We start from the raw sequence: 56,083 nt of genomic DNA, 5'->3' as shown, positions 1-56,083 counted from the left end.
AACTGGCTTTCGATTTCGTTGCGCGGCAGCGCGGTGTCACCACTGAACAAACGCGAGGCTTGGCCACTCAGGGCGTCGAGAAAATCTTTGGGCGCGAGCATGGGGTAGGTCCTTAAAACAGATGGCGGTGAGTGTATCACGCAGTGTCAGAGCGGCATTGCCTGCCCGGCCTCGCACATTTATTGGGCATCCCCCCTCCCACCCGCGCACCGTTTGCGTGCACAAAACCTCCGCGAAATCAGGCACAACGCCACCAACTGGCAATAAGCGCCTGAAATTATTGGCTTTTCCAGACATGGCAAGGTTTCTGCTTAGTTGCTCATGACTCATGTACTGATGCAGTTGCTGTGACGATGGTAGTGCGGCAGGTGGTTCAGGGAGTGCTTGCGTCACCAGCGACTGATGCACGTTGCGTGGCCTGAAGAAGGTCAACGAAGCGTTACAAAGCCAGACACTGCGCATAGACTTGAGCCGGGTTTGTTTTCCTGGGGCAAGTCCACCAATTCGGGAGAAGTTTCATGAAGCTAGTCACCGCCATTATCAAGCCGTTCAAATTAGACGACGTACGCGAGTCGCTGTCTGAAATCGGCGTGCAGGGCATTACCGTTACTGAGGTCAAAGGCTTCGGCCGGCAGAAAGGCCACACCGAGCTGTATCGCGGTGCGGAGTATGTGGTCGACTTTCTGCCAAAGGTGAAGATTGATGTCGCTATCGACGACAAAGATCTTGACCGGGTTATCGAGGCGATAACCAAGGCTGCCAACACCGGCAAGATTGGTGATGGCAAGATTTTTGTAGTCAATCTGGAACAGGCTATTCGCATCCGTACCGGCGAAACCGATACCGACGCAATCTAAGCCGCCAAACCCCAACGCCCCAGGAGAAAACACTATGACTCTGCGTAAAATCGCAGGGCTCGGAGCCCTGTTGTCCGCTGTATTGCCTGGCCTGGCCATGGCGGCGGATGAAGTGGCTGCTCCAGTCCTCAACTCCGGCGATACCGCCTGGATGCTGACTGCAACCGCTTTGGTGCTGTTTATGACCATTCCCGGCCTGGCGCTGTTTTACGGCGGCATGGTGCGCTCCAAAAACCTTCTTTCTGTGATGATGCAGTGCTTCGCCATTACCGGTCTGATCAGCATCCTATGGGTCATTTATGGCTACAGCATCGCGTTCGACACCACGGGCATGGAAGCGGGCGTCACCAACTTCAACTCGTTTATCGGCGGCTTCGGCAAAGTGTTCCTGGCGGGCATCACCCCGGCCAGCATCACAGGCCCGGCGGCGTTGTTCCCGGAAGCCGTGTTCGTCACCTTCCAGATGACCTTTGCCATCATCACCCCGGCCCTGATCGTCGGTGCGTTCGCAGAGCGCATGAAGTTCTCGGCCATGCTGATCTTCATGGGCGTGTGGTTCACCCTGGTGTATGCGCCAATCGCCCACATGGTCTGGGGCGGCCCGGGCAGCTTGCTGGGTGACTGGGGTGTGCTCGACTTCGCAGGCGGCACCGTGGTGCACATCAACGCCGGTATTGCAGGCCTGGTTGCGTGCATCGTGCTCGGCAAGCGTAAAGGCTACCCAACCACGCCTATGGCACCGCATAACCTGGGTTACACCCTGGTCGGCGCGGCCATGCTGTGGATCGGCTGGTTCGGCTTCAACGCAGGCTCGGCAGCTGCCGCCAACGGCACCGCCGGTATGGCGATGCTGGTAACCCAAATCGCCACCGCCACTGCCGCACTGGGCTGGATGTTCGCCGAGTGGATTACCCACGGCAAGCCAAGCGCACTGGGCATCGCCTCGGGTGTGGTGGCCGGTCTGGTTGCAATCACCCCGGCTGCAGGCACCGTCGGCCCAATGGGCTCGATCGTGATCGGCCTGGCGGCAGGCGTGATCTGCTTCTTCTGCGCCACCAGCCTCAAGCGCAAGCTGGGCTATGACGACTCGCTGGACGCATTCGGCGTACACGGTATCGGCGGTATCGTCGGCGCCATCCTTACCGGCGTGTTTGCAGCGCCAGCACTGGGTGGCTTCGGCACCGTGACAGACATCGGCACACAAGTATGGATCCAGTTCAAAGGCGTCGCCTTCACTGTGATCTACACCGCGGTGGTGACGTACGTCATCCTCAAAGTGCTGGATGCCGTGATGGGCCTGCGGGTTAACGAAGAAGAAGAGGCTGTTGGCCTCGACCTGGCACAACACAACGAGCGTGGTTACAACCTGTAATCCGCCCTTTAAAAAAATACCCGGCTTGCCGGGTATTTTTTTACCTGAAATCTGGCGCTATTCGCTGCGATGAAATGATTTTTCTGATCACTTTAGGCTCAGATCAGTTCTACGCTTGTTTGTAGGAAGAAGGCTTACGTGACAACTCGACTATTAGCCGCTTTGCTTTTTTATTCAGCGCGCTAGAATGCGCGCCAAGGGGCGAAAAACAGCCCCTGGCAGGACGAAGGCGAGGATAAGCACCCGACGCTTTCAAGGCCCGCAGCTTGGGCTACGGGCAACGTGTTTACCTGAACGAGCAGCGCGAGATCGCGAAACTCGATAAGTTCTCGTCACCTTTAAGGATGAAGAGGCTTGAGCCTCGGTTTGCCCAAGGCTACTTTTTCACCAGCGGCAGTCGACACTGGGTGCAGCTGGTCTATAACTAATCTGCTTTACGCAAGTCATGGGGTAGAACATGAGCGACGATGATCTGGAAAATGATGACCTCGAAGTAGGTGACGATGACGAGACCGAAGACGGTCTGGAAGCGGCAGCCGAAGACGTTGCAGACGACGACGGTGGCGATGATGCGCCGGCCCCTGCGGCCAAAGGCAAATCCAAGGCTGCGGTGTCGGTTGACGACCTGCCCAGCATTGAAGCCAAAAACAAAGAGCGTGATGCTCTGGCTCGCGCCATGGAGGAGTTCCTCTCCCGTGGTGGCAAAGTGCAGGAAGTCGAGGCGAACGTGGTGGCAGATCCACCCAAAAAGCCTGACAACAAGTACGGCAGCCGCCCTATCTAAGGTCAGCTCCCTTGCTTGAAGAAAAAACCCGCCGTCGCTGCGGGTTTTTTTGTGGGTAACACAAGCTGCGATTGTTTGATCCGTAGTCGCTGACGAGGTACGAGGCTGCGATGCGGGCCGCAGGACCGCCGATTGGGGCCGCTGCGCAACCCATCGCAGCCTCGTACCTCGGCAGCGACTACAGAGACTGCGTACGCATCGTTTTAAGTACCGCTGGCAGTTCGCTCAAGCAGCCCACTTCGGCATCCGGGGCTTTGTCGCCTTCCCAGCGTTTGCCGCCAGGGTTGAACCAGATGGCGCGCAAGCCCGCCTGCTGGGCGCCGGCAATGTCATCACCGGGGTGATCGCCCACGTGCACGGTCGCCGCTGGCGAAATATCCCCGCCGCGGCGCAGCGCCTCGTGAAACAACCGGGCGTCCGGCTTGGCAATGCCAATGTCTTCGGCGCACAGCACAAACTTGAAGTGATGCCCCAGCCCGATGCGGCGCACGTCGGCATTGCCATTGGTCACGACGCCCAAGGCGTAGTCCGGGGCCAGGGCCTTCAGCGTGTGCTCAGCATGTTCAAAGAGAACAAGCTTGTGACGCGCTTCAATGAACACCTCAAACGCATCATCTGCCATCGCGGCAGCCTGCGCATAACCCCCACCCTCCAAGGCGTGCAACAACACCCGCCGACGCAACGCGCTGATGCGATGCTTGAGCTGCGGCTCATCAACCAACACACGCTGGCGCAACGCCTGATACCCCGCAACATCCAGCGCGCCCAATTTTGGTGCGTTTTCAGCCAGCCAGGTTTGCAGCACAGTTTCGGCACTGGCAATCACCGGCGCGGTGTCCCACAGGGTGTCGTCGAGGTCGAAGGTAATCAGCTCAATGGTCATTCACTGCCCTTACTGCGTTTGGCCCGTGGGTGGGCGCTGTCGTAAACCGATGCCAGGTGCTGGAAATCCAGATGGGTATAGATCTGCGTGGTTTTAATGTCCGCATGCCCGAGCAATTCCTGCACCGCACGTAAATCCTGAGACGATTCCAGCAAATGGCTGGCAAATGAATGGCGCAGCATGTGCGGGTGCAGGTTCTGCCCCAGCTCGCGCTCGCCAGCGGCTTTAACCCGCAGCTGGATGGCCCGCGGGCCAAGCCGGGTGCCGCGCTGGCTGACGAACACCGCGTCGTCTTGCGGGTTGGCCAGGCCGCGCAAAGGTAGCCAAGCCTGCAACGCTTCCCGGGCCTTTTTGCCCACAGGCAGCACGCGCGTCTTGCTGCCCTTACCGAGCACTTCCACCAGGCCGTCCGCCAAGTCGAGCTGCTCCAGGTTAAGCCCGGTCAGCTCCGACAAGCGCAGCCCGGAGGAATAAAACAGCTCAAGGATGGCTTGGTCACGCAACGCCAAAAAATCATCTTCGACAGCGCCTTCGAGCAGTTGCAGGGCCCGGTCAGTGTCGAGGGTTTTCGGCAGGCGGCGCTCGCCCTTGGGCGGCGACAGGCCGTTGGCCGGGTCGTGATCACACAGCCCTTCGCGGTTGAGGTAGTGATACAGCCCGCGCACCGCCGACAGCAGCCGCGAGATGCTGCGCGAAGACTGGCCTTGCTGATGCAGACGCGCCACCAGTTGGCGCAAGCGCTGGATATCCAGGGCAGGCCAGTCAGGGATGGATTCTTTAACGCAAAACGCCAGCACCTTGTTCAGGTCGCGGCGATAGGCTTCCAGCGTGTGGGGAGACACTTGGCGCTCACTGCGCAGGTGCGTGCAGTAAGCGTCCAGTTGGTGTTCCACCGCTAACGGACCGAGCGCAGGGCGCTGGTGAAGCGCGGCAAGACTCGCCCCAGCACTTCGGCGATATGCCCCAGAAACAGCATGCCCACCGAGCTTTTATAGTGCTGCGGGTCGCGGCTGCCCACGGCCAATACGCCATGCAGGCCCAGATGATTGAGCGCAACCACCGCCGTCGAACCGATTTGCTTGCGCTGTTCTTCGCCGAACAAGAAGTCCAGCTCATGCTCACGCAGGCTACCGCTGACCGCTTTACCCTCGGCCAGCAAACCACCCAGGGCACGTTGTGCATCGGCGCTGTTGACCCAGCGCCCGACCGGCATCGGGTTGTCGCCAAACAGTACCAGGCTGACAAACGGCACCTGGAAATCCTGGCGCAGGCTGTCTTCGACGGCCATCACCAGTTCTTCAAGGCTGGTGGCGTCCATCAGGGCGAGGTTGAGGCGACGGGTTTTTTCGAACAAACGATCGTTGTCGCGGGCCACGTCCATCAGTTGCGATAAACGATGGCGCATCTCGATGTTGCGACCGCGCAACAGTTCCAACTGGCGCTCAACCAGCGAAATGGTGTCACCGCGCTGGTGCGGGATCCGCAACGCCAGCAGCAACTCGTCGCGCTGATTGAAGAAGTCCGGATGAGCCTCCAGGTAGGCCGCAACCGTCGCAGCCTCCAGAGCGTCAGCAGGCAGTTCAAGGTCGGAAGGCTGTGGCTGGTCGGTCATCAGATGCGCTCGCTCATAAACGGACTTGTCCTTCGTACACACGCATCGCCGGGCCGGTCATGATCACGGACTGGCCTGGGCCACCCCATTCAATGGACAAGCGACCTCCGGGCAAATCGAGGGTCACCGGTGAGTCCATCCAGCCCTGGCTGATTGCCGCCACCGCAGCCGCACAGGCGCCGGTACCGCAGGCCTGGGTTTCCCCGGCACCACGCTCCCACACCCGCAGTTGCCCGCGTTGACGATCAATCACGTGCAAAAAGCCCACGTTAACCCGCGCCGGAAAGCGCGGATGGTGTTCAATTTTTGGTCCCAGCTCATGCACCGGCGCGGCGTTGATGTCGTCAACGCGCAACACCGCATGGGGGTTGCCCATCGACACGGCGGCCAACTGCACCGGCTGCCCGTCGACATCCACCTCATAGCTCAACGCTTGGGCGTCGGCCACAAACGGGATCTCGTGCGGAACCAGGCGCGGCGGGCCCATATCGACGCTGATTTGCCCATCGCTGCGCACGTTCAGTTCGATGATGCCGCTTTTGGTTTCGACCTTGATCTGACGCTTGGTGGTCAAACGCTTGTCGAGCACAAAACGGGCGAAACAGCGGGCACCGTTGCCGCACTGTTCAACTTCAGAACCGTCGGAGTTGAAGATCCGGTAACGGAAATCCACCTCCGGGTTGCTCGGTGCCTCAACGATCAATAATTGATCAAAGCCGACACCCGTGTGCCGATCACCCCATTGTTTGGCGTGCTTGGGCAGAATGTGCGCGTGCTGGCTGACCAGGTCAAGAACCATGAAGTCATTGCCCAGGCCGTGCATTTTGGTAAAACGCAGCAACATGGGCTCACTCCGGCAGAAGGCTTTCGCCGGCATACAGCTCAGCAACGGTCTCGCGACGGCGCACTTCAAACGCTTGGTCGCCATCCACCAGAATTTCGGCGGCGCGGCCACGGGTGTTGTAGTTCGAGCTCATGACAAACCCGTAGGCACCTGCCGAATGCACGGCCAGCAAATCACCTTCGGCCAGCGCCAACTGGCGGTCTTTGGCCAGGAAGTCACCGGTTTCGCAGATCGGGCCAACGATGTCGTAAGGGCGGGCTTCAGTGTCACGCGGGCGTACCGCGGTCACGTCCATCCAGGCCTGGTACAACGCCGGACGAATCAGGTCGTTCATGGCCGCGTCGACAATGGCGAAGTCTTTGTGCTCGGTGTGCTTGAGGTACTCGACCTGGGTCAGCAGCACGCCCGCATTGGCCACGATAAAACGGCCCGGCTCGAACACCAGCGCCAGATCACGGCCCTCAATGCGCGAACGCACGGCTTTGATGTAGTCAGCAGCCAATGGCGGCTCTTCATCGCGATAACGCACGCCCAAGCCACCACCAAGGTCGATGTGGCGCAGGTAAATGCCGCAATCGCCCAGACGGTCGATCAGCCCCAGCAGGCGATCAAGCGCATCGATAAACGGTTCGAGGGTGGTCAGTTGCGAGCCGATATGGCAATCGACGCCCACCACTTCGAGGTTAGGCAGTTGCGCGGCGCGGATGTACACGTCTTCGGCGTCGGCGATGGCGATGCCGAACTTGTTTTCTTTGAGGCCGGTGGAGATGTACGGGTGCGTGCCTGCGTCTACGTCCGGGTTGACCCGCAGCGAGATCGGCGCACGAACGCCCAGCTCGGCGGCCACCACTTGCAGGCGCTCCAACTCGTCAGTGGACTCGACGTTAAAGCAGTGCACGCCAACTTCCAGAGCACGACGCATGTCGTCGCGGGTCTTGCCTACGCCTGAAAACACGATTTTGTCTGCCGAGCCGCCAGCGGCCAGCACACGCTCCAGTTCACCGCGCGACACAATGTCAAAACCAGCGCCCAAACGCGCCAGGACATTGAGTACACCCAGGTTGGAGTTGGCCTTGACTGCAAAGCACACCAGATGCGGCATGCCTTGCAAGGCATGGGCATACGCGTTGTATTGCGCCTCGATGTGCGCCCGGGAATAGACATAGGTCGGGGTGCCGAAGCGTTCGGCGATGGCCGTCAGCGCAACACCTTCGGCGAACAGCTCGCCGTCCCGGTAATTAAAAGCGTCCATGGTGTTCCCTTATTGATGCTTGTGCGCTTGAGATTGCGACGATTTGGCTTGGTCATCCGGGTTTTTGCTGTCATCGGGCAGATACAGCGGTCCTTTTTGACCACAGGCAGAAACAAGGCAAGCAACCGCGACAAGCGCAGCAAACGAAGAGATCAGGCGCTTCATGGCGAAATCCTTTGAAAAGCATTAATTGCGACCGAGTATACCGACCACCCACCAGCTTGCCTATGCAGCAGACGGCTCGCGCGGGGGGCACCTGTCCGGATAATCAGGTGTGCTATTGCGGCGGGTTGTCTTAGGGTTTGCAATCGGTCTGGAGCGCCCGTATCTTGCGAACTCCGAGCATGACTAGACACTACGAGGTTCCACCATGAGTTTGAATGAAGCCCGTTTTCACGATCTGGTCGATGCAACCCAGCAACAGCTGGAAGACGTTTTTGACGAGAGTGACCTGGATGTAGATCTGGAGAACTCAGCCGGTGTTCTAACGGTTAAGTTTGAAGGTGGAGCCCAATTGATCTTCAGCCGCCAGGAACCGTTGCGTCAGCTTTGGCTGGCCGCTAAAAGCGGAGGTTTCCACTTTGACTACGATGAGGAATCCTCGCGCTGGGTCTGCGATACGTCTGAGGAACTGCTCAGCGAAATGGTTCAGCGCCTGACCCTGGAGAACACGGGTGCTGACCTGGATTTTGACGAGATCTGATTGTGACTGCGCCTGCTAAACCCGCAAAACCGCTCTACAGCAACGTCAGCCCGGCCGTGCCGTCCCCATGCATCAGCACGTGCCGGCTGGATGAACACAAGGTCTGCCTGGGGTGTTTTCGCCACGTTGAAGACATTCGCGAATGGCGCTCGGCAAGTGATGCACGCCGCCGGGTCATTTGCGAGCAGGCCCGCGAGCGCCGAGGCTGATCGACTGTTGTAGGAGCAGCCGGTCGACGCTCGATTGCCTCGCGATCTTTTAAAAGATCAAAAGATCGCTCCTACAGGCAACCTTGTGTATTTATTTTGCTGTGGTAGTGTCCAAGTTCGCCTCGTCGACACGAGGCTGGTCAAAACCCCGCCATGTCCTGGCGGGGTTTTGCTTTTCCGTGCAGAAAAAAGGAGTCTGCCAGGTCATGAGTACTTCACCCGCCATCACCCTCACACGCCTGGACGTACAACGTCTGGAGAAGCTGATCGACAGTCTGGATGACACGTTACCCGGTGTTGTTGCGTTGCAGGCCGAGCTGGATCGTGCCGAAAACGTCGTCGGCCACGAAGAAGTGCCGGCCAACGTCGTGACCATGAACTCACGCGTGCATTGCCGCGAAGAAAGCAGCGGCAAGGATTACCACCTGACGCTGGTCTACCCAAAAGATGCCAACGCAGACGAAGGCAAAATTTCGATTCTGGCGCCGGTCGGCAGCGCGTTGCTGGGCTTGCAGACGGGTCAGCACATCAACTGGCCGGCACCCGGCGGCAAGACCCTCAAACTTGAATTGCTTGAAGTTAAATACCAGCCAGAAGCCGCAGGCGATTTCGAGCTTTAAACTGTCCCGATACACCAGATCCGCGGTAGCGCTCGGTGTTGCAGCGCTGCCCAAACGCCCTAGACCGTTATAACGGGCAACCTGATCGGGTGTTCATGCCGAGCCAGCTGGCTCAAAAAACGGTAGCTGTCATTCAACTCACGCGACAGCGCCAGGCGCTCACGACTGTCCGGCCCGGTCTTCCATTTCGAACGGTTGTCCAGCTGCGCTAACTGCTGCTCATCCCAGCCCCATTCGTGGGTCAGGCGCTCCAGCAGGGCGCGCTGCCAGGGGGCACCCTGCGCCGGGGCATGGCCGGAGAGCTTGTGATTGACCTTGAGGTACAGGCTGCGGCGCACCAGTTCCAGGCGCTGAGCATCGCCACGGGCCTGCAAGTAGCCCTCAATGCGCCGGTACACCATCACGTACGGATCCAGCTCATCGAGGTCCAGTTGATGGGCGTACACGGCGCGCTTGTAGCCCAGGCTCAGGCAACTTACCCGCGGGTGCTCGCTGGCATACACCTCAATCAACAGCAGTTTGAGCACCGATTTGTAGGGCGACTCGATGCCCTTGAACAACTGCTTCAACCCGGCCCCTAAAAACTCGGTCGCCGGGATGTGCGCCAAATGCCCGAGGTCGATCACCTCATCCGCCGGGATCAGGCGCTGGGCTTCAAGCGCCTGAATGAATTCGCCATAACGGGCTTCTTCATACGCGGGCACCCACCACCACAACGGCGTGCGCCCGCCGAGCCAGATCGCCGTGCGATAAAACTCGTCGAGCAACAACGAATGTTGCGCGTTCACAAAGTCATCCACGTCGCAATGCAGAGCACGCTCGCCCTGGGCGAAACGCTGGGCATCAATCAGAAAAAAGTGCGCTTCACTGCCCTGGCCCGCGGCCCATGTCTCAAGGCGGCGGCATTTTTTGCGCAAGTTGGCCAACGCCTGGTCGTTCAGGCCCGGCGCGTGACAGAGCCACACGTCCATATCGCTCTGGTCGGTCTGCGCCAACGTGCCCAGGCTGCCCATTAGATACAGGCCGTGAATGGCCTGGGGCTGGCCGGGCTGTGGGCGATAGATAAAGTCAGCGGCTAACGCCTGCGCCGCCGTCAGGGTTGGCGCATCCGGGGCATAACCCGAGACACCGGCCGGCGTGCAGTCCGAGACATAGCCGGGCAGCAACGGGTCGTTCACATGAAACAACAGGGCCAACAGATTCAGGATCGTTTGCTGAGCGGGCAACAGGCCTTCCATTGCGCGCTGCAGACGTCCGTTGTTGACCGCCAGAAACCGCTCACGCACCTGATGGAGAACCTGTCGATCGATTCCCTCACTCAGAGCGGGTCTTACTTCCAGGGGGCGCGTCATTGCACACTCAGACCGGCTCGCCAAACGAGAAAGAGGAGGGGAGGTGAGTTTACAGCCAGCAGCACAAAAGACTTAGGGCGATTGTGTTTTTGACGTCAGATTTTTTACATATCTGAACATTAGACGGGAAACAGGGAATGCGCCCGCGGAATCAACAAAGGGGGAGATTCCGTGGGCAATGCGGGATGTCAGGCAATTTCTGCCAGTTTTTCGCCCAGCTTCGACTCTGAGGTAAGGATCAGCAGCAGCCCTTGGACATGCTCGGCGGCATCACGGCCCAGGCTGGTCAGGTAACCACCATCGGGTTGATTGATCAGGTCTTTGTCATACAAACGTTGTGCTGCCGCAATCCGTTGTGGATCGGCGGTCTGATGGATCTTCAGGCCCTCAAGCGTACTTTCCAGGTCAAACAGTGCAAGGACTTCCAGTTCGGCAACCAACTCAGGGGTAAACGACATAAAAACTCCAGACTATGCAGGAAAAGGCGACAACTGCTCTAAGGTGATCCCACTATCACCAACTGTCCAGTGACAGTTCCGACCTTATATAAGCAGCGTGTCGTGCCGGCCCCGCATTGACGCGCTTACGAGGCAATTGGAGTGTAGACCCTGCCCTCGATTACGCGCGCGAATAAAGCCTGCCCTCCGACTACCACGCTTTCAGTTATATAAACATTCTTAAATAGTATTTTTAAGAATAATCGCGCCTCACTACTATGACATCCACGCCAGCACCTCAGTCGGCAACCCATATTTCCAGGAGCACACCATGAGCGCATCTCTGCGTAGCGTTGACGGTCAGGACGAAGCCACCATTCTGCGGGAAATCCAGAGCGCGCTACGGGACCTGCGCTTTGGTGCCGTCGAAATCACCGTGCACAACGCACAAGTGGTTCAGATCGAACGCAAAGAAAAATTCCGGCTACAGAACCCGAGCCAGAAAAGTAATTGAGCCAAACGCACTCATTGGAGTGCGTTCATAACAACTAGAAACGCTTTGGAGCCTCACCTATGTCCCTACGCCGTTACGCTCTGGCCGCGCTGGCCAGTGCCATTTTTGCTGGCTCCGCTGTAGCCAAAGACTACGAATTGCTCAACGTTTCTTACGATCCAACCCGTGAGCTGTACCAGGATTACAACGCTGAGTTCGTTAATTTCTGGAAAGCCAGCCACCCGGGCGACAACGTCAAAATCCAGCAGTCTCACGGTGGCTCGGGCAAACAGGCCCGTGGCGTGATCGACGGCTTGCGCGCCGACGTCGTGACCCTGGCATTGGCCGGCGACATCGATGAAATCTCCAAACTCAACAAAGGCTCGCTGCCAGCCGACTGGCAAACCCGCCTGCCGGACGCCAGCACTCCGTACACCTCGACCATCGTGTTCCTGGTGCGCAAGGGCAACCCTAAAGGCATCAAGGACTGGGACGACCTGGTCAAGAAAGACGTCTCGGTGATTACCCCGAACCCTAAAACCAGTGGCGGCGCGCGCTGGAACTTCCTCGCAGCCTACGCCTACGGCCTGAAAGCCAACGGTGGCGATGAAGCCAAAGCCAATGCCTACGTGCAAGAGCTGTTCAAGCACGTACCGGTGCTGGATACCGGCGCACGCGGCTCGACCATTACCTTCGTCAACAACGGTCAGGGTGACGTGTTGCTGGCCTGGGAAAACGAAGCGTTCCTGGCACTGAAAGAAGACGGCGGTACAGACAAGTTCGAAATCGTCGTGCCTTCCCTGTCGATTCTGGCCGAGCCACCGGTGGCTGTGGTCGACAAAAACGCCGAGAGAAAAGGCAACCTGGAGATCGCCAACGCGTACCTCAAACACCTGTACAGCCCGGCTGGCCAAGAGATCGCAGCCAAGAACTTCTACCGTCCGCGTGACGAAAAAGTAGCGGCCAAATACGCCGAGCAATTTCCGAAACTGGAGCTTGTCACTATCGACAAAGACTTCGGCGGCTGGAAAACTGCGCAGCCGAAATTTTTTAATGACGGTGGCGTGTTCGACCAGATCTACCAGGCGCAATAACCTGTGGGGCGGGGCATTAAGCCACGCTGAAAGCTAGAACATAGAGCCCGCGACCCTGTTGCGGGCTTCGTGCGTTAACCAAGGACTCTTATGTCTCGTCGTATTTCCCCCGTCATACCCGGCTTCGGGCTGACGCTGGGCTACACCTTGGTGTACCTCAGCCTCATCGTGCTTATACCGTTGGCTGCCATGTTTGTGCATGCCGCGCAACTCACCTGGGAGCAGTTTTGGGCCATCATCACCGCGCCGCGGGTGTTGGCAGCGCTCAAGCTCAGTTTTGGCACCGCTTTTTTTGCCGCCTTGATCAACGGCGTCATCGGCACCGTTCTGGCCTGGGTGCTGGTGCGTTACACCTTCCCCGGGCGCAAGATCATCGATGCCATGATCGACCTGCCCTTTGCCCTGCCAACGGCGGTGGCCGGTATTGCACTGACCACGTTGTACGCGCCCCACGGCTGGATTGGCCAGTTCGCCTCGGACCTGGGCTTTAAAATCGCCTACACCCCGCTGGGTATTACCCTGGCCCTGACCTTTGTGACCCTGCCGTTTGTGGTGCGCACCGTGCAGCCGGTGCTGGCAGACATCCCGCGTGAAATCGAAGAAGCCGCCGCCTGCCTGGGCGCCAAGCCCCTGCAAGTGTTCCGCTACATCCTCATGCCGGCCCTGTTGCCCGCCTGGTTGACCGGTTTTGCGCTGGCCTTTGCCCGTGGCATCGGTGAGTACGGCTCGGTCATTTTCATCGCCGGTAACATGCCGATGAAAACCGAGATCCTGCCGCTGCTGATCATGGTCAAGCTCGACCAGTACGACTACACCGGCGCCACCGCCATCGGCGTGATGATGCTGGTGGTTTCCTTCGTGTTGCTGCTGCTGATCAACTTGATCCAGCGCCGCATCGAAACCCCATCCTGAAGGAGGCCAGCGTATGTCCAGTTCGTCCATAAACGCGGCCTCCGCCGCCAACGCTGCACGCCGTGGCAGCGCGCTTTCACGCCGGCTGCTGATCGCACTTGGCTGGTTGTTCTTTATCGGCTTCTTGCTGTTGCCACTGCTGATCGTAGTGTCCCAGGGCCTGAAGCTGGGCTTCGGTGCGTTCTTCGATGCGATCCTTGAGCCCGACGCCTTGTCGGCCCTCAAGCTGACCATCATCGCCGTCGTCATTTCGGTGCCGCTCAACGTGGTGTTTGGCGTGAGTGCGGCCTGGTGCGTAAGCAAATACAGCTTTCGCGGCAAAAGTATCCTGGTCACCCTGATCGACCTGCCGTTTTCGGTATCACCGGTGATCGCCGGTCTGGTCTACGTGCTGATGTTCGGCGCGCAGGGTTTCTTCGGCGAGTGGCTGCAAGACCACGACATTCAGATCATCTTTGCGTTACCGGGCATCGTGCTGGCAACCATCTTTGTGACGGTGCCCTTCGTGGCCCGTGAGTTGATCCCGCTGATGCAAGAGCAGGGCACTCAGGAAGAAGAAGCCGCACGCTTGCTGGGCGCCAATGGCTGGCAGATGTTCTGGCACGTCACTGTGCCCAACATCAAATGGGGCCTGATCTACGGCGTTGTACTGTGTACGGCGCGGGCGATGGGCGAATTTGGCGCGGTGTCGGTGGTTTCCGGGCACATTCGCGGGGTGACCAACACCCTGCCGCTGCACGTCGAGATCCTCTACAACGAATACAACCACGTCGCCGCCTTCGCTGTGGCCACCCTGTTGCTGATCCTGGCGCTCTTCATCCTGCTGCTCAAGCAGTGGAGCGAATCCCGTATTAACCGCCTGCGCGCCAGCGCCGCGGAGGAATAAACCATGTCGATCGAAGTCCGTAACGTCAGCAAGAATTTCAACGCCTTCAAAGCGCTGGACAGCATCAATCTGGACATCCACAGCGGCGAGCTGGTGGCATTGCTGGGCCCGTCGGGCTGCGGCAAAACCACCCTGTTGCGCATCATCGCGGGGCTTGAAACCCCGGACCAGGGCAGCATCGTCTTCCACGGCGAAGACGTCTCGGGCCATGACGTGCGTGATCGCAACGTCGGTTTCGTGTTCCAGCATTACGCGCTGTTCCGCCACATGACGGTATTCGACAACGTGGCCTTCGGCCTGCGCATGAAGCCCAAAGGCGAGCGCCCGAACGAAACCCGCATCGCTGAAAAAGTCCACGAGTTGCTGAACATGGTGCAGCTGGACTGGCTCTCTGACCGCTACCCGGAGCAACTGTCGGGTGGTCAGCGCCAGCGTATCGCCCTGGCCCGCGCTCTGGCGGTAGAGCCTAAAGTGCTGCTGCTCGACGAACCGTTCGGCGCCCTCGACGCCAAGGTCCGTAAAGAACTGCGCCGCTGGCTTGCGCGCCTGCACGAAGACATCAACCTGACCTCGGTGTTCGTGACCCACGACCAGGAAGAAGCGATGGAAGTCGCGGACCGCATCGTGGTCATGAACAAAGGCGTGATCGAACAAATCGGCTCACCGGGTGACGTCTACGAAAACCCGGCCAGCGACTTTGTTTATCACTTCCTGGGCGATTCCAATCGCCTGCATTTGGGCGAGGACAACCACGTCCTGTTCCGTCCGCACGAAGTGTCGTTGTCGCGTCACGAACTCGAAGACCACCACGCCGCCCAGGTACGCGACATCCGCCCGCTGGGTGCGACCACCCGGGTGACGTTGAAGGTTGAGGGGCAAAGCGAGCTGATCGAAGTGGAAGTGGTCAAAGACCATGACAGCCTGAACGAACTGGCCCGCGGCGAGACGTTGTTCTTCAAGCCGAAGGTGTGGCAGAAGGCTTAAAAACACCCTCACCCGCAGAGGGATGGGTATCAGCACATCTTTTGATGGCTGACAAAACCCTATAGGTAGGAGCGAGCTTGTCTCGCGATCTTTTGCTGTTAAAGATCAAAAGATCGCGAGGCAAGCTCGCTCCTACAAATATTAGGTGCACACAAAAAACCGCACCTGCGGCACCCCGACTTAGCAGTCATCGCGTTAAGGCCTACAAAACTCTCGGCTTCATCCTTCGCAAGCTACCCATCTGCTCCGACATAAATATCGTTTTTACGCACCTAGAGTCCGACTTATCTCCCACGACAAGTTGCAAGGACTCGCATGACTGAAAACCGAAGGCCCATCAAGGCCCGCTCTGCGGGCTGGGCAACAGGCATCACTGATGCCCTGCTTAAAAAAGATATTTCCCCCAATCAGATCTCCATGGCCAGTGTGGTCTTTGCACTGTCAGGTGTCGCTGCGCTGATACTGGACAGCGGCGTCGTTGGATCGATCATCTGTGCCCTCTCTATTCAATTGCGTCTGCTGTGCAATCTTTTGGACGGGATGGTGGCAATCGAGGGTGGGAAACAATCGCGCCTCGGAAGTCTCTACAACGAATTTCCGGACCGGATTGCCGATAGCGTGCTCATCGTCGGTGTTGGCTATGCCATCGGCTATTCGGACCTTGGCTGGTGTGGTGCATTGGCTGCTGCGCTCACCGCGTATGTCCGGGTTTTTGGCGGGTCGATTGGCCTCAAGCAGTGTTTTGCCGGGCCAATGGCCAAACAACACCGCATGGCCCTGATGACCGTAGCCCTCCTGATCAATGCCGCGGAAACAGCCGCTTTCGGCACACACAAGGCGCTATTGGTCGCTCTGGTCGTCATTGTTATCGGCTCGCTGATCACCTGCGGGACGCGAACCCTCGCAATCGCCAGACAGCTAAAGGAAAACGACCATGTGGATCAGTAACGCACTGACGTCTGTTCTACGTGTCCTGATCGGTGTCACCGCCCGCTGGGAGAGCCCTCCAGACCTCACTCGCCAGCGCATCTACTTTGCCAATCACACCAGCCATATGGACACGCTGGCCATCATTGCCGCTTTACCCGCCGATGCTCGTGTAAACGTAAGGCCGGTGGCCGCCGCCGACTACTGGGGCAAAAATGCGTTTCTCTCGTACATCTCACAAAAAGGGCTGAATGCAGTTCTGATTGATCGAACATCCGGCGCGGATAAAAACCTTCTTGAACCCATCTTTGACGTGTTGAAAGCGGGGCACTCCATCATTTTTTTCCCGGAAGGGACTCGCTCCTGTCAGGCGCTGCCTGGCGAGTTCAAATCGGGCCTGTTCCGGTTGAGCGAAACCTTTCCTGATGTCGATCTGGTACCTGTCTATTTGGAAAATTTTCATCGCTCCATGCCCAAAGGCAAGCATTTCCCGCTGCCCATTATCTGCACAATCCGGATCGGCAATCCGCTGCAAAAAATGATTGGTGAAGAAAAACCGTTATTCCTGGAGCGAGCGCGTGACGCCATTGTGAGGTTGTCGCAATGATGCTTGAAACGAAGTTTTTGTGGTTCTTTGCGGGGCTGGTCGGTCTATTGGCCAGCGCCTCGTTGATCGGTCATGTATTGGCCAGCAGAACCAAAACTGACAATGCCATGGCAACGGTTGAAAACCTCAATCAGCGCGTCAATGCCTGGTGGGGCATGGTGATCGTCTTCTTTATGTCTTACCTGCTGGGCGGTAATGCGACGGTCATTCTCTTCGGTTTCATTTCACTGTTTGCTCTACGTGAGTTCATTACCTTGGCGCCCACAAAGCGGGGAGACCATAACGCACTGTTTATCGCCTTTTTTGTCCTTATCCCACTGCAATATGCACTGATCGCTTGCCAGTGGTACTCAATGTTTACGCTGTTGGTTCCGGTCTATGCGTTTCTGCTGTTGCCAGCCATTGCCGTGTTGAGCCAGGACACTGAGTGCTTTTTGGAGCGCACGGCAAAAATTCAGTGGGGTGTGATGATTTGTATTTTTTGCATCAGTCACGCTCCCGCCCTGTTAATGCTGGATCTGGAAGGCTTTAAGGGACAGAACGCGCTGCTGCTGTTCTATCTGATGTTCGTGGTGCAGTTAAGTGATGTCCTGCAATACGTGTTTGGCAAACTCTTCGGCAAGCACAAAGTAGCACCGCTGGTAAGCCCCTCAAAAACCGTGGAAGGTCTCGTAGGAGGAGGCTTGGCAGCGACGTTGATTGGCGGATGCATGTTTTGGATGACACCCTTCAGTTTCTGGCAATCACTGATGATGGCTTTTGTGATCGTGGTGATGGGTTTCGTGGGCGGGCTGGTGATGTCAGCCATCAAGCGAAGCTTAAGTGCCAAGGACTGGGGCACCATGATCAAAGGGCACGGCGGCATGCTCGACAGGATGGATTCAGTCTGCTTCGCAGCACCGATCTTCTTTCACCTGACACGCTACTTTTTCTCGGTATAGCGCAAGCCCTGTGGCGGCAGGCATACGCTGCCAGCCGCCACAGGCTTTTAGCTTTTAAGGCTTTTTCAGCTTCGGATTCGGAAAGAACTGCACCGCCTGAACGTTCGGGGTCGGTGGTTTTTTCAGTGCCGAGGTGTTGACCCGCGTGCCCAATTCCTTGGGCACCGACAGACCTTGTTCATTCAGCGTGTCGGAGTAGCCGCAGGCCACGCATTCGCGGTGCGGCACGTCGTTTTCGTTCCACATCATCAGCTTGTCAGGCTCGCTGCACGCCGGGCAGACAGCCCCGGCGATAAAGCGTTTTTTTGTCACGTTTACCGGTGCATCACTCATGCTGCCGCGTCCTCGGTCAGGCCGCTGTGGCGCAACAAGGCGTCAATCGACGGCTCACGGCCACGGAAGTCCTTGAACAGTTCCATTGGGGCCAGCGAGCCACCGCGCGCCAGAATGGCCTGGCGGAATGCCTTGCCGGTGTGCGGGTTGAACACGCCTTCTTCTTCAAAGCGCGAGAACGCATCTGCCGACAACACTTCAGCCCACTTGTAGCTGTAGTAACCCGCCGCGTAACCGCCTGCAAAGATGTGCGCGAAGCTGTTAGGGAAGCGGTTGTACGCCGGTGGGCGCATGACCGAAACCTCATCACGGATGCCGTCCAGCACTTGGGCAACGCTGCGGCCATCGCCGTGGGTGGCGTGCAGTTCGAAGTCAAACAGCGAGAACTCCAGCTGACGGACCATCATCAGGCCGGACTGGAAGTTCTTGGCCGCGAGCATTTTATCCAGCAGGTCTTTTGGCAGCGCTTCGCCGGTTTCATAGTGGCCGGAGATCAACGCCAGACCTTCCGGTTCCCAGCACCAGTTTTCCATGAACTGGCTTGGCAGCTCGACCGCATCCCACGCCACGCCGTTGATACCGGACACGCCTGCGTGTTCGATCTCGGTCAGCATGTGGTGCAGGCCATGACCGAACTCGTGGAACAGGGTGGTCACTTCGTCGTGGGTCAGCAGTGCAGGCTTGCCCGCAACGGCCGGGGTGAAGTTGCACACAAGGTTAGCCACCGGGCTTTGCAGCTCGCCGGCTGCGGTGCGGCGACGGTCACGGGCGCCGTCCATCCAGGCACCACCGCGCTTGTTGGCGCGAGCGTACAGGTCAAAGAAGAAACGCCCGATGTGCTGGCCGTCTTCTTTGATTTCGAACAGGCGAACATCGGGATGCCAGGTGTCGAAGCCTTTGATTTCAGCAATGTCGATGCCGTACAGGCGATGCACGATGGCGAACAAGCCATCCAGCACTTTGTCGATCGGGAAGTAGGCGCGCAGAGCTTCTTGCGACACGCTGTAACGCTGCTCGCGCAGTTTTTCGCCGAAGAAACCGGTGTCCCAGCTTTTCAGCTCGCTGCAGCCTTGCTCGCTGGCATAGGCTTGCAGTTGCTCAAGGTCACGCGCAGCAAACGGCTTGGTGCGCTTGGCCAAGTCACGCAGGAAGGTCAGCACCTGATCCGGCGTTTCAGCCATTTTGGTGGCCAGGCTCAGCTCGGCAAAGCTGCCAAAACCCAGCAACTTGGCCAGTTCCTGACGCAGGTCGAGGATCTGTTCCATTACCGGGCCGTTATCAAACTGACCGGCATTCGGGCCTTGGTCCGACGCGCGGGTGCAGTAGGCGGCGTAGACTTCTTCGCGCAGGGCGCGGTCTTCGGCGTAGGTCATGACCGGGTAGTAGCTTGGGAACTCGAGCGAGATCAACCAGCCATCCAGCCCTTTAGCCTGTGCAGCCGCGGCCATTTGCGCCTTGGCCGACTCGGTCAGGCCTGCCAGCGCAGCTTCGTCGGTGATGTGCTTGGTCCAGGCCTGGGTTGCGTCCAGCAGCTGGTTCGAGAACTTGCTACCCAGCTCAGACAGCTTGCTCTGCACTTCGGCGTAGCGCTTCTGCTCGGCTTCTGGCAGATCAATACCCGACAGGCGGAAATCGCGCAGCGAGTGTTCAAGAATGGTCTTTTGTGCCTGATCAAAGTCAGCCACTTGCGAGCTGTGGGCCAAGGCTTCGAAGGCCTGGAACAGCTCGCGGTTTTGGCCCATCTCGGTGGAGTAGGCGCTCAATGCAGGCAAGCACGCCTCGTAAGCTTCACGCAGCTCAGTGCTGTTGCACACCGCGTTCAAGTGGCTGACCGGGCTCCAGGCAGCGCCCAGACGGTCGTTCAACTCATCCATCGCCAGCACCAGACCAGCCCACGTCGGGTTCTTGCCTTGATCGGCGAGGATCTTTTGAATGCCAGCACGGTTGTCCGCGAGGATCTGCTCGATGGCCGGCTGGACGTGCTCAGGACGGATCGCCGAAAACGGCGGCAGGTCGTAGGGCTGCAATAGAGGGTTTTTCTCGCTCACGTTTGGCACCTTGGCTAGAAGAAATTGAAGATCTGTTGAGGTTTCATTGCAAAAACTGAACCACTCACCTCGTTGTAATGAAACGTCAGCAGACCTTGGGCCATCTTAATTACAATCGACCGTTACCGCAGCCCTGTAACGCCCTATTACTGCTAAAGAAGGAAGCTATTTGTGTCCATCCGTCCGTTCCAGCAGCACACACCTACCGTGGGCGAGCGCGCCTTTGTCGACCGTTCGGCCGTGGTGATTGGCGACGTCGAGATCGGCGCCGACAGTTCGATCTGGCCATTGACCGTGATTCGCGGCGATATGCACCGCATCCGCATCGGTGCGCGCACCAGCGTGCAAGACGGCTGCGTGCTGCACATCACCCACGCCGGGCCGTTCAACCCTGAAGGTTTCCCGCTGCTGATCGGCGATGACGTGACCATCGCGCACAAGGTCATGCTGCATGGCTGCACTGTGGGCAGCCGGATTTTGATCGGCATGAGCAGCATCGTGATGGACGGGGCGGTGATTGAAGACGACGTAATCGTGGGCGCGGGCAGCCTGGTGCCTCCGGGCAAGCGCCTGCAAAGCGGCTTTTTGTATGTGGGCAGCCCGGTCAAGCAAGTGCGTGAACTGACTGAAAAAGAGAAAGCCTTTTTTACCTACAGCGCTGGCAACTACGTAAAACTCAAAGACCAGCACTTGGCCGAAGGCTACGACCAGCCCGTTTAAGCCGCTTATTTTGGAGCCCTGCATGCAGTATCAAAACGTATTGTTCGACCTCGACGGCACCCTGACCGACCCACGCGAAGGCATCACCCGTTCTATCCAGTATGGATTGAGCAAAATGGGCATTGAGGAGCCAGACCTGCGCAAACTCGAACACTTTATCGGCCCGCCGTTGCTGCAAGCCTTTATCGAGTTTTACGGCTTCAGCGAAGCCCAGGCCTGGGAAGCCGTGGGCTTTTACCGTGAGCGTTTCTCGGTCAAAGGCCTGTACGAAAATCAGGTGTTTGAGGGTATTACGCCGCTGCTTGAAGAACTGGTGGGCCAAGGCCGCCAGCTGTTCATCGCCACCTCGAAGCCGCAAATCTACGCCCGCGAAATCGCCCGGCACTTTGACTTCGCCAAGCACTTTAAAGTGATTTACGGCAGCGAGCTCGACGGCACGCGCACCAACAAGGTCGAGCTGATTGCTCACCTGATGGCCGAAGAAAAGCTGGACCCGGCGCAGACCCTGATGATCGGCGACCGCAAGCACGACCTCATCGGCGCCAGCCACAACGGCCTGGACGCGGCAGCCGTGGGCTACGGCTTTGGCAGCTTCGAAGAGCTGAGCGCACACGCGCCCACCTACCACTTTGAAACGCTGGCACAGTTGCACCAGGCGTTTAGATAAACCGGTGGGAGCGGGCAAGCTCGCTCCTACACGATTCGTGCGTCGATTTCGCGCTGCAAATCCTGGCGCCAGCCCAGCAGAAAACCCAACTCCACCACCACAAACAACGGCCCGACTATCAGCCCGGTTACGTCGTCGATAAACGCAGGCTTACGCCCTTCGTAGTAATGCCCCACAAACTGGATCACCCAGCCGACTACAAACAGCCCAACCCCCCAGCTCAGCCACGCGCCCGTGCTCAGCGCCGCCAAGGTGTGCCCGAGCCACACCGCAAGCCCCAGCAACATGGTCATTAATAACCCCAGGCGCAGTTCAAGGCGCAGGTAAAACACCGCACTGGCGATCATCACTAACACCGCAGGCGAAATGCCCGCCCATTGCGGTCGCGACAACAGCACCGCCACGGCAATCACAATAAGCGGAATGCCCACAAAGTGGGTGACGATATTGCGTTTGTCACGGTGGTAAGCGGCGTATTGGCTCAGATGATCAACCAGGCTTTTCATGGCGCAAGCTCTTGGGGTAAAAAGCTGATTGTAGTCGCTGCCGAAGGCTGCGAAGGGTTGCACAGCAACCCGTTTTCTTGAAGCCCCCTCCATCGCCCCCACAGCATCCGACCCACTCAGCAGGCAATAAACGCCAGCGGCAAATCACGAATCTGCTCGCGCGCCAGCGGCTGATAAGGCCCTTCACGGGTCAATTCATGCAGCAGCTCTTCACGCAGTTGATGAAACTCAAAACTGCTGCGATGACGCGGATGGGGCAGGTCGATGTTGACCACTTGCTTGATCCGCCCCGGCCGCGGTTCCAGCACCACCACGCGGTCAGCCAGAAAAATCGCCTCTTCGACGTCATGCGTCACCAGCACGGTGGTGATTTTGGCCCGCTCGCGAATCGCCAGCAGTTCGTCCTGCATTTGCTGGCGGGTCAAGGCATCCAGCGCCCCAAACGGCTCATCCAACAGCAAAATCCGTGGGCTGGCCACCAGCCCGCGAGCAATCGCTACGCGCTGCGCCATGCCGCCGGACAACTGATGCGGGAACGCCCGGGCGAAGTCTTTCAAGCCCACCAGTTCAATAAACGCCGCGACCCGCTGCTGACGCTCGGCCGCAGTCAGCGGTTCATTCACCAGCCCCAGGCCAATGTTGTCTTCAACGCTCAACCACGGGAACAGACGGTGTTCCTGAAACACGATCCCACGCTCGCTGCCCACGCCGTTGACGGCCTTGCCATCCACTTCAATCGAGCCGCGAAACTCAGTGTCGAGCCCCACCAGCAAACGCAGCAAGGTCGACTTGCCGCAACCGCTGGAGCCGACAATGGCGACAAACTCACCTTGCGCAATCTGCAAATTGAAATCGCGTATGGCTTCCAGTTCCAGGCCGTCCACTTCGAAGGATTTACCGACCTGATTAAAACTGACGATAGGTGCGTTCATGCATTTCTCCAGCGGGTTGCGCGGGTTTCGAGGCGTTGGCCAATCAGGTTCAGCAGGGCGCCGGTCAGGCCCACCAACAGCATGCCGCTGAGGATGGTGTCCATGCGCAGCAGTTGTTGGGCGCCGATCATCAGGCTGCCGATGCCACCATTGGACGGCATAAAGTATTCCGCGCCGATGGTGCCCAGCCAGGCGTAGATCAGACTCAGACGCAGCCCGGCAAAGATCCCCGGCGCGGCACCCGGCAAGACCAGCAGGCGCAAGCGTTGCCACAGACTCAGGCGCATCACCTGCGCCGCTTCACGCAACTGCGGCGAAAGGTTGGCCACACTGCGTTGGGTGGCAATAAACAGCGGGAAAAAAGCGGCCAGGGCGACGAAAACCCACTTCGACAACTCGCCCAGGCCAAACCATGCCGTGAGTAAAGGTACCCACGCAAAAATCGCAATCTGGCGCAGCGCCGACAGGCTCGGCCCCAACAACCGTTCGCTGGTCGACGACAACCCCAGTACCACGCCAAAGACAAAACCCAAACCGCCGCCCAACAACAAACCACCCAAGGTGCGCTTGAGGCTCAAAGCCATCGAGGTCGGCAAGCTGCCGTCGACCAGGCCGCTCCAGGTGCTGTGCACCACTGCCCATGGGCTCAACAGAATCTGCGGGTCGACCCATGCTTGCGTCACCGCGACTTGCCACAGCGCCAGCAGAAGCAGCGGCAACCACACTGATTGCAGACGCTGCCAGCCAGTCGAACGCGGGCCAAGGGTCAATTGCGCGGTCGCCGCATGCGGCCAATGCACCAGCTTTTGATCCAGCCAGCCAATGCCGCGATCCATCGAGACGCCGATCACACCAATCACCACGATGCACACAAACACAATATCGAGCATGAACAACTGCCGCGCATAGACCATCAGGTAGCCGACACCTTCGCTGGAGGCCAGCAACTCCACAGCCAGCAACGAGGTCCAGCCAGCCGCCAGCGCCAGACGCAAACCGGCCATAAAACCGGGCAGGGCGGCGGGCACGATCAGTCGGCGAACTTTAAGGTGCAGCGGCAAGCGCAGCACCTGCGCGGCTTCACGCAACTTGGGCTGGGCATCGCGCACCGCAACCAGCGTGTGCAAGGTAATGGGCACCACAATTGCCTTGATCAGCACCACCAGCTTGAGCACTTCACCGATGCCAAAAAAAACCATGAACAGCGGAATCCAGGCCAAGGTGGGCACTTGCGCCAATGCGCTGAAGGTCGGCAAAACCAGCCGCTGCGCCACACGGCTCAAGCCCAGCGTGGCGCCCAGCACCGCGCCTATACCGACGCCGACCAGCAAACCAAAAAACAGACGTTGCAGGCTGATCGCCAAATGCCCCCACAGCTCACCCGCGCCCAACTCCAGCGCGCTTTGCCAGACCAGCGAAGGCGGCGGCAAAATCTGCTCGCTCATCCATTGCTCGCGAGCGGCCAACCACCATAGAAAAAAAAGGCCTATTGGCAATAGCCACGGCAGTGCGCGCTGACTGACGTTGGGTAACCAAGCCTTCACACCCAACGCTGGGGCAGCCAAAGGCAAATTGAGCAGCGAAACTTTAGCCATCGCAGACCTCCGTTGTCGGTTGTGCGGGCGCAACCAAACGTTCTATTTATATTCTCGTTTGATCTATAAATATTGATATTCATATCTATAAGAGATAAGGCCGTCCTTTATGCCGTGTCCTGAGATCCGCTGCCAATGCGTTAAATGAATATTTTCAGTGCGGCTTATGCATATCAGGCCGACAGCCGCAGACTAGAACGCTTATTCCTTTTAGTTACTAAATTGTGAGCTTTTAGTATTTATTTTTCGCTACATCTTATGCCTACTTTTTGCTCCTCAATGCCCGCCGTATTCAGGAGCTGCCCCCATGCCAATCCCTCTTAAACACACCTTTCGCCGCCTGGCCGCGCCTGCCTTAGCGGGCTTGCTGGGCTGCTTGCCATTGCTGGGCCACGCCGATGACTTAAAGCAAATCCGCATCGCCGTACCCGACCTCAGCGCGGGCAGCCAACACAGCGGCGGCGGGATCAGCGACGTGCTGCGCAGCCAGCAGTTGCTGGAAAAAGCCTTCGCCGACGACGGCGTCACCATTGAATGGAAGTACTTCAAAGGCGCAGGCCCGGTCATCAACGAGGCCTTCGCCAACGGCCAGGTCGATTTCGCTTACCTGGGTGACCTGGCCGCCATCATCGGTAAAGCCAATGGCCTGGACACGCGCCTGTTGAGTGCCGCCGCACGCGACAACAAACAGTATTTGGCCGTGGTGCCGGGTTCGGGGATCAAAACCCTGCAAGACCTCAAAGGCAAACGGGTCGGGTTGTTTCGCGGCACCGCTACCCAACTGTCGTTTGACGCCGCGCTGGCCAGCGTGGGCCTGACCGAGAAAGACCTCAAAGTCATCAACCTGGACTTCAACGCTTCAGTGGCCGCGCTGGCCGCCAAACAAATCGACGCCTCGTGGGGCGGCTCCAACTTGAGTTCGTTGCAGTCCAAAGGCCTGGCAGACATCCCGCTGAACACCAAAGACCTGAACAACGCGGGCAGCGTGCAAAGCGTGCTGGTGGCCTCGGGCGCCTTCGTCGATGCCCACCCGCAAGCCGTGGCCAAACTGCTTAAAGCCCAGGAGCAAGGCGTGCAATGGCTGACCAACGACGCCAACAAACCGGCCTACATCGCGCTGGTCTCCGGGCTTGCCAGCTACCCGGCGCACATCCTTGAAAAAGACACGCAAGATCAGAAATTCAGCGAAATCTTCGTCTCGCAACTCGACCCGGTGTTCCTCGGCAAATTACAGGACTCCGTCACCCTGGCCGCCGAGCAACGCCTGATCCGCAAACCGTTCCAGGTCAGCGAATGGGTCACACCGCCGCTGGCGGCCGCCTCCCGCTAAGCCTTTTCGTCGCACTCAAACCGTAAGCCGTCAAAACAATGAGGGTCATCCAATGAGCACTGCCGCTTTAGCCGTAAAACCAGACGTTCAAACACTTGAAATACACCCGGTGGCCGGACGCATCGGCGCCGAGATCCGCGGGATCAAACTGTCGGGCGATCTGGAAGCCAGCACCGTCGACGCGATTCAACAGGCGTTGCTGACCCACAAAGTGATTTTCTTCCGCGACCAGACTCACCTCGATGACCAAAGCCAGGAAGCCTTCGCGCAACTGCTCGGCGACCCGATTGCTCACCCCACCGTGCCCGTGCGTGACGGCACGCGCTTTTTGATGGAACTGGACGGCGCCCAGGGCCAGCGCGCCAACTCGTGGCACACCGACGTGACCTTCGTTGACGCGTACCCCAAAGCGTCGGTACTGCGCTCTGTACTGGCCCCGGCATCGGGCGGCGATACGGTGTGGGCCAACACCGCCAGCGCGTACGCCAAACTGCCTAAAAACCTGCAAGATCTGGCCGACAACCTGTGGGCTGTGCACAGCAACGAATACGACTACGCGAGCGCCAAGCCGGATGTCTCGCCAGAAAAGATTGAGCAATACCGCAAGGTTTTCACCTCAACCGTGTATGAAACCGAGCATCCAGTGGTGCGTGTGCACCCGGTGAGTGGTGAGAAGAGTTTGGTGCTAGGGCATTTTGTGAAACGCATCAAGGGCTATTCGCCGTCTGATTCGGCGCACCTGTTCAACCTGCTGCAAAGCCACGTGACGCGTTTGGAAAACACCGTGCGCTGGCGCTGGAATACGGGTGACGTCGCGATCTGGGACAACCGCTCGACCCAGCATTACGCCATCGACGACTACGGCACCCAAGACCGCATCGTGCGCCGTGTGACCTTGCAGGGCGATGTGCCAGTTAGCGTGCAAGGGCACCGCAGCCAGACCACAAAAGGCGTGTAGCCCAATACAAACTGCGAGGTATACCTCTGTGGGAGCCTGGCTTGCCAGCGATGCAGGCGATGCGGTTTTTCTGTTAAACCGCGTCGCCCCCTCGCGGGCAAGCCCGCTCCCACATGCGGGGCTTACCACACCCCGATCTGCACCACCTTCTCAACCTCTGGCTCGCCATACCGAAAGCTCTCTGCCCGACGATCCACTTCCTGATGGCTGATGGTGGTGCGGCGCTTCAACCCGCGCAGCCAGTCAAACAAATACCCCATGTGCTGCTCACGCACTGCGGCATAGGCCGGGTCCTCACCCAAGTCAGTCAACTCCTGCGGGTCATTGTGCACGTCAAACAGCTGCGGGCGAAAACCGTCATACGCCAGGTATTTCCAGCGCTCACTGCGCACCATGGTCATGCGGCAGCGATCAATCGGTTGGCCCAAGCGCTCACGTGCCGGGGCCTGAAACGCGTAGTCGTATTCACTGATCGCGTACTCGCGCCACGCAGGCGTTTGCCCATGCAGTAACGGAATCAGCGAGCGACCCTCCAACCGGTGCTCAGCCCCCGTCACCCCCAGCGCCTGCAAAAAGGTCGGCAGGGCATCAATGGTTTCCGCCAGGCGTTGATCGACCGTGCCACGCGTCACATCTGCCGCCGCACGCGGGTCACGCACGATCAGCGGTACGCCCACCGCAGGCTCCAGCAAAAACTCTTTTTCGCCTAAAAAGTGATCACCCAAAAAGTCGCCGTGGTCACTGGTGAACACAATCAGCGTGTCGTCCCAGCGCCCCGTGCTTTGCAGCAGGTCAAACAGCCGCCCCAATTGATCATCGACCTGCTTGATCAGCCCCATGTACGTCGGAATCACATTCAAACGCACCTCGTCCCGCGAAAAGTTCTGGCTCTCTTCGTGCTGGCGAAACGCGTTGTACACCGGGTGGTCGCTGGCTTTGCCCGCACTCGGGCGAATCGGCGCCAGCACCTGCTCTGCGCCATACAGCGCGTGATACGGCGCCGGGGCGATATAGGGCCAATGCGGCTTGATGTACGACAAATGCAGGCACCACGGCTGCTCGCCTTGCTCCTGGATAAAGTCGATGGCGCGGTCGGTGGTGAACACTGTTTCCGAATGCTGTTCCTGCACCCGTGCCGGCAAGTGCGCGTTGCGCATTTTCCAGCCGCTGAGCACTTCGCCATCTGCCCCCGCACCCGCGTTAGCCCAGTCATGCCACGGGTTGGCACCGTCGTAACCCAAGTCCTTTAAATACTGGGTGTAAGGCGCTGAGTCGCGCTTGTCGTCAAACAGCGGGCTGTCAGGGTAAATGCCGTCGTGGCGGGCGTAGGCCTCAAAGCCCACTTCATTGAAGATTTCGGCTTGCTGACTGTTCGGGTCAATCGCCAAACGCTGTAAGGCATCGACGTTGGCCGTGGCGTGGGTTTTACCCACCAGCGCAGTACGAATCCCGTGGGGGCGCAGGTAATCGCCCAAGGTCAGCTCCTCCAGCGGCAACGGCACCGCGTTCCAGGCCACCTGATGGCTGCTGACATAACGCCCGGTGTACGCCGACATGCGCGACGGGCCGCAAATCGTGCCTTGGGTATAGGCCCGGCTGAAACGCACGCCAGCCGCGGCTAGGCGGTCGATATTGGGCGTGTGCAAATGCGGATGGCCGTAGCACGACAAATAATCGCGACGCAGTTGGTCGCACATGATGTACAGCACGTTTTTGATGGGTTGCAGCTGTGGCATGAAGGTTCACCTTTGGCAGATCAGATGACCGATTTCGCGCGAGCGCGCCGCGCGCGACAAGCGCATTTGGTGAATGGGTTTGATGCACAACGCGCATGCCGTTAAATCGCGAAATTCTCCAATCCACACACATCGTGGTCGTCGCTGTTATCCAGTTGTTTGATTTCATCAATCATGGCCTGGGCCAAGGGCGAGAGGCGGGTCGATGAGCGGTTGACGATGCCATAGCGGGTGTAGAGCGCGTCCTGGTCTTGGGCCAGTTCGTCGACCTCAATGCGCACCAGGTCGCCCTTGGCGTACAAAAAAACGTCACTGTAGGCGCCGCAAATACCGATGGCATCGCTGCTCAGCACCACGCTCATGAGGCTGAACGGGCTTTCGCATTCCACATTCGGCGCGTAGTCCTGGCGTCCACTTAACTGCACCAGCACTTTGCGCAGGTTAGGCGGGCGGATGGTCACGGCCAGTGGATAACTCAACAGTTCTTCGGCGCTGACGCTGATGCGTTGGGCCAGCGGGTGGCCTGCGCGGCAGCAAAAAAACCAGCGCCGCGGACGCAAGCGCTGGGTTAAGTACGCCGGATCGGCTTCGAAATTTCGGGTATCGGCGATGAAAAACTCGAACTCTTCGTTGAGCATGCGCTTGCTCAGGCTTTGCCAATCATCGACCTGAAAATTCACCCGCGCCTTCGGGTAACGCCCGATAAAACGTCCGATGGCTTTGGGCACTAACCCCGAAGCAGGCGCCGGACCGCACCCGAACAACACCTCACCGCTTTCCAGGCTATTGAACTGGTTGATCTCGTTAGTCAGTTGCCGGGCGCCACTGACCAGTCGCCGCGCGTGCTCAAGCAGCAACTGGCCTTGCTTGGTGGGCGCCAGGTCCTTGCGCCCACGGTCCACCAACGAGCAACCCACGCTGTGTTCCAGCGCCTGAATGCTGCGGCTGAATGCCGATTGCGAGAGGTTTACCGCCTGCGCGCCCGCAACAAAACTGCGCTGCTCGGCGAGGGCGATGAAGTGACGAAGTTGGCGCAGGTCGATATGCATTTTTCACATCAAAAATATCGGGGAAATGCATTGGCTATGCATTCGATGGACTCCTTATAAAGGCAATCTCTTATGCAGTAAATATCTGTCAAAACATAAACAAATAACTATTAGGAATATACAAGGTTGTGTATTTCGTCGACCAGGAGCCGCCCATGAGCCAATCCCAGCAAGCCCTACCGTTCCCTTCAAGGCGTTTTAAACGCCTGCCGATGGCGCTATTTCTGGCGGGCTGCACCACGGGCTCGATGGCACTGGCCGATGAAAACCAAACCGCCGTGGACGCCGCTCCCGTCACCAAAACCGCACCGGCAAAAGCCGATGACAGCCAGTTGAAAACCGTGACCGTGACGGCTCGACGCCGTGAAGAAAGCGCGCAAAACGTGCCCACGCCAATGAGTGTGATCAGCGGCCAGACCCTCGAAACCCAGCGCGTTTACCGGATTCAGGATTTGCAGCAACTGGTGCCCAGCGTCAACGTCGCCTACATGCATGCCCGCCAATCCAGTGTGTCAATTCGCGGGCTGGGCAATAACCCGGCCAGCGATGGCCTGGAAGGCAGCGTGGGGCTGTACATCGACAACGTGTACTTGGGGCGTCCGGGCATGGCGGTGTTTGACTTGATGGACATCGAGCAACTGGATGTACTGCGCGGCCCGCAAGGCACGTTGTTCGGCAAAAACACCACCGCAGGGGTGATCAATATCACCACCCGTGCGCCGACCTTTACCCCCGAGCGCAGCATCGAAACGTCAGTGGGCGAGGACGGGTATTTCCAGACCAAGGGGACGATTTCCGGGCCGCTCACCGATGAGCTGGCCGGGCGTTTTTCGGCCTACCGAACCCGCAGCGATGGCGACATCAAAAACGAATTCGACGGCCATAAACTCAACGGCGGCGCACGCGAAGGGTTTCGCGGGCAACTGCTGTACAAGCCCAGCGAGTCGTTCAACCTGCGCTGGATCGGCGACTACAACGAAGAGGATTCCAGCGCGGGCACCCGCACGCTGTTCAGTACCGGGCCGACCATTAATGGCGTTAACCGATACGAAACACGCGCTGCCGCAGCCGGGGCCACGCTGGTCGACGGCTCGCACCGCAAGGTCAATCTCGACAACCAGCAATCGGTCACTGTGTTTCAAGGCGGCACCTCGCTTGAGGCCAACTGGACACTGCCCAGTGATTACACGCTGACCTCGATCACCTCCTACCGCTGGTGGGATTTCACCCCGCGCAACGACGACGGCCTGGACGTACCGGCGGCTTACAACGCAGGCGTGTCAGTGAATGACAAACAGTGGTCGCAGGAGTTTCGAATCGCTTCGCCGACCGGCGGCTTCTTCGATTACGTGGCGGGGGCTTACTACTTCGGCTCCGACCTGGACAACAAATCCTTCACCTATTACGGCCCCAAGGCTGACATCTGGAATGGCACAGCAACGGGTGCCTTGGCGGACGTGAACACCGTGGGCAACGGCCACATTTCGACCAACAGTTTTGCGCTGTTTGCCCAAGGCACGTGGCACCTGACGCCGCAGCTGGATTTCACAGCCGGGCTGCGCGGCACGTATGAAGAGAAAAGCGCGTGGGTGACACGCAATGCGCCCGTCGGCGGGGCGGCTGTCACCGGCGCCGCAGCAGCGGCCCGCCAGGCGCGGGTCGGCGCTTATGATTCGGGCGACTTGAACCAATACAGCACCAGCCCTTCAGGTCTGCTGAACCTGACCTACCACTTCAACGACAACGTGCTGGGCTACACCAGCCTGTCGCATGGCGAAAAATCGGGCGGGGTGAACCTCACTGTTGGCTCGGCGCCGACCGCCGGGGCCGACTCGCTGCTGATCGGAGCCGAGCGCGCCAACAACGCCGAGCTGGGGGTTAAAAGCACGCTGTGGGATCGCCGCCTGCAACTCAACGCCAACCTGTTCTGGACCCAGGTCAACGGGTACCAGACCACGGCTTACGACGATTCAACACGCGCTCAATACCTGACTAACGCAGGCTCTGTGCGCTCACGCGGGGTCGAATTCGAGAGCACGCTGATCCCCGTGCGCGGGCTGACGCTGAACCTCAACGGATCGTTTAATGACGTGCGTTACCTGTCGTACAAAGATGCGCCATGCCCGCCGGAAGTCAGCCTGCAAGCAGGCGCGCCTGCCTCATGCGACTTGAGCGGGCATCAGGTGGTCGGCGCTTCGAAGTGGATCGGCAACGCCAATGGCGAATACAAATGGAACCTCAACAACGGCCTCGAAGAGTACGTCACCGCCAGCTACGCGTTCCGCTCCAAAGCCGTGGGCACGGTCGAAGACTCCGCTTATGCACAGATCCCGAGTTATGCGGTGGTCAACTTATCCACAGGCTTGCGCGGGGACTTTCACCAAGGTCAGTGGGACGTGTCGCTGTGGCTGAAAAACGCCTTCGACAAAACCTACTACACCACCCTGTGGAGCGCCGCCAATGGCGGTTATGAAGGGTTGTTGGGCACGCCACGGACACTGGGCGTGACCGGCCGTTATGATTTTTAAAGGCTGACCACACCCTGCCGTATGGGAGCGGGCTTGCTCGCGATGGGATCGCTGCGGTGTGCCTGATACACCGCAGTGCCTGTATCGCGAGCACGCCCGCTCTCAATTAAAAGTGTTTTTTGGTTATTAACAAATAGCTTCTTATTCCTTAGCGAATCTAAAAACCGTCCCTATACTGACTCGGTAACACACATACCGCTGGAGGCGCACCGCCATGGGCAATGAATCGATTCGCTATTTGATAGTGCCGGGTTGGCAAGGTTCGTCTGACGATCATTGGCAAACCCACTGGCAAAACAGCTTGCCGAACAGTGCCCGGGTGGAACAGGCCGACTGGTTGACGCCACGCCGCGAAGACTGGATTGCCGCGCTGGCCGAGGCGATTGCCGCCGACAGCACACCGGTCATTCTGATTGCCCACAGCCTGGGTTGCATCACCGTCGCGCATTGGGCCGAACGTGCCCCCGCCAGCTTGCTGAGCCAGGTGCGCGGTGCCTTGCTGGTCGCCCCGGCAGATGTCGAACGCCCCACCTGCGCCCCTGCGTTGCGTAACTTTGCCCCGATCCCGACGCAAACCCTGCCGTTCCCGAGCCAAGTCGTCGGCTCTGACAACGATGCCGCGGCCAGCGCGCCTCGCGCCATGGAGTTTGCCCGCCATTGGGGCGCCGAGGTCGGCATTCTCAGCGGCGCCGGACACATCAACGTCAAGTCTGGCCACCAACGCTGGGAGCAAGGCTTCGCCTTTTTGTATCGCCTGCAAACCCGTATTGAGCACGGTGCCCTGCGCCGCGCCTGAATTTTTTGTAACGCCCGCGCCCACCCATCGGCGGCGGGCGGGAGCCCGCCATGAGTCTGCATGAAACCTTTGGTCAGCCCCTGCTGACCTTCCCCGACGCCGAAAAAAGCCCGCTGAGCATTCGCGCCAAAGCGCTGGTGTTTGTCGACCCGCGTTCGCGCCAATTGCGTGATGACCTGGAACTGCTGGCGCCGCGCGCGCTGCCGGTATTGATTCGCGGCGAAACCGGTACTGGTAAAGAGCTGTTGGCCCGGCATATCCACCGCGCCAGCGACCGCACCGGTTTGTTTGTGTCTGTTAATTGCGGCGCGATCAGCCCCACCTACGCCGATGCCGAGTTGTTCGGTTACGCCCCCGGCAGCCACAGCAGTTCGGCCAGCAGCCGTGCCGGCTGGTTCGGCTCAGCCAATGGCGGCACGCTGTACCTGGATGAGATAGGTGATTTGCCGCTGGGCATTCAGGTCAAATTGCTGGCTGCACTGGAAACCCACGAAGTCACGCGGGTCGGCGCTCATCAGCCCAGCCCGGTGGATGTGCGCCTGGTGGCGGCCACCAGCATCGACCTGGCTCAGGCGGTACAGGCTGGCAAATTTCACGAGCGGCTGTATCACTACCTCAGCGAGGGGCAACTGCCGTTGCCCGCTTTGCGCGAGCGGCCGGGGGATATTTTGTCGTTGGCCGAATACTTTTTAGGCATCTACAGCCAGCGCCTCAACCTGCCGGTGCCATTTATCAGTGACAGCGCGCAACGGGTATTGGAGCGCCACACATGGCCCGGCAATACCCGTGAGCTGGAGAACGTCATCCACTTTGCGCTGCTGGTGAGCACCGGCGAAGAGATCCGCCCCGAGCATTTAAACCTGCCTGACAGCCTGGGGCAGATTGAGCACTTTATTAAAGGCGCAACGGCGCAGGAGCTGGCGGCGCTGAAACAGCTGCTGGCATAACCCCCATCTCGCGATCTTTTAGACGATCAAAAGATCGCGAGGCAAGCTCGCTCCTACAGGGAGAGATTTAAAGAACCAAATGATCTAAGCGAATGAATAAATATTATTGTTCTGGAATAAAGAAAGTCGGTATCTTTCGCCCCGACTCCAATAAAACCGTTACCAGAACGGTCACTTCTTAAGGATATTGCATGAAAAAGGTTCTGTTGTTTACCGCATTGGCGGCTGCTTTGACGGCAGGCCTGGCACAGGCTAACGAAAAATTGGTGGTCGCTGCGACCCCGATTCCTCACGCTGAAATCCTTGAGTTGATCAAACCGACCCTCGCCAAAGAAGGCGTGGATCTGGACATTAAAGTCTTCACCGACTACGTGCAGCCGAACGTACAAGTCGCAGAGAAGCGTCTGGACGCCAACTACTTTCAGACCCTGCCGTACCTCGAAAGCTTTAACAAAGGCAAAGGCACCAACCTGGTGACCGTGGTCGGCGTTCACGTTGAACCGTTTGGTGGTTACTCCAAAAAAGTTAAAAACCTGTCAGAGCTCAAGGATGGCGCAACCATCGCGATCCCTAACGAAGGCAGCAACAGCGGCCGTGCATTGATCCTGCTGCAAAAGGCCGGTCTGATCGAACTGAAAGACCCGACCAACGCGGTGGCCACCCCGAAAGACATCGCTAAAAACCCGCACAACTTCAAGTTCAAAGAGCTTGAGTCAGCATTGCTGCCACGCGTGCTGGACCAGGTTGACCTGGACATGATCAACACCAACTACGCGCTGGAAGCGGGCCTGAACCCGGCCAAAGACGCGCTGATCATTGAAGGCTCTGATTCGCCTTACGTGAACTTCCTGGTGGCTCGCCCGGACAACAAAGACAGCGACGCAATCCAAAAGCTGTCCAAAGCGCTGACCAGCCCTGAAGTCAAAGCGTTTATCGAGAAGAAGTACCAAGGCGCCGTGGTGCCTGCGTTCTAATTCAACTCCCGCTCACACAAAACGCCGACGGCTCCTACAGCGTCGGCGTTTTTTAGTATTTGGCAAAAGTACCTAGCAGAGTTAACAGGTAGGCAAGGTCTGGCATTGGAGCAAAGCTGGGGGACATTCAGCAAAGAGCCAACCCACATGCCTCTTAAACGCTATGCCTACGACCCTCTGGATCGCTTAACAACAACGACAATGGGCGCGCAGCCCTCGACGCAGCGTTTTTATCATCTTGAGCGCTTGAGCACTGCACGCCATGGTGAACACAGCCAGACAATCTTTCAGCACCACGACCAGTTGCTGGCTGAAAAACACACAACCGCAACGCTGTTGCTGGGCACCGACCTGCAACGCAGCGTGCTGCACTCTCTCAACGGCGCACACCATTACCCGCGGGCTTACACCCCGTATGGCCATCATCGTGGGCAACAGGGGCTGTTGGGGTTTAACGGAGAAGCCCACGATCCGTTGACCGGCCACTATCTGTTAGGCAACGGTCACCGCGCGTACAACCCCGTGTTGATGCGCTTTAACAGCCCCGATACGTTAAGCCCGTTTGGTGCCGGCGGGTTGAACCCCTACTGCTATTGCCTGGGTGATCCGGTGAACCGGGTAGATCCCAATGGGCAGATTTCCTTTGCCTTGATAGCCCCTATCGTCCTGTCAGTTATTGGGTTGAGCGGGACAGCGGTCGGAGCAATTCCCTCTGTGGGCTTTTACGCATCCTTCAAAGCGTTAAAAGCTGGCCCCATCAAGGCCGTTGATCTTGCGAAGGTCGCTGGTGTGGGGTTTACAGCCTCCGCAGGTATTGTCGGCACGGTTCGATTGAGCATGGCAGCGGAACATAACAACACAGGCAGCACTGAAATGACCTCGGTGGGCATAGCCTTGGCCATTTTAGGTTTAAGCAGCTCTGGCTTGGCCACTAAGCTGGGCTGGAGTGGCATTAGAGCGGCAGCCAGAGCTAAGAGAGTTGCCAAGTTAATGGGTAAAAACTCCCCACCGCCGCGTCCCCCAAGAAACTCTATTTCCTCAACATCGAGCTCAACCTCGCCACACTTTGCTAAACGAATCACCGAAGAGAACACCTCCGAACTGCCAATGCCCACGCTATACGTGCGCGATATCAATACACCCCCTCCCGGAGTTCTATCTTGGGCAGATCGAATACGACGGGCGTGATCGCTCTATCAATCCGCCCAATGCCAAGCCGGTTGATCCAGCATGCGTTGCCCAACGACCTCGGTCTGGCCGAGGTTTTTTTCCAGCACGATGCAGTTGCACTCCGGGTCTTGCTGCAAGGCGGCAATCAGCCGCCGGGCGTGGGACACCACCCACACCTGGGAGTGGTGCGAGGTGCGAATGACCAACCGCGCCAGCGCGGGCAGCAGGTCGGGGTGCAGGCTGGTTTCGGGCTCGTTGAGTACCATCAGCGTCGGCGGGCGCGGCGTGAGCAGGGCAGCCACCAGCAGCAGGTAGCGCAAGGTGCCGTCCGACAACTCCGCCGCCGACAATGGCCGCAACAAACCTTCTTGATAGAACTCGACAGCAAAGCGCCCACCGGGCATCGCATTGATCTCCAGCCGCGCGCCGGGGAAGGCGTCACTGATGGCGCTGTGCAGGACTTGCGGGTCGCCCATTTCGAGGATGGTTTGCAGGGCCGCAGCCAGGTCGCGGCCATCGTGGTGCAGCACCGGTGTGCGCGTGCCCAACTGCGGCTGACGCACCGGCGCATCAGGGTCGGTGCGAAAGTGATCATAAAAACGCCAACCGCGAATCGACTCCCGCAGCCGCAGCACTTCGGGCGAGGCCTGCAGGCTGCCGACTTGATCGAACAAGCTGTCGAACATCGGCGTGTGCTGCGCCAGCACCTGCCAACTGCGCTCAGTACGGGCACGGATCATCGGACCATTGCGCTCCACCAGCTCACTGGCCGGACGGTAGCTGGGGCCCACCCAAATGCTTTCGTGTTTGATTTGCGGGTCGAGGGTAAACGCTGACAGCTCAGGCGGCGACACCCCCAAGGCGATGGCGTAGCTGAAATCTTCGGCCGCAAAGCCCATGCGCAAGCGCTTGACCTTGTTGCGCGGGCCGCCCTCGATGGCCACCTCGCCAGACTTCATGCGCCGCGACACCACCTCGGGCCCCGCCCAGAACGTCGACTCCAGCCCGCCTTCACGGGCCAGCGCATTGACCACCCCGCCCTGAGCCGTCTCGGCCAGCAAACGCAGCGCACGGTACAGATTGGATTTACCGCTGCCATTGGGGCCGGTGATCAAATTGAGCCGCGCCAGCGGGACGATCAACTGGTTGATGGAGCGATAGTTGGCCACCGCCAGAGTGGTGAGCATTGGGTGACCTCAAAACAGATGGGAAAGGCGTGCACAGAGTCCCACAAAGTCTGAACCCTGTTCTACGCTATGTGTCGTATTGTCTCGATCACTGAGCACCAAGCAAAGGAGTCTGCATGGCTGGTCCACGAATCAAGTGTGCTTGGGGCTTAAGCCTTTTGGCGCTCCTGACGGCTTGCGGTAAAGAAGGCCCCAAAGAGCCTTTATCACCACGGGTTTATATACAAGAAGTTACCAGCCGCGACTATGCACCTCCCATTGCGCTCAGTGGCGACATTCAGGCACGGGTCGAAACCCAGCTGTCCTTTCGGGTCGGCGGCAAGATCATCGAGCGCAAGGTCGATGTCGGTGATCACATTCAGGCCAATCAGGTGTTGGCGCGCCTAGACCCCAAAGACCTGAAAATCCAGGTCGAGACCGCCCAGGCCAGCGTGTATGCGCAACAGGCGCAAGTGGTACAAACCCGCGCCGCCTATGTGCGCCAGCAAAAGCTGCTGCCAAAGGGCTACACCAGCCAAAGCGAATACGATGCGGCCTATGCGGCTCAGCAGAGCGCACAAAGCGCCTTGGCGGCGGCGCAAGCGCAACTGGCCAATGCCCACGAACAACTCAGCTACAGCAACCTGGTGGCGGAAGCGCCGGGCGTGATCACCGCGCGCCAGGCCGAAGTCGGGCAAGTAGTGCAAGCCACCATGCCGATGTTCTCACTGGCCCGTGATGGCGCCCGCGATGCCGTGTTCAACGTGTACGAATCGCTGTTTATCGAGCCGCCCAAAGACCCTACCGTGCAAGTCACGCTGTTGCAGGACCCGACGGTCAAGGCCAACGGTTTTATCCGTGAGATCACCCCCGCCGTGGCGGCGCAAAGCGGCACGCTGCAAATCAAGGTGCAACTGGACTCGCTGCCCAAGGGCATGGACCTGGGCTCGATTGTCAGCGTCAACCTGAGCCCGGCGCCGCAGCGCAGCATTGAAATGCCATGGTCAGCCCTGACCAAAGATGTCAGCGACCCGGCGGTGTGGGTGGTCGACGGCGACAACAATGCGCGCCTGCAAAAAGTCACCGTGGGACGCTACCTGACCGGCAGCGTGATCATCAGTGATGGCCTCAAGGACGGAGAAAAAGTCGTGGTCGCAGGCGGACAGTTGTTACACCCCGGCATGAAGGTCGAGATAGCACCCACGCCAGCAGGGGGGATGGCACTATGAACCGTCTCTGGATAGCGCCTTTCGCGGCCCTGTTGTTGCTGGGCTGCTCTGAAAAAAAGCCGCCTGAGCCACTCGTCAGGCCCGTGCTCTACGTGGTGGCCAAGCCCGACCTGACCCAACATCTGGGGCGCTTTGCCGGCAATATCGAAGCCCGCTACGAAAGCACCTTGGGCTTTCGCGTGCCGGGCCGCATCGTGCGGCGCTATTACGACGTTGGCGCGTTGGTTAAAGAAGGCGATATTTTGGCCAGCCTCGACCCGACCGATCAGCAAAACAACGTGCGCGCCGCGCAAGGCGATCTGGACAAGTCCCGCGCGCAGTTGATCAACGCCCAGGCCAATGCCCGGCGCCAGCAAGAGCTGTTCAATCAGGGCGTGGGCGCGCAAGCCCAGCTGGACACGGCACAAGCCGACCTCAAAACCGCGCAGGCCGCCGTGCAACAAGCGTCAGCGGCGCTCAATCAGGCTAAAGACCAGCTCAGCTACTGCAACCTGCGTGCAGACCATGACGCGGTGATCACCGATTGGGCGGTCGAAGCTGGCCAGGTGGTGAGCGTCGGTGAAGCCGTGGCCACCCTGGCGCGACCTGAAATCAAAGAAGCGGTGATCGACCTCCCGGCGCCGCTGGCCGAAGCCCTGCCCAAAGACGTCGTGTTTTTTGTCGCAGGCCAGCTCGACCCGAACGTCAACACCAAGGCCCATGTTCGCGAAATCGCGCCCCAGGCCGACAGCGCCACGCGCACCCGCCGTGTGCGGCTAACCCTGGACCAGACCCCACCGGCCTTCCGCCTCGGTAGCTCCATCAGCGTCACGGTCAGCAGCCCGATTACCCAGCACTTCCAGGTGCCGCAGACCGCCCTGCAAGAAACCGACGGCAAGACCCGCGTGTGGGTCGTGGACCCGCAAACACTGACCGCCAACACGCGGGAGGTGACCGTATGGCGCCGCGACGCCAATACCGTGTTGCTCTCGGGCGGTATCAGCAGCGGTGACGCCGTGGTCAGTGCGGGCGCCTACAGCCTTAAACCCGGACAAAAAGTCAGACTCGACAAGGAAAGCTCGCAATGAATGGGAAATTCAACCTGTCCGAGTGGGCCCTCGAGCATCAGTCATTCGTGTGGTACCTGATGTTCGTCGCGGTGCTTGCCGGGTTCTTTTCGTACTTCAACCTGGGCCGCGCCGAAGACCCCAGCTTTACCATCAAAACCATGGTGATTCAGACCAAGTGGCCCGGCGCCACGGTGGATGACACCATGCTGCAAATCACCGACCGTATCGAGAAAAAGCTCGAAGAGCTGGACACCCTCGATTACGTCCAGAGCTACACCCGGCCGGGCGAGTCCACGGTGTTTGTGTTCTTGAAAGACACCACCAAGGCCGAGCTCATCCCGCATATCTGGTACGAGGTGCGCAAAAAAATCGGCGACATTCGCGGCGACTTCCCCCAAGGCATTCAAGGCCCGGGGTTCGACGATGAGTTCGGTGATGTGTACGGCACGATTTACGCCTTTACCGGCGACGGCATCAGCATGCGCCAACTGCGCGACTACGTCGAAGAAGTGCGCCTGGGGATCCGCGACATCCCCAATCGCGGCAAGATGATGACCATCGGCGAGCAGGCCGAAACCTTCTACCTCGACTTCTCGACCCGCAAACTGGCCGCGCTGGGCCTGGATCAACAACACATTCTGCAAAGCCTGCAAGAGCAAAACGCCGTGACCCCGGCGGGGGTCATTGAAGCCGGACCAGAGCGCATGTCGGTGCGCGCCTCTGGCCAATTCCACAGCGTGGCCGACCTTGAGGCGGTCAACCTGCGGGTCAACAACCGCTTCTACCGGCTCGCTGACGTGGCCGACATTACCCGTGGCTATGTCGACCCGGCCGCGCCGATGTTCCATTACAACGGCCAGCCGGCCATTGGCCTGGCCGTGGCCATGAACACGGGTGGCAACATTCAGGAGTTCGGCGAGCAACTGCAGCAGCGCATCAACGAACTGACCGCGCAACTGCCGGTGGGCGTGGGCGTGCACATGGTCTCTGACCAGGCCGAAGTGGTGCAGGTGGCTGTACACGGCTTCACCAGCGCGCTGTTTGAGGCGGTGATCATCGTTCTGGCAGTGAGCTTTATCAGCCTGGGCCTGCGCGCGGGTATGGTGGTGGCGATCTCGATCCCGCTGGTGCTGGCGCTGGTCTTCGTGTTTATGGAGTTCACCGGCATCGCCATGCAGCGTGTGTCGCTGGGCGCGTTGATCATCGCCCTGGGCCTGCTGGTGGACGACGCGATGATCACGGTAGAGATGATGATCTCGCGGCTGGAACTGGGCGAAACCAAACAGCAGGCCGCAACGTTTGCCTACCACTCCACGGCTTTCCCGATGCTTACCGGTACCTTGGTCACGGTGGCGGGCTTTGTCCCGATCGGCCTCAACAACAGCGCGGCGGGGGAGTACACCTTCACCCTGTTCGCAGTGATTGGCGTGGCCCTGCTGGTGTCATGGATGGTGGCGGTGCTGTTTGCCCCGGTGCTGGGCGTGCACGTGCTGCCCGCCAAGGTTAAACCCAAGTCCGAAAAACCGGGGCGGCTGGCCCAAGCGTTCAACACCGGCCTGCTGTGGTGCATGACCCACCGCTGGTGGACCATCGGCGGCACGGCGGCGATGTTCCTGGCCTCGGTGGTGGGCATGACCTTTGTGCAAAACCAGTTCTTCCCGGCCTCTGAGCGCCCCGAGATTCTGGTGGATTTGAACCTGCCGCAAAACGCCTCGATCCAGGAAACCCTCAAAGTCACCCAACGCTTTGAAGCCTCGCTCAAGGACGACCCGGACATCGTGCGCTGGAGTACCTACGTGGGCGAGGGCGCGATCCGTTTTTATCTGCCTCTGGACCAGCAACTGCAAAACCCGTTCTTCGCCCAGTTGGTGATCGTCAGCACCGGGCTTGAGAGCCGCGATGCGTTGATGGAGCGCCTCAACAAACGCCTGCGTGAAGAGTTTGTCGGCGTCGGCAGTTACGTGCACACCCTGGAACTGGGCCCGCCCGTGGGCCAGCCGCTGCAATACCGGGTGAGCGGCCCGAACATCGACCAGGTGCGCAAACACGCCATCGACCTGGCCACCGTACTCGACGCCAACCCCAACGTGGGCGAAACCCTGTTCAACTGGAACGAGCCGGGCAAAGTGCTGCGGGTCGACATCGCGCAAGACAAGGCCCGCCAGTTTGGTTTGTCGTCCGAAGACGTCGCGCAAGTGATGAACAGCATCGTCACCGGCGCGACCGTCAGCCAGGTCAAAGACAGCATCTACCTGATCGACATCGTCGGCCGGGCCAATGGCAGCGAGCGCAACACGCCAGAAACCCTGCTCAACCTGCAAATCACCACACCGAGCGGCACCTCGATCCCGTTGCTGGCGTTTGCCTCGGTGCGCTACGAGCTGGAGCAGCCGCTGGTCTGGAGCCGTGACCGCATACCGACCTTGACCCTCAAGGCTGCGGTGCGCGGCGACATTCAGGCGGTTGACCTGGTGGACGACCTCAAACCGACCATCGATGCCTTCATCGCCAAACTGCCGCAAGGCTACAAAGTCGAAACCGGCGGCACCGTGGAGCAAAGCGCCAAAGCCCAAGGCCCGATCGCCAAAGTCATCCCGTTGATGCTGTTTTTGATGGCGACCTTTTTGATGATACAGCTGCAAAGCGTGCAGAAAATGTTCATCGTGGTCAGCGTCGCGCCGCTGGGCCTGATTGGCGTGGTGTTGGCGCTGGTGCCCACCGGCACGCCGATGGGCTTTATCGCGATTCTGGGGATCCTGGCGCTGATCGGCATCATCATTCGTAACACGGTGATTCTGGTGACCCAGATCGACCAGTTCGAACGTGATGGCTTCGACCCGTGGCATGCGGTGGTCCAGGCCACGCATCACCGTCGTCGGCCCATCCTGCTGACCGCCGCAGCGGCCAGCCTGGGCATGATCCCGATTGCACGGGACGTGTTCTGGGGCCCGATGGCCTACGCCATGATCGGCGGCATCTTCTCGGCCACCTTGTTGACCTTGCTGTTCTTGCCGGCCCTGTACGTGGCCTGGTACCGCATCAAAGAAAACAAAAACCCGCCCCCGGCCATTCACTGACCAGGCAGGAGCGAACTCGCACTGGCTCTGTAGCCGCTGACGAGGCACGAAGGCTGCGATGGGTTGCGTAGCGACCCAGACGGCGGTCCTGCGGCCCGCATCGCAGCCTTCGTGCCTCGTCAGCGACTACACGTTCAAAAGAGGTTGGCAGCTGTGCGCAGGCGCGGAGCCTACCAAGCGTTTTGAAAAGTTGAAATCCAATATTCAGGCTTGCACGCCCGAACGCTGATGATTCAGCGACGGGGCGAACTATAGGCAGCCCTCAGAAGGGTGAACACCCTAAATGTTGTAGGAGCTGGCTTGCCTGCGATCTTTTGATCTTCAACGTGAATAAATTGCGATCAAACACGCTATTTAGCGCTGCTTGGCGCGGTCGTATACAGCGCTGCGTTCGCGTTTCCCGACAGCAATCACTGCCACTACGACGCGCTCATCAATGACTTTGTACACCAACCGGTAGCCTGCCGATTTAAGCTTGATCTTGTAACAGTCGGGCATCCCGTGAAGGGCGTCAGCCCCTATACGTGGGCTTACCAATCGTTCGACCAACTTCTTTTTAAATTGCTGCTGAAGCGTATAGCCCAACTTCTCCCACTCTTTCAAAGCTGTGGGCAGGAACTCCAGCTTATAAGTCATCCAGATTTACCGGGACAGGCGTCTCTTGGCTGCGAGCCTTCACCAGTTCAGCAAGGTCCATGTCATCCAGACGCTCCATGATGGCTTCAAACACTTCAGCAGGCACCATGTAGCCCATGACACGGTTGTGGTTGAGCACCGCAACCGGAGCACCGTGGGCAGCATTCATGACTGCGGAGGGATTTTTCTTGAGTTCAGACACACTCACCGCTCGATCTGCCAAGACGTTTTGCATAATTTATGCCCTCTAAATAGGTCGTTATATTGGTCTATTTAGAGGGGCGCATCAACCTAAGATTTAGTGAGTCGCTACACCTCGCGCAACACCAACACCCCCAGCACATCGCAGCCTTCTTGCAACAACAACGACGTCGCCTCACACACCGCACTCAAATCATGCGGATCGCTGCTGTAGGCGTTCATGTGGGACAAACTGCGCAACAAATTCTTCGCCGCCTGAAAGCGCTGCTCAGCACAGGTGAGCAAGGCAGACACAGACGCCTGGGTATCAATCAAGAGAACGTTGGAATCGACAGGATTGTCGGTTTGCGGGAGGAAATGCGACATGGTGGAAACTCCTATGAATTAAGGAGCCACTTCAATCAGCTTGCACGCAGAAAGAGGGTGGCAGCTGTGCGCGGGTGTGCAAGACCGGCCATAGGAATCCGGCAGACCCGAAGATCTCCCACGCACAACCGCCATAACGCTGAGTGCAGGCGCGGAGCCTACCAAGCGTTTTGAAAAGTTGGAATCCTATGATCAGGCTTGCACGCCCGAACGCTGATGATTCAGCGACGGGGCGAACTATAGGCAGCCCGCAACGAGCACCACAATGGGCCAAAGCACGAGCAAGCCTCATCCCACACAAGTCAGGGAAAGGTCTGTAATCGCGCTGCCTGAATCGCGAGCAAGCCCGCTCCCACAGGTCCTGTGCAACACCTGTGGGAGCGGGCTTGCTCGCGAGGGGGTCAACGCACCAAATGCAGGAACTGCATGTGGCGTTCGTACTGGTCGAGGATGTCGTTGATGATCTGATCCTTGGTGTAGCCCATCAGGTCGTAGTCCTGGCTGCCTTCGCTCAGGTGCACTTCAGCCCGGTAGTAACGGCGGTTACGCAGTTCTTTGGGGCCCATGCCGCCACGGGCAAACGATGGCGTGAAGTAGCCGCGCATTTGCACCTGGTAGACGAACGGGTGCTGGTCACCATGACCAATCTCAAGGCTGACGTTGTCATTGGCCGGGTCAGGCTGGGTGACAACGTTGAGGCCCTTTTCGAGGAACACCGCGCTCACTTCTTCAATCGCCGGGCGCACCGTGGTGTCCATGAAGCGGTACACCTCGTCCCGCGACGGGAAGTGCACGGCCTGGCTCAAGCGTTGACGCCAGCCACCACGGCCACGGCGCGACACGGCCACCGGGGCCAGCGAGTGCATCTGCGCGATCTTCTTCTGCGATTCCAGGTAGAACGCCTTGTGCAGCCCCCACATCATCAGCAACAGGATCAGCGAGAACGGCAGCGAGGTCAGAACCACCGCCGACTTGAGCGCGTCGATGCTGCCCGAGAACAACAGCGCACTGGTCACCAGCGCGGTCATCCCACCCCAGAACACCCGCAGCCATTTGGGGCCATCTTCGTCAGCGCTATTGCCACGCGCCGAGAGGGTCGACAGCACCACGGTGCCAGAGTCGGCCGAGGTCACGAAGAACACAAAACTGATGAACACCGTTACGGCGATCACGGTTTTGCTCCACGGGTAGGTTTCCAGCAGCAGGTACAAGGCGCGCGACGGGTCGTCGATGGCGGCTTGGCCCAACGCCGTCAGGCCGTGGTTGAGCACTTGGTCAATGGCGCTGTTGCCGAAAATAGACATCCACGCCAGGGTGAAGCCCAACGGAATCAGCAGCACGCCAAAGACGAATTCTCGAATGGTCCGGCCACGGGAGATACGCGCAATAAACAGACCCACAAACGGCGACCATGCGATCCACCAAGCCCAATAGAACACGGTCCAGCCGCCCAGCCAGTCGCTCGGCTTGTTGTAGGCATACACATCAAAACTCTTGGTCGGCAGCGCGCCCAGATAGTCACCGATGTTCTGGATCAGGGTGTTGAGCAGGTGCTGCGTCGGCCCTGCGAACAGCACGAACAGCAGCAGGGCACAGGCCAGCAGCATGTTGATGTCGGACATCACGCGCACGCCTTTATCGACGCCCGCGATGGCCACCAAAATGGCTGCGCCCATCATCAGGGTGATCAACCCCACCTGAATCCATTGGGTGTGCGGCACGCCGAACAGGTAGTCGAGCCCGGAGTTGAGGTGCAACACCCCAAACCCCATGTCGGCGCCCAGACCAAACACCGTGGCGATGATGCCAAAGCCGTCGACCGCGTAGCCGATGGGGCCATTGATGCGTTTGCCGATCAGCGGGTACAGCGCCGAACGCAGCGCCAGCGGCAAGTTATGCCGGTAGGCAAAGTAGGCCAGCGCCATGCCGACAAAAGCAAACACGCCCCAACCGTGCAGGCCCCAGTGCAAAAACAGCAACTGCATGCCTTGGCGCGCCGCCTCGGCGTTACCGGCCGGGCCTTGTGGCGGGTTGAGCATGTGGGTGAGGGGTTCTGACACACAAAAGAAAAATAGCGTGATGCTGATCCCGGCGGCAAAGAGCATGCCCGCCCAGGACAGGTAACTGAACTCAGGTTCGTCGTGGTCGGCACCGAGCTTGATCTTGCCGTAGCCGGACAAGGCGGTGACGACCACGAAGATCAGATACAGGGTCATCGCTAGCATGTAGTACCAGCCGACCGTATTGGCCGCCCAGTTTTGTGCTGCCAGTAGCCATTCACCGGCGGCTTCGGGCAATGAAATCACCACCAGCCCGAAAACCAGAATAAACGCGGCGGCAAAGTAGAAAACCGGCGGGTTCATGCGGATGAGAGACGTCTGCGACGTCGAAGGTGTACTCATGGCAAATACACCTCGCAGCAGTGATACAGGCGTAAAAAGAGCGAGTTCGGCAAAGGTTAGCCTCCTGTTGTGAGCGGGCAGCGGACCACCGGTTTAACTTGAACGAGCATTCAAGTTAAACATGGATGGCGTGTAAGGACTAATCGCTACCCTTGGCTACACGTGTCTTACGTTAGCTCATGGCAAGGTATGACACATGCCCGCGTACGAACGTTCAGCCGTTATGGCACGGGGCTATCCGGGATTTGCCGACGGTAGGTCGCGGGCGGAATTTTGGGGGGTGAAAAAAAATTCCAAAAAATCGAAGCGCTTCGCTTTCTGGTCAAAAAACAGACAAATTCAACGGTCTGATTTCACCCATCCAGATCGCATGATCGGTGTGATCCAGCAGGTCATTGCCCGTGTCGGGGTGCAGAAAGATCACCAGCCCGTGTCGGCTGATAGCCAGCCAGGGCAATACAATGCCGAGCAGTTCGGGGCCAAAGGCCAGTTGGCAGCTCCAGTCGGGGTGCGGGCCGACCGGGCGTTCGTGGACGCGGCCCATGCTGATGCCAAATCGGTGCGCCGCTTCTTCGCACAGGGCGCGCGCCTGGTCGATGGTGCTGGCGTCGTAATAGACGTGGGCGTGATAGCCCTTGATTCGTTGCATAAGCGCCTCTTGATTGTGTGCTGCACGCATTATTAATGTGGGAGCGGGCTTGCTCGCGATGCAGACGGTGCGGTGTATGCGAACATCCGCGGCGAGGCCATCGCGAGCAAGCCCGCTCCCACAGAGGTAACCTTGCACGCGCACTCTAAACCCACACTCAGCGAGAGCGTTATGCCCCGGCTCAACCGCACTGCCATCCTGCCATTTCTGAATTGGCTGCCCAAACAAACCCGCGCAAGCGTAGGCCGAGATGCGCTGGTGGGCTTGAGTGGTGCAATTCTGGCACTGCCGCAGTCCATCGCCTACGCCTTGATTGCAGGTTTACCGCCTGAATACGGGCTATATGCTGCCATTGTGCCAGTAATTATTGCGTGCTTGTGGGGCTCGTCGTGGCATTTGATCTGCGGGCCGACGGCTGCCATTTCGATTGTGCTGTTTGCCAGTGTCAGCCCGCTGGCGGTGCCCGGCACTCAGGACTACATCGGCCTGATCCTGCTGCTGACGTTTTTGGCGGGGATTTTCCAGTGGCTGCTGGGGATGCTGAAGTTCGGCGCACTGGCCAATTTTGTCTCACATTCGGTGGTGGTCGGGTTCACCCTTGGCGCGGCGGTGGTGATTGCCTTGGGCCAGTTGCCCAATGTGCTGGGCGTTGACGTGCCGGGCAAAGCCACTGCGCTGGACAGCCTGCTGACGCTGTTGCGCCATGTGCGCGACTTCGACCCCGCGTCGTTGGGGCTCGGGGTAGGGACGGTGCTGTTGGGCGTCGCACTCAAGCTGTGGCTGCCACGCTGGCCGACGCTGCTGTTGACCCTGGTGCTTGCCAGCCTGGCCGTGTGGCTGCTGCCGTCGGTGTTTGGCCATGTGCAGTTGGTGCAGGCGTTTGTGGGGCGTTTGCCGCCGTTTAGCCCGTTGCCGCTGGATATCGAAACGCTGTTGCGTCTGCTGCCCAGTGCCGTTGCGGTGGGCATGCTGGGGTTGGTGACCAGTTTGTCGATTGCCCGCTCGATAGCAGCACGTTCGCAGCAGATGCTCGACGCTAATCAGGAGATCCGCGCACAAGGCTTGTCCAACGTGTTCGGCGCCTTGTTCTCGGGGTATTTGTCCTCGGGCTCGTTCACCCGGTCGGGGCTCAACTACGAAGCGGGTGCCCGCTCGCCATTGGCCGGGGTGTTTTCCGCGTTGTGGGTGGCGCTGTTTGCGATCACCGGTTCCGCGCTGATTGCGCACATCCCGATCCCGGCCATGGCAGGCAGCATTTTGCTGATCAGTTGGGGGTTGGTGGACACCCGCGGTATTCGGGCGCTGTGGCGCGTGAGCCGGGCCGAGTTCGCGGTGATGGCACTGACCTGCGTCGCCACCTTGCTGCTGGAGCTGCAAACAGCGATTTATGCCGGGGTGCTGGCGTCGCTGTTTTTTTACCTCAAGCGCACTTCGCGCCCGCGTATCCAGCAATGGACAGAGGGGGATGAAGAGGTGTTGCGGGTCGGCGGGTCGATTTTTTTCGGCGCCAGCCATTACCTGCAAGTGCGTTTGCAACGCACCCAGGGGCAGCGGGTGGTAATAGAGGCGCAGCACATCAACTTTATCGACTATTCGGGGGTTGAGATGCTGCACCAGGAAGCCCGTCGCTTGCTGGGGCTAGGCCGCAGCCTGACCTTGCGTCGGGCACGGGCGCCGGTGGTGGAAGAATTGAAGAAGCTGGAAGGCGCGGACAAGTGCCCGATTTTATTTGAGGACTGACCTGTAGGAGCGAGCTTGCCTCGCGATCTTTTTGAAGATCAAAAGATCGCGAGGCAAGCTCGCTCCTACAAGGGGTTTACTGCGCCAGCAGACGGCGCAGTTCGGCCAGCGCCGGGGCGGTGTCCGGGCGTACGCCGCGCCACAGGTAGAAAGCTTCTGCCGCCTGTTCGGCCAGCATGCCCAGACCGTCCATGACGTGGCCCGCGCCATGCTCGCTGGCCCAGAGGCAAAACGGCGTCGGCGCGTTGCCGTACATCATGTCGTAGCACAAGGTTTGGCCGGGCTCGATCAGGCTGCTGGCAATCGGCGGCACTTCACCGGCCAGGCTGGCCGACGTCGCGTTGATGATCAGGTCGACCGGCTCTTTTAACCAGTCAAAACCACTGGCCGCCACCGGCCCCAAGTCGCTGAACAGCTCCACCAGCACTTCGGCCTTTTCGACCGTGCGATTGGCAATGGTCACCGAGGCCGGGCCTTCGGCCAGAATCGGTTCCAACGCGCCACGTACCGCGCCGCCCGCGCCAAGGATAAGGATGCGTTTGCCCTTGAGGCTGAAGCCCGCGTTAACCGTCAGGTCGCGCACCAGTCCCGCGCCATCGGTGTTGTCGCCCAGCAGCGTGCCGTCAGCCAGTTTGCTCAGGGTGTTCACCGCGCCCGCCCGTTGCGCACGGGCGGTCAGGCTGTTGGCCAGGCGATAGGCGTCTTCCTTGAACGGCACGGTCACGTTGGCCCCGCGACCTTGCTGGAAAAACGCCAACGCGCTGCCGCCAAAATCATCCAGCGGCGCGAGCAACGTGTCGTACTGCATCGATTGCCCGGTTTGCTCGGCAAACAGGCGGTGCAGCACCGGCGATTTGCTGTGGGCGATCGGATTACCAAAAACGACGTAACGGTCCATCAGGCAAGCTCCTCGGGCAATGTCAGGCGTTGGCTAACCAGTCGCGGTCTTGCAGAAAGTACTCAGTCAGCCGCGCCTCTTCGGTACCGGGCGCCACTTTCCAGTCATAGCCCCAGCGTACGTGGGGCGGCAGCGACATCAGGATCGACTCGGTACGCCCGCCCGATTGCAGGCCGAACAGGGTGCCACGGTCGTGAACCAGGTTGAATTCGACGTAGCGGCCCCGGCGATATTCCTGGAACTCACGCTGCTGGGCCGTGTAGGCATCGGCCTTGCGGCGCTGCACAATCGGCAGGTAGGCGTCGATAAAGGCGTCGCCGATGGCGCGAACGAAGGCAAAGCTGGTGTCAAAATCCCATTCGTTCAGGTCATCGAAAAACAGGCCGCCAATGCCACGCGGCTCGTTGCGGTGCTTGATGTGGAAGTAGCGGTCGCACCAGGCTTTGTAGCGCGGGTACACGTCGGCGCCGAACGGTGCGCAGGCTTGCTCGGCCACGCGGTGCCAGTGCACGCAGTCTTCTTCAACGCCGTAGTAGGGCGTGAGGTCGAAGCCGCCACCAAACCACCAGACCGGCTCTTCGCCTTCTTTTTCGGCAATGAAAAACCGCACGTTGGCGTGGGACGTCGGCACATGCGGGTTGTGCGGGTGGATCACCAGCGACACGCCCAGGGCTTCAAAGCCACGGCCCGCCAGTTCAGGGCGATGGGCGCTGGCGGACGGCGGCAAGCCGCTGCCAAACACGTGGGAAAAGTTCACACCGCCTTTTTCGATGACCTGGCCGTTTTCGATCACTCGGGTACGCCCGCCACCGCCTGCCGGGCGCTCCCAGGCGTCTTCAATGAAGCGCGCGCCGCCATCTTCGGTTTCCAGCGCAGCGCAGATACGGTCTTGCAGGTCGAGCAAGTAGGCTTTAACGGCCTCGGTGCGAGTAGTCATGACATCACCTTAAATCGGGCAAAGCGACAGAGCGGGGCCGCCAGCGAAGGGCGGCTAGCATAACACCGCACCCGGCATCGTCGCAGTTGACGAAGATCACGCTAAAGCGTTGGATAGGGACCTCGTCAATTCAGCAAGGACAGTGCAAATGGCTAAACGTATCCAGTTTCGGACCCTCGGCGGGCCCGAAGTGCTTGAGTATGTCGATTACCAACCTGCCGAGCCGGGCCCGCAACAGGTTCGCGTGCGTAACCAGGCCATCGGCCTGAATTTCATCGACACCTATTTCCGCAGCGGCCTGTACCCGCTGCCCGAGCTGCCATCGGGCCTGGGCAATGAAGGCGCGGGCTTCGTGGATGCAGTGGGCAGTGACGTGCACACCGTCAAAGTGGGCGACCGCGTGGCTTACGGCACTGGCCCGCTGGGCGCAAACAGCGAGTTCCACGTGTTGCCAGCGGCGAATGTGGTGAAACTGCCGGACGACATCAGCTTCGAGCAAGCGGCCGCCGTGATGCTCAAGGGCCTGACCGTGCAGTATTTGCTGCGCCAAACCTACGAGGTTAAAGCGGGCGATACCATTTTGTTCCACGCCGCTGCCGGTGGCGTTGGCTCGATTGCGTGCCAATGGGCCAAGGCGCTGGGCGCGAAATTGATCGGTACGGTCAGTTCGGCGGAAAAAGCCGCGCACGCCAAAGCACTGGGCGCCTGGGAAACCATCGACTACAGCCATGAAGACGTGGCCCAGCGCGTGCTGGAACTGACCGGAGGCAAGAAAGTCCCGGTGGTGTATGACGGCGTCGGCAAAGACACGTGGCTCACCTCGCTGGACAGCCTGGCGCTGCGCGGGCTGATGGTCAGCTTCGGTAACGCGTCGGGGGCGGTAACTGGCGTGAACCTGGGGATTTTGTCGCAGAAGGGTTCGCTGTACGTCACCCGGCCAACCTTGGCGGGCTACGCCAACACGCCCGAAAACCTGCAAAAAATGGCCGACGAGCTGTTTGAGATGATCCGCACCGGCAAAATCAAGGTTGAGATCAGCCAGCGCTATGCCCTGAAAGACACGGCCAAGGCACACATCGAGTTGGCCTCGCGCCGCACCACCGGCTCGACGATTTTGTTGCCGTAACACCAAACCTGTGGTCGCTGCCGCAGGCTGCGATAAGGGCCGAAGGACCTTCGCTTTTACAAGCAGGGCCGCTACGCAGCCCATCGCAGCCTGCGGCAGCGACTACAGTTTGTGGGGTTAGTCGGGGCGCACGACCTTGCCGGTCGCCAGGTCGCGGATCAGGCTGGGGTTTTTACGCCCGCCCAAATTGCCGCCCAAGACGTGATCGATCTGGCCACGAAAGTACTGCTCAACTTTTAACCGCGTACGCGCCGCCGGCAAGCCCGCCGGGTTGGCAGACGTGGAAACAATGGGCCCCACCAACGCACACAACTCACGCACCAGCGGGTGATCACTCACGCGCAACGCCACGGTGTCGTGCTGGCCGGTGATCCACTCGGGCAGCAGGCCTTGATGCGGCACCAGCCAGGTGTTCGGCCCAGGCCAGGTGCTGGCCATGCGGTCGATCCACTCTTGGGGGAAGTCTTCGAACAGGAAGTCGAACTGGTGAATGTTGTCGGCAACCAGAATCAGGCCTTTATCCACAGGTCGCGATTTGATCGCCAGCAAACGCTCGACCGCTTCTTCATCCCACGGGTCGCAGCCCAGGCCCCAGACGGCTTCGGTGGGATAGGCGATCACGGCGCCCGCGTGAATCGCGCGTGCGGCTTGTTGGACGCGCCAGGTGCTGATCATTGAGTGTCTCCAAATAGGTACTGGGCGCAGTGTACTTAGCTGGCGCGAGCAAACCAACGCCCGCCCTCAAGCACCACATGCCCGTCGAGTTCAAGTTCGGTCAACGCCGCCAGCAGCCGGGGCAGGTCCCAACCGCTGGCGCAGGCCAGGGCTTCGCTGGTGTGGGGCGCTGCCTGCAACAATTGCACTAATGGATGACAGCTGTGTGTGAACAGGTCTGCTGTGGATAACGGCATCGAGCGCCACCCGCGCAGGCCTTCGAGAATGTGCTCGACGGTTTCCACCAGGGTGGCGCCATCACGAATCAGTTGATGGCAACCGCGCGCGCCGGGGTGGTGGATAGAACCCGGCAGGGCGTAGACCTCACGACCTTGTTCAGCCGCCAGGCGGGCGGTGATCAACGAACCGCTGGCCACGCTGGCTTCGACCACCAGTACGCCCAACGACAAACCGCTGATGATTCGGTTGCGCCGCGGGAAGTTGCCCGACAGCGGCCCGGCGTCCAGCGGGAACTCCGACACCACGGCGCTGCCGTTGGCAATCATCGCGTCTGCCAGTGCGCGATGGCGCTGTGGATAAAGTTTTTGCAGGCCGGTGCCGAGCACCCCGATCGTCTGCCCGCCAATGTCCAGTGCGGCCTGGTGCGCGGCCCCGTCAATGCCCAGCGCCAGCCCGCTGGTAATGACAAAACCGGCACCCGCCAGACACTTCGAAAACGCCGCGGCGGTGTCCAGCCCCGGCCGTGAGGCACGCCGACTGCCGACCATCGCCAGTTGCGGTTTTTCCAGGATGCCGGGGTCGCCCGCCACAAATAACAGGGGCGGCGAGTCTTTGATTTCAGCCAACAAGGCCGGGTAATCGGGCTGATCGTGGAGCAACACATGCTGCTTGCAGCCCTCAAGCCAGCGCATTGCAGCGCTGGCACCGTCACGTACTTCGGGGTTGCGCCGGGCCTCGCTACTGGCGGGTGGCAAGCCCAAGGCCCGCCAGGCACTGGCCGGGGCGCTGAGCGCCGAACTGGCCGAGCCAAAGGCCCGAAACAAGGCGTGGTAGCGCTGTGGGCCGACCTCGGGCAAGCGGTGCAAACGCAAGCGGGCTTCCAGCTCTGCTGGGGAAATATCAGACTGCGACATGGGATCATCCTTGATCTGTTTCATCAGCGTTACGCCAGGCACAACCTGTGGATAACTCTGTTAACAAGTTGTTGGGCACGTGTCAGTAAGCGCCGGGGTAAACGCTCAGTACGGCCTTGAAAATACGCCGGCAAACCCAACCTTAGTAGAACGCTGCGCACAGACCGCGCCCATTGGTTTCAAACTGCGACGCGCGCGCCACCTGCAGCCGGGCAGCTAGTCGTTTCATCCGGGGTTGAATCCCTTTATTATGTGCGCTCGCGTGAAACGCCAGAGCCCGAGCGGGCTCTCTCTGAAGGAGACGTTTTGCACAGGTTGCCGAGTCTTCAAGACCCCCTGACAACCGTTTTTGAATCTTTCACACAGTGCCCCAATCAAACTTATGGCTATTTTAAACATCCTCGAATTCCCAGACTCGCGTCTGCGTACCATCGCCAAGCCGGTGACGGTTGTGGACGACGAAGTCCGTCAGTTGATCGATGACATGTTTGAAACCATGTACGAAGCGCCTGGCATTGGCTTGGCGGCCACGCAGGTCAACGTGCACAAGCGCATCGTGGTCATGGACCTGAGCGAAGACCGCAGCGCGCCGATGGTGTTTATCAACCCTGAGTTCGAAACCCTGACCGACGAGATGGGCCAGTACCAGGAAGGCTGCCTGTCGGTGCCGGGTTACTACGAGAACGTAGACCGCCCGCAGCTGGTCAAAATCAAAGCGCTGGACCGTGACGGCAAGCCTTTTGAAATGACCGCCGAAGGCCTGCTGGCCGTGTGCATCCAGCACGAATGCGACCACCTGAACGGCAAGCTGTTCGTGGATTACTTGTCTACGCTCAAGCGTGACCGGATCAAGAAAAAGCTGGAAAAACTGCACCGCCAGAACGCTTGATCCTCGGTATAACCCTACGCTTGTCTCGGACTCACTGTAGGAGCGAGCTTGCCTCGCGATCTTTTCAACGATCAAAAGATCGCGAGGCAAGCTCGCTCCTACAGGGTTATTCCCGCCTTCCCCCATTCCAAGTGAGTACTCCATGACTGAGCCATTGCGCATCGTCTTTGCTGGCACCCCCGAATTTGCCGCTGAACACCTCAAGGCGCTGCTCGACAGCCCGTACGAGATCGTTGCGGTGTACACCCAACCGGATCGTCCGGCCGGGCGCGGGCAAAAGCTGATGCCAAGCCCGGTCAAGCAACTGGCGCTGGAACACAACATTGCGGTCATGCAGCCGCCGACCTTGCGTGCCCCCGAGGCTCAAGCCGAACTCGCCGCACTCAAGCCCGACTTGATGGTGGTGGTGGCGTACGGCCTGATCCTGCCGCAAGTGGTGCTGGATATTCCGCGTTTGGGCTGCATTAACAGCCACGCCTCGTTGCTGCCACGCTGGCGCGGCGCCGCGCCGATTCAGCGCGCGGTCGAGGCTGGCGATGCACAAAGCGGGGTGACGGTGATGCGCATGGAGGCGGGTCTGGACACCGGCCCGATGCTGCTCAAGTCCATCACTCCCATTAGCAGCGAAGACACCGGCGGCACCCTGCACGACCGTTTGGCCGAACTGGGCCCACCGGCCGTGATCGAAGCCATTGCCGGCCTGGCTGACGGCACCTTGCAAGGCGAAGTGCAGGACGACAGCCTGGCGACTTACGCCCACAAGCTCAATAAAGACGAAGCACGCATCGACTGGAACCGCCCGGCGGTGGAGCTGGAGCGGCTGATTCGTGCCTTCAACCCGTGGCCGATTTGCCACAGCACGCTCAACGGCGAAGCCCTGAAAGTGCTGGCCGCCACCTTGGCAGACGCCAAGGGCGAACCGGGGCAGATCCTCGCGGCCAGCAAAGACGGCCTGATCGTGGGCTGCGGTGAAGGCGCGCTGTGCCTGACCCGTCTGCAATTGCCCGGCGGTAAAGCGCTGAACTTCAGCGATTTGTTCAACAGCCGCCGTGAGAAGTTTGCCGTGGGTACTGTTCTGGGCGCCGCCCAATGAACCCGCGTCTGGCCGCCGCCAAGGCACTGACCGCCGTACTCAACGGCAAGGCATCGCTCAACAGTTCGTTGCCGTTGCAACTGGACAAGGTTGAAGCCCGCGACCGCGGCCTGACCCAGGACCTCGCGTTCGGCACCGCACGCTGGTATCCGCGCTTGTCGGCATTGGCCAACAAGCTGCTGCAAAAACCCTTTAAAGCCGCCGATGCCGACGTTGAAGCGCTGTTGCTGGTGGGCTTGTACCAACTGCTGTACACGCGGGTGCCGGCCCATGCGGCCATTGGCGAAACCGTGGGTTGCGCCGACAAGTTGAAAAAACCGTGGGCCAAAGGCCTGCTCAACGCCGTGTTGCGCAACGCTCAGCGCGACAGCGAAGCCTTGCTGGCCGAGCTGGAACACGACCCGGTAGTGCGCACTGCCCACCCGCGCTGGCTGCAAAAATCGCTGAAAGCGTTCTGGCCTGAGCAGTGGGAAGCCATCTGCGCTGCCAACAACGCGCATCCGCCGATGATTCTGCGGGTCAATCGCCGCCATAAAACCCGTGATCAGTACCTGCAATTGCTGGCTGAAAGCGACGTGCAGGCCCAACCGTGTGTGTACAGCCGAGACGGCATTGTGCTGGCCGAAGCCTGCGATGTGCGCAATCTGCCGGGCTTTGCCGAAGGCTGGATCAGCGTGCAGGACGAAGCCGCACAGTTGGCCGCCGACCTGCTCGACCTGGCCCCCGGCCAGCGCGTGCTCGACGCCTGCTGCGCGCCGG

The 56,083-nt window shown here is 59.5% G+C and carries 56 protein-coding genes and 1 pseudogene (1 of these 57 cut by a window edge); 31 read left to right on the top strand and 26 right to left on the bottom strand.

The annotated features are described in order from the left end of the window. Positions 1–101 carry the beginning of an accessory factor UbiK family protein gene (locus GHO25_RS14040; protein WP_153391027.1) on the bottom strand. Its footprint begins 160 nt before the window's first position, so the window shows 101 of its 261 coding nt (coding positions 1–101); its start codon is at positions 99–101; the stop codon falls past the left edge of the window. A gap of 417 nt (positions 102–518) precedes the next feature. On the opposite strand from GHO25_RS14040, the gene glnK reads away from it, so the two are divergent. The 3 genes from glnK to sutA all read left to right on the top strand — a co-directional run bounded on the left by glnK (position 519) and on the right by sutA (position 3,013). Further along, entirely contained in the window at positions 519–857 is a 339-nt protein-coding gene (gene glnK / locus GHO25_RS14035; protein ID WP_002555808.1) for a P-II family nitrogen regulator, read from the top strand. Between the two features lie 34 nt (positions 858–891). Continuing rightward, a complete protein-coding gene (locus GHO25_RS14030; RefSeq protein WP_153391026.1) occupies positions 892–2,229 on the top strand; it encodes an ammonium transporter in 1,338 nt (445 codons plus the stop codon). A 457-nt stretch (positions 2,230–2,686) separates the two neighbouring features. Beyond that, positions 2,687–3,013, top strand: coding sequence for a transcriptional regulator SutA (gene sutA, locus GHO25_RS14025; RefSeq protein WP_048372553.1), 327 nt, complete (start codon positions 2,687–2,689; stop codon positions 3,011–3,013). 178 nt (positions 3,014–3,191) lie between these two features. Here the strand turns inward: sutA and GHO25_RS14020 are convergent, their stop codons facing one another. From GHO25_RS14020 to GHO25_RS13995, 6 genes are read right to left on the bottom strand one after another with little or no spacing between them, the layout of a single operon-like run. Further along, complete coding sequence (locus GHO25_RS14020; protein WP_153391025.1) at positions 3,192–3,896, bottom strand: HAD family hydrolase; 705 nt, start codon at positions 3,894–3,896, stop codon at positions 3,192–3,194. Then, a complete protein-coding gene (gene xerC / locus GHO25_RS14015; protein ID WP_178110089.1) occupies positions 3,893–4,789 on the bottom strand; it encodes a tyrosine recombinase XerC in 897 nt (298 codons plus the stop codon). Before xerC ends, GHO25_RS14020 begins: the two co-directional genes overlap by 4 nt. 2 nt (positions 4,790–4,791) lie before the next feature. Then, positions 4,792–5,508: a DUF484 family protein gene (locus GHO25_RS14010; RefSeq protein ID WP_153333503.1), complete on the bottom strand. Its 717-nt coding sequence runs from the start codon at positions 5,506–5,508 to the stop codon at positions 4,792–4,794. Positions 5,509–5,521: 13 nt separating this feature from the next. Continuing rightward, on the bottom strand, positions 5,522–6,352 hold the full coding sequence (dapF, locus tag GHO25_RS14005; RefSeq protein ID WP_048372559.1) for a diaminopimelate epimerase: 831 nt from the start codon (positions 6,350–6,352) through the stop codon (positions 5,522–5,524). Between the two features lie 4 nt (positions 6,353–6,356). Then, positions 6,357–7,604, bottom strand: coding sequence for a diaminopimelate decarboxylase (gene lysA, locus GHO25_RS14000; RefSeq protein ID WP_048387188.1), 1,248 nt, complete (start codon positions 7,602–7,604; stop codon positions 6,357–6,359). 9 nt (positions 7,605–7,613) lie between these two features. Next, positions 7,614–7,769, bottom strand: coding sequence for a lipoprotein (locus GHO25_RS13995; protein ID WP_048372563.1), 156 nt, complete (start codon positions 7,767–7,769; stop codon positions 7,614–7,616). A gap of 205 nt (positions 7,770–7,974) precedes the next feature. Here GHO25_RS13995 and cyaY point away from each other — a divergent pair, with 205 nt between their 5' ends. The 3 genes from cyaY (at position 7,975) to rnk (ending at position 9,136) form a co-directional block, all read left to right on the top strand. Further along, positions 7,975–8,307, top strand: coding sequence for an iron donor protein CyaY (gene cyaY, locus GHO25_RS13990; RefSeq protein ID WP_153391024.1), 333 nt, complete (start codon positions 7,975–7,977; stop codon positions 8,305–8,307). 2 nt (positions 8,308–8,309) lie between these two features. Further along, on the top strand, positions 8,310–8,516 hold the full coding sequence (locus GHO25_RS13985; RefSeq protein ID WP_082148782.1) for a DUF1289 domain-containing protein: 207 nt from the start codon (positions 8,310–8,312) through the stop codon (positions 8,514–8,516). A gap of 206 nt (positions 8,517–8,722) precedes the next feature. Next, a complete protein-coding gene (gene rnk / locus GHO25_RS13980) occupies positions 8,723–9,136 on the top strand; it encodes a nucleoside diphosphate kinase regulator (protein WP_048372567.1) in 414 nt (137 codons plus the stop codon). 77 nt (positions 9,137–9,213) lie between these two features. Here the strand turns inward: rnk and GHO25_RS13975 are convergent. Both GHO25_RS13975 and GHO25_RS13970 read right to left on the bottom strand, forming a co-directional pair. Beyond that, positions 9,214–10,488, bottom strand: a pseudogene (locus tag GHO25_RS13975) (class I adenylate cyclase); the annotation flags it as partial. A 188-nt stretch (positions 10,489–10,676) separates the two neighbouring features. Continuing rightward, positions 10,677–10,946 carry a TIGR02647 family protein gene (locus GHO25_RS13970; protein WP_048372571.1) on the bottom strand — a complete coding sequence of 90 codons (270 nt, stop codon included), beginning with the start codon at positions 10,944–10,946 and terminating at the stop codon, positions 10,677–10,679. 310 nt (positions 10,947–11,256) lie between these two features. Here GHO25_RS13970 and oscA point away from each other — a divergent pair, with 310 nt between their 5' ends. From oscA to GHO25_RS13930, 8 genes are all read left to right on the top strand, one after another. Continuing rightward, entirely contained in the window at positions 11,257–11,439 is a 183-nt protein-coding gene (oscA, locus tag GHO25_RS13965; protein ID WP_048372573.1) for a sulfur starvation response protein OscA, read from the top strand. Positions 11,440–11,498: 59 nt separating this feature from the next. Next, a complete protein-coding gene (locus GHO25_RS13960; protein ID WP_048372574.1) occupies positions 11,499–12,512 on the top strand; it encodes a sulfate ABC transporter substrate-binding protein in 1,014 nt (337 codons plus the stop codon). A 90-nt stretch (positions 12,513–12,602) separates the two neighbouring features. Beyond that, positions 12,603–13,424 carry a sulfate ABC transporter permease subunit CysT gene (cysT, locus tag GHO25_RS13955; protein ID WP_048372576.1) on the top strand — a complete coding sequence of 274 codons (822 nt, stop codon included), beginning with the start codon at positions 12,603–12,605 and terminating at the stop codon, positions 13,422–13,424. Positions 13,425–13,437: 13 nt separating this feature from the next. Continuing rightward, positions 13,438–14,310, top strand: coding sequence for a sulfate ABC transporter permease subunit CysW (cysW, locus tag GHO25_RS13950; protein WP_048372579.1), 873 nt, complete (start codon positions 13,438–13,440; stop codon positions 14,308–14,310). Between the two features lie 3 nt (positions 14,311–14,313). After that, the gene (locus GHO25_RS13945; RefSeq protein ID WP_153327906.1) at positions 14,314–15,294 is read left to right on the top strand and encodes a sulfate/molybdate ABC transporter ATP-binding protein; all 981 of its coding nucleotides are present in this window, start codon (positions 14,314–14,316) and stop codon (positions 15,292–15,294) included. Between the two features lie 315 nt (positions 15,295–15,609). Next, on the top strand, positions 15,610–16,242 hold the full coding sequence (locus GHO25_RS13940) for a CDP-alcohol phosphatidyltransferase family protein (protein ID WP_048387198.1): 633 nt from the start codon (positions 15,610–15,612) through the stop codon (positions 16,240–16,242). Further along, positions 16,229–16,828, top strand: a complete 600-nt coding sequence (locus GHO25_RS13935; RefSeq protein ID WP_153327908.1) for a 1-acyl-sn-glycerol-3-phosphate acyltransferase — start codon at positions 16,229–16,231, stop codon at positions 16,826–16,828. The genes GHO25_RS13940 and GHO25_RS13935 overlap by 14 nt, the downstream gene beginning before the upstream one ends. After that, the gene (locus tag GHO25_RS13930; protein WP_153327910.1) at positions 16,825–17,769 is read left to right on the top strand and encodes a phosphatidate cytidylyltransferase; all 945 of its coding nucleotides are present in this window, start codon (positions 16,825–16,827) and stop codon (positions 17,767–17,769) included. Before GHO25_RS13935 ends, GHO25_RS13930 begins: the two co-directional genes overlap by 4 nt. A gap of 54 nt (positions 17,770–17,823) precedes the next feature. Here the strand turns inward: GHO25_RS13930 and GHO25_RS13925 are convergent, their stop codons facing one another. Together GHO25_RS13925 and prlC are read right to left on the bottom strand one after the other, a co-directional pair. Further along, on the bottom strand, positions 17,824–18,102 hold the full coding sequence (locus GHO25_RS13925; RefSeq protein WP_048372583.1) for a YheV family putative zinc ribbon protein: 279 nt from the start codon (positions 18,100–18,102) through the stop codon (positions 17,824–17,826). Then, positions 18,099–20,150 (bottom strand): oligopeptidase A, encoded by a 2,052-nt coding sequence (gene prlC, locus GHO25_RS13920; RefSeq protein ID WP_178110088.1) that lies wholly within the window; start codon positions 20,148–20,150, stop codon positions 18,099–18,101. Before prlC ends, GHO25_RS13925 begins: the two co-directional genes overlap by 4 nt. A gap of 171 nt (positions 20,151–20,321) precedes the next feature. Here prlC and GHO25_RS13915 point away from each other — a divergent pair, with 171 nt between their 5' ends. Together GHO25_RS13915 and GHO25_RS13910 are read left to right on the top strand one after the other, a co-directional pair. Then, positions 20,322–20,870, top strand: coding sequence for a gamma carbonic anhydrase family protein (locus tag GHO25_RS13915; protein ID WP_048372587.1), 549 nt, complete (start codon positions 20,322–20,324; stop codon positions 20,868–20,870). 22 nt (positions 20,871–20,892) lie between these two features. After that, entirely contained in the window at positions 20,893–21,537 is a 645-nt protein-coding gene (locus GHO25_RS13910; protein ID WP_153391022.1) for an HAD family hydrolase, read from the top strand. Positions 21,538–21,563: 26 nt separating this feature from the next. Here GHO25_RS13910 and GHO25_RS13905 read toward each other — a convergent pair whose 3' ends face one another. From GHO25_RS13905 to GHO25_RS13895, 3 genes are all read right to left on the bottom strand, one after another. After that, a complete protein-coding gene (locus GHO25_RS13905; protein ID WP_153391021.1) occupies positions 21,564–22,043 on the bottom strand; it encodes a DUF962 domain-containing protein in 480 nt (159 codons plus the stop codon). Positions 22,044–22,159: 116 nt separating this feature from the next. Further along, complete coding sequence (locus GHO25_RS13900; RefSeq protein WP_153391020.1) at positions 22,160–22,975, bottom strand: ABC transporter ATP-binding protein; 816 nt, start codon at positions 22,973–22,975, stop codon at positions 22,160–22,162. Next, entirely contained in the window at positions 22,972–24,570 is a 1,599-nt protein-coding gene (locus GHO25_RS13895) for an ABC transporter permease (RefSeq protein ID WP_123750641.1), read from the bottom strand. The genes GHO25_RS13900 and GHO25_RS13895 overlap by 4 nt, the downstream gene beginning before the upstream one ends. A 307-nt stretch (positions 24,571–24,877) precedes the next feature. Between GHO25_RS13895 and GHO25_RS13890 the strand changes: the two genes are divergently transcribed. Together GHO25_RS13890 and GHO25_RS13885 are read left to right on the top strand one after the other, a co-directional pair. Next, a complete protein-coding gene (locus tag GHO25_RS13890) occupies positions 24,878–25,900 on the top strand; it encodes an ABC transporter substrate-binding protein (protein ID WP_153327916.1) in 1,023 nt (340 codons plus the stop codon). 52 nt (positions 25,901–25,952) lie between these two features. Further along, positions 25,953–26,858, top strand: a complete 906-nt coding sequence (locus GHO25_RS13885) for a TauD/TfdA family dioxygenase (RefSeq protein WP_153391019.1) — start codon at positions 25,953–25,955, stop codon at positions 26,856–26,858. Between the two features lie 122 nt (positions 26,859–26,980). Here the strand turns inward: GHO25_RS13885 and GHO25_RS13880 are convergent, their stop codons facing one another. Next, a complete protein-coding gene (locus tag GHO25_RS13880) occupies positions 26,981–28,594 on the bottom strand; it encodes an alkaline phosphatase family protein (protein WP_123750638.1) in 1,614 nt (537 codons plus the stop codon). A 101-nt stretch (positions 28,595–28,695) separates the two neighbouring features. Then, positions 28,696–29,643 carry a LysR family transcriptional regulator gene (locus GHO25_RS13875; RefSeq protein ID WP_123750637.1) on the bottom strand — a complete coding sequence of 316 codons (948 nt, stop codon included), beginning with the start codon at positions 29,641–29,643 and terminating at the stop codon, positions 28,696–28,698. 155 nt (positions 29,644–29,798) lie between these two features. Here GHO25_RS13875 and GHO25_RS13870 point away from each other — a divergent pair, with 155 nt between their 5' ends. The 5 genes from GHO25_RS13870 to GHO25_RS13850 all read left to right on the top strand — a co-directional run bounded on the left by GHO25_RS13870 (position 29,799) and on the right by GHO25_RS13850 (position 36,076). Beyond that, positions 29,799–32,171 carry a TonB-dependent receptor gene (locus GHO25_RS13870; protein ID WP_153391018.1) on the top strand — a complete coding sequence of 791 codons (2,373 nt, stop codon included), beginning with the start codon at positions 29,799–29,801 and terminating at the stop codon, positions 32,169–32,171. 214 nt (positions 32,172–32,385) lie between these two features. After that, positions 32,386–32,967, top strand: a complete 582-nt coding sequence (locus GHO25_RS13865) for an alpha/beta hydrolase (protein WP_048372593.1) — start codon at positions 32,386–32,388, stop codon at positions 32,965–32,967. Between the two features lie 50 nt (positions 32,968–33,017). Further along, positions 33,018–33,914 (top strand): sigma 54-interacting transcriptional regulator, encoded by an 897-nt coding sequence (locus tag GHO25_RS13860; RefSeq protein WP_048372595.1) that lies wholly within the window; start codon positions 33,018–33,020, stop codon positions 33,912–33,914. Positions 33,915–34,105: 191 nt separating this feature from the next. After that, entirely contained in the window at positions 34,106–34,888 is a 783-nt protein-coding gene (locus tag GHO25_RS13855; RefSeq protein WP_048372598.1) for a MetQ/NlpA family ABC transporter substrate-binding protein, read from the top strand. 147 nt (positions 34,889–35,035) lie between these two features. Then, the gene (locus GHO25_RS13850) at positions 35,036–36,076 is read left to right on the top strand and encodes an RHS repeat-associated core domain-containing protein (RefSeq protein ID WP_153391017.1); all 1,041 of its coding nucleotides are present in this window, start codon (positions 35,036–35,038) and stop codon (positions 36,074–36,076) included. Positions 36,077–36,084: 8 nt separating this feature from the next. On the opposite strand, the gene GHO25_RS13845 is transcribed toward GHO25_RS13850, so the two are convergent. Next, positions 36,085–37,245 carry an AAA family ATPase gene (locus GHO25_RS13845; RefSeq protein WP_153391016.1) on the bottom strand — a complete coding sequence of 387 codons (1,161 nt, stop codon included), beginning with the start codon at positions 37,243–37,245 and terminating at the stop codon, positions 36,085–36,087. Positions 37,246–37,361: 116 nt separating this feature from the next. On the opposite strand from GHO25_RS13845, the gene GHO25_RS13840 reads away from it, so the two are divergent. The 3 genes from GHO25_RS13840 to GHO25_RS13830 are packed head-to-tail and all read left to right on the top strand — an operon-like array spanning position 37,362 to position 42,579. After that, on the top strand, positions 37,362–38,453 hold the full coding sequence (locus GHO25_RS13840; RefSeq protein WP_153391015.1) for an efflux RND transporter periplasmic adaptor subunit: 1,092 nt from the start codon (positions 37,362–37,364) through the stop codon (positions 38,451–38,453). Further along, positions 38,450–39,520 carry an efflux RND transporter periplasmic adaptor subunit gene (locus GHO25_RS13835; protein ID WP_153391014.1) on the top strand — a complete coding sequence of 357 codons (1,071 nt, stop codon included), beginning with the start codon at positions 38,450–38,452 and terminating at the stop codon, positions 39,518–39,520. Before GHO25_RS13840 ends, GHO25_RS13835 begins: the two co-directional genes overlap by 4 nt. Then, a complete protein-coding gene (locus tag GHO25_RS13830; protein WP_153391013.1) occupies positions 39,517–42,579 on the top strand; it encodes an efflux RND transporter permease subunit in 3,063 nt (1,020 codons plus the stop codon). The genes GHO25_RS13835 and GHO25_RS13830 overlap by 4 nt, the downstream gene beginning before the upstream one ends. 354 nt (positions 42,580–42,933) lie before the next feature. Here GHO25_RS13830 and GHO25_RS13825 read toward each other — a convergent pair whose 3' ends face one another. The 5 genes from GHO25_RS13825 to GHO25_RS13805 all read right to left on the bottom strand — a co-directional run bounded on the left by GHO25_RS13825 (position 42,934) and on the right by GHO25_RS13805 (position 46,833). Further along, the gene (locus GHO25_RS13825) at positions 42,934–43,215 is read right to left on the bottom strand and encodes a type II toxin-antitoxin system RelE/ParE family toxin (protein ID WP_048372607.1); all 282 of its coding nucleotides are present in this window, start codon (positions 43,213–43,215) and stop codon (positions 42,934–42,936) included. Beyond that, positions 43,205–43,450 (bottom strand): type II toxin-antitoxin system prevent-host-death family antitoxin, encoded by a 246-nt coding sequence (locus GHO25_RS13820; protein ID WP_153391012.1) that lies wholly within the window; start codon positions 43,448–43,450, stop codon positions 43,205–43,207. Before GHO25_RS13820 ends, GHO25_RS13825 begins: the two co-directional genes overlap by 11 nt. 74 nt (positions 43,451–43,524) lie before the next feature. Continuing rightward, entirely contained in the window at positions 43,525–43,782 is a 258-nt protein-coding gene (locus tag GHO25_RS13815; RefSeq protein WP_048372611.1) for a hypothetical protein, read from the bottom strand. 401 nt (positions 43,783–44,183) lie between these two features. Further along, positions 44,184–46,145 carry a choline BCCT transporter BetT gene (gene betT, locus GHO25_RS13810; protein ID WP_206540844.1) on the bottom strand — a complete coding sequence of 654 codons (1,962 nt, stop codon included), beginning with the start codon at positions 46,143–46,145 and terminating at the stop codon, positions 44,184–44,186. 361 nt (positions 46,146–46,506) lie between these two features. Next, positions 46,507–46,833, bottom strand: coding sequence for a DOPA 4,5-dioxygenase family protein (locus tag GHO25_RS13805; RefSeq protein WP_153391010.1), 327 nt, complete (start codon positions 46,831–46,833; stop codon positions 46,507–46,509). Between the two features lie 171 nt (positions 46,834–47,004). Between GHO25_RS13805 and GHO25_RS13800 the strand changes: the two genes are divergently transcribed. Then, a complete protein-coding gene (locus GHO25_RS13800) occupies positions 47,005–48,573 on the top strand; it encodes a SulP family inorganic anion transporter (protein ID WP_123750626.1) in 1,569 nt (522 codons plus the stop codon). Between the two features lie 76 nt (positions 48,574–48,649). Here the strand turns inward: GHO25_RS13800 and aroE are convergent, their stop codons facing one another. Next, entirely contained in the window at positions 48,650–49,471 is an 822-nt protein-coding gene (gene aroE, locus GHO25_RS13795) for a shikimate dehydrogenase (protein WP_153391009.1), read from the bottom strand. 22 nt (positions 49,472–49,493) lie between these two features. Beyond that, a complete protein-coding gene (gene hemF, locus GHO25_RS13790; RefSeq protein WP_048373945.1) occupies positions 49,494–50,408 on the bottom strand; it encodes an oxygen-dependent coproporphyrinogen oxidase in 915 nt (304 codons plus the stop codon). A 148-nt stretch (positions 50,409–50,556) separates the two neighbouring features. On the opposite strand from hemF, the gene GHO25_RS13785 reads away from it, so the two are divergent. Next, positions 50,557–51,534 (top strand): NADPH:quinone reductase, encoded by a 978-nt coding sequence (locus GHO25_RS13785; RefSeq protein ID WP_048388179.1) that lies wholly within the window; start codon positions 50,557–50,559, stop codon positions 51,532–51,534. A gap of 117 nt (positions 51,535–51,651) precedes the next feature. Here the strand turns inward: GHO25_RS13785 and GHO25_RS13780 are convergent, their stop codons facing one another. Together GHO25_RS13780 and dprA are read right to left on the bottom strand one after the other, a co-directional pair. Beyond that, complete coding sequence (locus GHO25_RS13780) at positions 51,652–52,209, bottom strand: L-threonylcarbamoyladenylate synthase (protein WP_153391008.1); 558 nt, start codon at positions 52,207–52,209, stop codon at positions 51,652–51,654. 35 nt (positions 52,210–52,244) lie between these two features. Further along, positions 52,245–53,342 carry a DNA-processing protein DprA gene (dprA, locus tag GHO25_RS13775; RefSeq protein ID WP_153391007.1) on the bottom strand — a complete coding sequence of 366 codons (1,098 nt, stop codon included), beginning with the start codon at positions 53,340–53,342 and terminating at the stop codon, positions 52,245–52,247. Between the two features lie 382 nt (positions 53,343–53,724). Between dprA and def the strand changes: the two genes are divergently transcribed. From def to GHO25_RS13760, 3 genes are all read left to right on the top strand, one after another. Then, positions 53,725–54,231 (top strand): peptide deformylase, encoded by a 507-nt coding sequence (gene def / locus GHO25_RS13770; RefSeq protein WP_123750622.1) that lies wholly within the window; start codon positions 53,725–53,727, stop codon positions 54,229–54,231. A gap of 142 nt (positions 54,232–54,373) precedes the next feature. Beyond that, positions 54,374–55,324 carry a methionyl-tRNA formyltransferase gene (gene fmt / locus GHO25_RS13765; RefSeq protein ID WP_048373940.1) on the top strand — a complete coding sequence of 317 codons (951 nt, stop codon included), beginning with the start codon at positions 54,374–54,376 and terminating at the stop codon, positions 55,322–55,324. Further along, a partial coding sequence (locus tag GHO25_RS13760) for a transcription antitermination factor NusB (RefSeq protein WP_306108773.1) occupies positions 55,321–56,083 on the top strand: 763 nt, incomplete at its 3' end. The genes fmt and GHO25_RS13760, both read left to right, overlap by 4 nt.

The organism is Pseudomonas sp. FSL R10-1350, assembly GCF_009600525.1.
Taxonomy (GTDB): Bacteria; Pseudomonadota; Gammaproteobacteria; order Pseudomonadales; family Pseudomonadaceae; genus Aquipseudomonas; species Aquipseudomonas helleri.
Note: the sequence above shows the minus strand (reverse complement) of the source record. Positions and strands in the feature narration are given on the sequence as shown.

Coding starts and splice junctions, on each gene's coding strand:
- GHO25_RS13800 (WP_123750626.1), top strand. CDS start 47,005: ATGCCCCGGCTCAACCGCACTGCCATCCTGCCATTTCTGAATTGGCTG.
- GHO25_RS13850 (WP_153391017.1), top strand. CDS start 35,036: ATGCCTCTTAAACGCTATGCCTACGACCCTCTGGATCGCTTAACAACA.
- GHO25_RS13890 (WP_153327916.1), top strand. CDS start 24,878: ATGCCAATCCCTCTTAAACACACCTTTCGCCGCCTGGCCGCGCCTGCC.
- def (WP_123750622.1), top strand. CDS start 53,725: ATGGCTATTTTAAACATCCTCGAATTCCCAGACTCGCGTCTGCGTACC.
- GHO25_RS13820 (WP_153391012.1), bottom strand. CDS start 43,450: ATGCAAAACGTCTTGGCAGATCGAGCGGTGAGTGTGTCTGAACTCAAG.
- GHO25_RS13895 (WP_123750641.1), bottom strand. CDS start 24,570: ATGGCTAAAGTTTCGCTGCTCAATTTGCCTTTGGCTGCCCCAGCGTTG.
- cysW (WP_048372579.1), top strand. CDS start 13,438: ATGTCCAGTTCGTCCATAAACGCGGCCTCCGCCGCCAACGCTGCACGC.
- sutA (WP_048372553.1), top strand. CDS start 2,687: ATGAGCGACGATGATCTGGAAAATGATGACCTCGAAGTAGGTGACGAT.
- GHO25_RS13875 (WP_123750637.1), bottom strand. CDS start 29,643: ATGCATATCGACCTGCGCCAACTTCGTCACTTCATCGCCCTCGCCGAG.
- fmt (WP_048373940.1), top strand. CDS start 54,374: ATGACTGAGCCATTGCGCATCGTCTTTGCTGGCACCCCCGAATTTGCC.
- GHO25_RS13885 (WP_153391019.1), top strand. CDS start 25,953: ATGAGCACTGCCGCTTTAGCCGTAAAACCAGACGTTCAAACACTTGAA.
- cyaY (WP_153391024.1), top strand. CDS start 7,975: ATGAGTTTGAATGAAGCCCGTTTTCACGATCTGGTCGATGCAACCCAG.
- cysT (WP_048372576.1), top strand. CDS start 12,603: ATGTCTCGTCGTATTTCCCCCGTCATACCCGGCTTCGGGCTGACGCTG.
- dprA (WP_153391007.1), bottom strand. CDS start 53,342: ATGTCGCAGTCTGATATTTCCCCAGCAGAGCTGGAAGCCCGCTTGCGT.
- GHO25_RS13880 (WP_123750638.1), bottom strand. CDS start 28,594: ATGCCACAGCTGCAACCCATCAAAAACGTGCTGTACATCATGTGCGAC.
- GHO25_RS14020 (WP_153391025.1), bottom strand. CDS start 3,896: ATGACCATTGAGCTGATTACCTTCGACCTCGACGACACCCTGTGGGAC.
- glnK (WP_002555808.1), top strand. CDS start 519: ATGAAGCTAGTCACCGCCATTATCAAGCCGTTCAAATTAGACGACGTA.
- GHO25_RS14010 (WP_153333503.1), bottom strand. CDS start 5,508: ATGACCGACCAGCCACAGCCTTCCGACCTTGAACTGCCTGCTGACGCT.
- GHO25_RS13780 (WP_153391008.1), bottom strand. CDS start 52,209: ATGATCAGCACCTGGCGCGTCCAACAAGCCGCACGCGCGATTCACGCG.
- GHO25_RS13905 (WP_153391021.1), bottom strand. CDS start 22,043: ATGAAAAGCCTGGTTGATCATCTGAGCCAATACGCCGCTTACCACCGT.
- GHO25_RS13825 (WP_048372607.1), bottom strand. CDS start 43,215: ATGACTTATAAGCTGGAGTTCCTGCCCACAGCTTTGAAAGAGTGGGAG.
- aroE (WP_153391009.1), bottom strand. CDS start 49,471: ATGGACCGTTACGTCGTTTTTGGTAATCCGATCGCCCACAGCAAATCG.
- GHO25_RS13960 (WP_048372574.1), top strand. CDS start 11,499: ATGTCCCTACGCCGTTACGCTCTGGCCGCGCTGGCCAGTGCCATTTTT.
- GHO25_RS13845 (WP_153391016.1), bottom strand. CDS start 37,245: ATGCTCACCACTCTGGCGGTGGCCAACTATCGCTCCATCAACCAGTTG.
- GHO25_RS13830 (WP_153391013.1), top strand. CDS start 39,517: ATGAATGGGAAATTCAACCTGTCCGAGTGGGCCCTCGAGCATCAGTCA.
- lysA (WP_048387188.1), bottom strand. CDS start 7,604: ATGGACGCTTTTAATTACCGGGACGGCGAGCTGTTCGCCGAAGGTGTT.
- GHO25_RS13995 (WP_048372563.1), bottom strand. CDS start 7,769: ATGAAGCGCCTGATCTCTTCGTTTGCTGCGCTTGTCGCGGTTGCTTGC.
- GHO25_RS13805 (WP_153391010.1), bottom strand. CDS start 46,833: ATGCAACGAATCAAGGGCTATCACGCCCACGTCTATTACGACGCCAGC.
- GHO25_RS13935 (WP_153327908.1), top strand. CDS start 16,229: ATGTGGATCAGTAACGCACTGACGTCTGTTCTACGTGTCCTGATCGGT.
- GHO25_RS13930 (WP_153327910.1), top strand. CDS start 16,825: ATGATGCTTGAAACGAAGTTTTTGTGGTTCTTTGCGGGGCTGGTCGGT.
- oscA (WP_048372573.1), top strand. CDS start 11,257: ATGAGCGCATCTCTGCGTAGCGTTGACGGTCAGGACGAAGCCACCATT.
- GHO25_RS13910 (WP_153391022.1), top strand. CDS start 20,893: ATGCAGTATCAAAACGTATTGTTCGACCTCGACGGCACCCTGACCGAC.
- rnk (WP_048372567.1), top strand. CDS start 8,723: ATGAGTACTTCACCCGCCATCACCCTCACACGCCTGGACGTACAACGT.
- hemF (WP_048373945.1), bottom strand. CDS start 50,408: ATGACTACTCGCACCGAGGCCGTTAAAGCCTACTTGCTCGACCTGCAA.
- GHO25_RS13835 (WP_153391014.1), top strand. CDS start 38,450: ATGAACCGTCTCTGGATAGCGCCTTTCGCGGCCCTGTTGTTGCTGGGC.
- GHO25_RS13870 (WP_153391018.1), top strand. CDS start 29,799: ATGAGCCAATCCCAGCAAGCCCTACCGTTCCCTTCAAGGCGTTTTAAA.
- GHO25_RS13860 (WP_048372595.1), top strand. CDS start 33,018: ATGAGTCTGCATGAAACCTTTGGTCAGCCCCTGCTGACCTTCCCCGAC.
- GHO25_RS13900 (WP_153391020.1), bottom strand. CDS start 22,975: ATGAACGCACCTATCGTCAGTTTTAATCAGGTCGGTAAATCCTTCGAA.
- GHO25_RS13940 (WP_048387198.1), top strand. CDS start 15,610: ATGACTGAAAACCGAAGGCCCATCAAGGCCCGCTCTGCGGGCTGGGCA.
- GHO25_RS13840 (WP_153391015.1), top strand. CDS start 37,362: ATGGCTGGTCCACGAATCAAGTGTGCTTGGGGCTTAAGCCTTTTGGCG.
- dapF (WP_048372559.1), bottom strand. CDS start 6,352: ATGTTGCTGCGTTTTACCAAAATGCACGGCCTGGGCAATGACTTCATG.
- GHO25_RS13945 (WP_153327906.1), top strand. CDS start 14,314: ATGTCGATCGAAGTCCGTAACGTCAGCAAGAATTTCAACGCCTTCAAA.
- GHO25_RS13925 (WP_048372583.1), bottom strand. CDS start 18,102: ATGAGTGATGCACCGGTAAACGTGACAAAAAAACGCTTTATCGCCGGG.
- GHO25_RS13970 (WP_048372571.1), bottom strand. CDS start 10,946: ATGTCGTTTACCCCTGAGTTGGTTGCCGAACTGGAAGTCCTTGCACTG.
- betT (WP_206540844.1), bottom strand. CDS start 46,145: ATGAACCCGCCGGTTTTCTACTTTGCCGCCGCGTTTATTCTGGTTTTC.
- GHO25_RS13785 (WP_048388179.1), top strand. CDS start 50,557: ATGGCTAAACGTATCCAGTTTCGGACCCTCGGCGGGCCCGAAGTGCTT.
- GHO25_RS13865 (WP_048372593.1), top strand. CDS start 32,386: ATGGGCAATGAATCGATTCGCTATTTGATAGTGCCGGGTTGGCAAGGT.
- GHO25_RS13855 (WP_048372598.1), top strand. CDS start 34,106: ATGAAAAAGGTTCTGTTGTTTACCGCATTGGCGGCTGCTTTGACGGCA.
- GHO25_RS13815 (WP_048372611.1), bottom strand. CDS start 43,782: ATGTCGCATTTCCTCCCGCAAACCGACAATCCTGTCGATTCCAACGTT.
- GHO25_RS14030 (WP_153391026.1), top strand. CDS start 892: ATGACTCTGCGTAAAATCGCAGGGCTCGGAGCCCTGTTGTCCGCTGTA.